Annotated in this window: 52 protein-coding genes, 3 pseudogenes and 1 other annotated feature (2 of these 56 cut by a window edge); of the genes and pseudogenes, 46 read left to right on the top strand and 9 right to left on the bottom strand. The window is 37.3% G+C overall.

Annotation, left to right across the window (positions count from 1 at the left end; genetic code table 11):
- The 3 genes from IEU65_RS10445 to IEU65_RS02855 form a co-directional block, all read left to right on the top strand.
- On the top strand, nucleotides 1-73 hold the 3' portion of the coding sequence (locus tag IEU65_RS10445; RefSeq protein WP_267478833.1) for a hypothetical protein. The gene continues 62 nt to the left of window position 1, outside the view; the window shows 73 of its 135 coding nt (coding positions 63-135); its start codon lies beyond the left edge, outside the window; its stop codon occupies nucleotides 71-73.
- A gap of 151 nt (nucleotides 74-224) precedes the next feature.
- A complete protein-coding gene (gene mobP2, locus IEU65_RS02860) occupies nucleotides 225-1421 on the top strand; it encodes a MobP2 family relaxase (protein ID WP_010295463.1) in 1197 nt (398 codons plus the stop codon).
- 433 nt (nucleotides 1422-1854) lie between these two features.
- Nucleotides 1855-2799 (top strand): hypothetical protein, encoded by a 945-nt coding sequence (locus tag IEU65_RS02855; protein ID WP_010295461.1) that lies wholly within the window; start codon nucleotides 1855-1857, stop codon nucleotides 2797-2799.
- Between the two features lie 259 nt (nucleotides 2800-3058).
- Here IEU65_RS02855 and IEU65_RS10345 read toward each other — a convergent pair.
- A pseudogene (locus IEU65_RS10345) lies at nucleotides 3059-3374 on the bottom strand (IS30 family transposase); the annotation flags it as partial.
- A gap of 543 nt (nucleotides 3375-3917) precedes the next feature.
- Here IEU65_RS10345 and IEU65_RS10535 point away from each other — a divergent pair.
- From IEU65_RS10535 to IEU65_RS02790, 12 genes and pseudogenes are all read left to right on the top strand, one after another.
- The gene (locus IEU65_RS10535) at nucleotides 3918-4247 is read left to right on the top strand and encodes an IS3 family transposase (protein ID WP_147651783.1); all 330 of its coding nucleotides are present in this window, start codon (nucleotides 3918-3920) and stop codon (nucleotides 4245-4247) included.
- A 610-nt stretch (nucleotides 4248-4857) separates the two neighbouring features.
- The gene (locus IEU65_RS02840) at nucleotides 4858-5334 is read left to right on the top strand and encodes a hypothetical protein (protein ID WP_010295455.1); all 477 of its coding nucleotides are present in this window, start codon (nucleotides 4858-4860) and stop codon (nucleotides 5332-5334) included.
- 310 nt (nucleotides 5335-5644) lie between these two features.
- Nucleotides 5645-6541, top strand: a complete 897-nt coding sequence (locus tag IEU65_RS02835) for a HamA C-terminal domain-containing protein (RefSeq protein WP_010295453.1) — start codon at nucleotides 5645-5647, stop codon at nucleotides 6539-6541.
- On the top strand, nucleotides 6538-8682 hold the full coding sequence (locus tag IEU65_RS02830) for a DEAD/DEAH box helicase (RefSeq protein ID WP_010295451.1): 2145 nt from the start codon (nucleotides 6538-6540) through the stop codon (nucleotides 8680-8682). Before IEU65_RS02835 ends, IEU65_RS02830 begins: the two co-directional genes overlap by 4 nt.
- Nucleotides 8683-9597: 915 nt before the next feature.
- Entirely contained in the window at nucleotides 9598-9675 is a 78-nt protein-coding gene (locus IEU65_RS10530) for a putative holin-like toxin (RefSeq protein WP_370687704.1), read from the top strand.
- 221 nt (nucleotides 9676-9896) lie between these two features.
- A pseudogene (locus IEU65_RS02820) lies at nucleotides 9897-10045 on the top strand (excinuclease ABC subunit A); the annotation flags it as partial.
- Nucleotides 10046-10232: 187 nt separating this feature from the next.
- On the top strand, nucleotides 10233-12095 hold the full coding sequence (gene dnaG / locus IEU65_RS02815; protein ID WP_010295447.1) for a DNA primase: 1863 nt from the start codon (nucleotides 10233-10235) through the stop codon (nucleotides 12093-12095).
- 34 nt (nucleotides 12096-12129) lie between these two features.
- Complete coding sequence (rpoD, locus tag IEU65_RS02810; RefSeq protein ID WP_010295445.1) at nucleotides 12130-13428, top strand: RNA polymerase sigma factor RpoD; 1299 nt, start codon at nucleotides 12130-12132, stop codon at nucleotides 13426-13428.
- Nucleotides 13429-13529: 101 nt separating this feature from the next.
- Nucleotides 13530-14087, top strand: a complete 558-nt coding sequence (locus tag IEU65_RS02805) for a QueT transporter family protein (protein WP_139968696.1) — start codon at nucleotides 13530-13532, stop codon at nucleotides 14085-14087.
- A complete protein-coding gene (locus tag IEU65_RS02800; RefSeq protein ID WP_010295443.1) occupies nucleotides 14087-14821 on the top strand; it encodes a 3-oxoacyl-ACP reductase in 735 nt (244 codons plus the stop codon). Before IEU65_RS02805 ends, IEU65_RS02800 begins: the two co-directional genes overlap by 1 nt.
- Nucleotides 14822-14965: 144 nt before the next feature.
- Nucleotides 14966-15967, top strand: coding sequence for an alpha/beta hydrolase (locus IEU65_RS02795; RefSeq protein ID WP_147651742.1), 1002 nt, complete (start codon nucleotides 14966-14968; stop codon nucleotides 15965-15967).
- A 160-nt stretch (nucleotides 15968-16127) separates the two neighbouring features.
- Nucleotides 16128-16916: pseudogene (locus tag IEU65_RS02790) on the top strand (aldehyde dehydrogenase family protein); the annotation flags it as partial.
- Here the strand turns inward: IEU65_RS02790 and IEU65_RS02785 are convergent.
- The 3 genes from IEU65_RS02785 to IEU65_RS02775 form a co-directional block, all read right to left on the bottom strand.
- Nucleotides 16904-18133, bottom strand: a complete 1230-nt coding sequence (locus tag IEU65_RS02785) for a glycoside-pentoside-hexuronide (GPH):cation symporter (RefSeq protein WP_242455646.1) — start codon at nucleotides 18131-18133, stop codon at nucleotides 16904-16906. The pseudogene IEU65_RS02790 and the gene IEU65_RS02785 sit on opposite strands and share 13 nt — an antisense overlap.
- Nucleotides 18134-18154: 21 nt before the next feature.
- On the bottom strand, nucleotides 18155-19864 hold the full coding sequence (locus IEU65_RS02780) for an alpha,alpha-phosphotrehalase (RefSeq protein WP_147651671.1): 1710 nt from the start codon (nucleotides 19862-19864) through the stop codon (nucleotides 18155-18157).
- A gap of 364 nt (nucleotides 19865-20228) precedes the next feature.
- Nucleotides 20229-20825 carry a hypothetical protein gene (locus IEU65_RS02775; protein ID WP_147651667.1) on the bottom strand — a complete coding sequence of 199 codons (597 nt, stop codon included), beginning with the start codon at nucleotides 20823-20825 and terminating at the stop codon, nucleotides 20229-20231.
- Nucleotides 20826-20987: 162 nt separating this feature from the next.
- Here IEU65_RS02775 and IEU65_RS02770 point away from each other — a divergent pair, with 162 nt between their 5' ends.
- The 15 genes from IEU65_RS02770 (at nucleotide 20988) to IEU65_RS02705 (ending at nucleotide 37350) form a co-directional block, all read left to right on the top strand.
- Complete coding sequence (locus IEU65_RS02770; protein WP_168441505.1) at nucleotides 20988-23846, top strand: mucin-binding protein; 2859 nt, start codon at nucleotides 20988-20990, stop codon at nucleotides 23844-23846.
- Nucleotides 23847-23915: 69 nt separating this feature from the next.
- Complete coding sequence (locus IEU65_RS02765) at nucleotides 23916-25289, top strand: class II fumarate hydratase (protein ID WP_147651663.1); 1374 nt, start codon at nucleotides 23916-23918, stop codon at nucleotides 25287-25289.
- A gap of 15 nt (nucleotides 25290-25304) precedes the next feature.
- Nucleotides 25305-26912, top strand: a complete 1608-nt coding sequence (locus tag IEU65_RS02760; protein ID WP_147651661.1) for a malolactic enzyme — start codon at nucleotides 25305-25307, stop codon at nucleotides 26910-26912.
- Nucleotides 26913-27030: 118 nt separating this feature from the next.
- On the top strand, nucleotides 27031-27882 hold the full coding sequence (locus IEU65_RS02755) for an NAD(P)H-binding protein (RefSeq protein ID WP_147651659.1): 852 nt from the start codon (nucleotides 27031-27033) through the stop codon (nucleotides 27880-27882).
- 89 nt (nucleotides 27883-27971) lie between these two features.
- Complete coding sequence (locus tag IEU65_RS02750) at nucleotides 27972-28406, top strand: Rrf2 family transcriptional regulator (protein WP_147651657.1); 435 nt, start codon at nucleotides 27972-27974, stop codon at nucleotides 28404-28406.
- Nucleotides 28407-28579: 173 nt separating this feature from the next.
- Nucleotides 28580-29437: a DUF2721 domain-containing protein gene (locus tag IEU65_RS02745; RefSeq protein ID WP_148423872.1), complete on the top strand. Its 858-nt coding sequence runs from the start codon at nucleotides 28580-28582 to the stop codon at nucleotides 29435-29437.
- 13 nt (nucleotides 29438-29450) lie between these two features.
- Nucleotides 29451-29621, top strand: coding sequence for a hypothetical protein (locus IEU65_RS02740; RefSeq protein WP_168441494.1), 171 nt, complete (start codon nucleotides 29451-29453; stop codon nucleotides 29619-29621).
- The gene (locus tag IEU65_RS02735; RefSeq protein ID WP_147652050.1) at nucleotides 29617-30924 is read left to right on the top strand and encodes a glycosyltransferase family 2 protein; all 1308 of its coding nucleotides are present in this window, start codon (nucleotides 29617-29619) and stop codon (nucleotides 30922-30924) included. The genes IEU65_RS02740 and IEU65_RS02735 overlap by 5 nt, the downstream gene beginning before the upstream one ends.
- A 20-nt stretch (nucleotides 30925-30944) precedes the next feature.
- The gene (locus IEU65_RS02730) at nucleotides 30945-32093 is read left to right on the top strand and encodes a glycosyl hydrolase family 8 (RefSeq protein WP_147651653.1); all 1149 of its coding nucleotides are present in this window, start codon (nucleotides 30945-30947) and stop codon (nucleotides 32091-32093) included.
- On the top strand, nucleotides 32086-33189 hold the full coding sequence (wecB, locus tag IEU65_RS02725) for a non-hydrolyzing UDP-N-acetylglucosamine 2-epimerase (RefSeq protein WP_147651652.1): 1104 nt from the start codon (nucleotides 32086-32088) through the stop codon (nucleotides 33187-33189). Before IEU65_RS02730 ends, wecB begins: the two co-directional genes overlap by 8 nt.
- 252 nt (nucleotides 33190-33441) lie before the next feature.
- Nucleotides 33442-33564 (top strand): hypothetical protein, encoded by a 123-nt coding sequence (locus IEU65_RS10440; protein WP_004913832.1) that lies wholly within the window; start codon nucleotides 33442-33444, stop codon nucleotides 33562-33564.
- Nucleotides 33565-33709: 145 nt separating this feature from the next.
- The gene (locus tag IEU65_RS02720) at nucleotides 33710-35083 is read left to right on the top strand and encodes a sugar porter family MFS transporter (RefSeq protein ID WP_168441493.1); all 1374 of its coding nucleotides are present in this window, start codon (nucleotides 33710-33712) and stop codon (nucleotides 35081-35083) included.
- Between the two features lie 24 nt (nucleotides 35084-35107).
- On the top strand, nucleotides 35108-36127 hold the full coding sequence (locus IEU65_RS02715) for a polysaccharide pyruvyl transferase family protein (protein WP_147651648.1): 1020 nt from the start codon (nucleotides 35108-35110) through the stop codon (nucleotides 36125-36127).
- A gap of 69 nt (nucleotides 36128-36196) precedes the next feature.
- Entirely contained in the window at nucleotides 36197-36853 is a 657-nt protein-coding gene (locus tag IEU65_RS02710; protein ID WP_228934291.1) for a sugar O-acetyltransferase, read from the top strand.
- A gap of 23 nt (nucleotides 36854-36876) precedes the next feature.
- Nucleotides 36877-37350, top strand: coding sequence for a GNAT family N-acetyltransferase (locus IEU65_RS02705; RefSeq protein WP_168441492.1), 474 nt, complete (start codon nucleotides 36877-36879; stop codon nucleotides 37348-37350).
- Nucleotides 37351-37375: 25 nt separating this feature from the next.
- Here the strand turns inward: IEU65_RS02705 and IEU65_RS02700 are convergent, their stop codons facing one another.
- Both IEU65_RS02700 and IEU65_RS02695 read right to left on the bottom strand, forming a co-directional pair.
- Nucleotides 37376-37945, bottom strand: a complete 570-nt coding sequence (locus IEU65_RS02700; RefSeq protein WP_147651644.1) for a GNAT family N-acetyltransferase — start codon at nucleotides 37943-37945, stop codon at nucleotides 37376-37378.
- A 107-nt stretch (nucleotides 37946-38052) separates the two neighbouring features.
- Entirely contained in the window at nucleotides 38053-38583 is a 531-nt protein-coding gene (locus IEU65_RS02695) for a GNAT family N-acetyltransferase (protein WP_147651643.1), read from the bottom strand.
- A gap of 126 nt (nucleotides 38584-38709) precedes the next feature.
- Here IEU65_RS02695 and IEU65_RS02690 point away from each other — a divergent pair, with 126 nt between their 5' ends.
- Nucleotides 38710-39912: an ATP-binding protein gene (locus IEU65_RS02690; protein WP_147651641.1), complete on the top strand. Its 1203-nt coding sequence runs from the start codon at nucleotides 38710-38712 to the stop codon at nucleotides 39910-39912.
- Between the two features lie 78 nt (nucleotides 39913-39990).
- Here the strand turns inward: IEU65_RS02690 and IEU65_RS02685 are convergent, their stop codons facing one another.
- Nucleotides 39991-40671: a YjjG family noncanonical pyrimidine nucleotidase gene (locus IEU65_RS02685; protein WP_168441491.1), complete on the bottom strand. Its 681-nt coding sequence runs from the start codon at nucleotides 40669-40671 to the stop codon at nucleotides 39991-39993.
- Nucleotides 40672-40761: 90 nt separating this feature from the next.
- Between IEU65_RS02685 and IEU65_RS02680 the strand changes: the two genes are divergently transcribed.
- The 3 genes from IEU65_RS02680 to IEU65_RS02670 all read left to right on the top strand — a co-directional run bounded on the left by IEU65_RS02680 (nucleotide 40762) and on the right by IEU65_RS02670 (nucleotide 43160).
- Entirely contained in the window at nucleotides 40762-41436 is a 675-nt protein-coding gene (locus IEU65_RS02680; protein WP_168441490.1) for a cyclic nucleotide-binding domain-containing protein, read from the top strand.
- A gap of 62 nt (nucleotides 41437-41498) precedes the next feature.
- The gene (locus IEU65_RS02675; RefSeq protein ID WP_188352226.1) at nucleotides 41499-42008 is read left to right on the top strand and encodes a GNAT family N-acetyltransferase; all 510 of its coding nucleotides are present in this window, start codon (nucleotides 41499-41501) and stop codon (nucleotides 42006-42008) included.
- Nucleotides 42009-42146: 138 nt separating this feature from the next.
- A complete protein-coding gene (locus IEU65_RS02670) occupies nucleotides 42147-43160 on the top strand; it encodes a zinc-binding dehydrogenase (RefSeq protein WP_168441488.1) in 1014 nt (337 codons plus the stop codon).
- A gap of 139 nt (nucleotides 43161-43299) precedes the next feature.
- Here IEU65_RS02670 and IEU65_RS02665 read toward each other — a convergent pair whose 3' ends face one another.
- The gene (locus IEU65_RS02665; protein WP_168441487.1) at nucleotides 43300-44634 is read right to left on the bottom strand and encodes an amino acid permease; all 1335 of its coding nucleotides are present in this window, start codon (nucleotides 44632-44634) and stop codon (nucleotides 43300-43302) included.
- A 106-nt stretch (nucleotides 44635-44740) separates the two neighbouring features.
- On the opposite strand from IEU65_RS02665, the gene IEU65_RS02660 reads away from it, so the two are divergent.
- The 10 genes from IEU65_RS02660 (at nucleotide 44741) to IEU65_RS02615 (ending at nucleotide 55462) form a co-directional block, all read left to right on the top strand.
- Nucleotides 44741-45646 carry a LysR family transcriptional regulator gene (locus IEU65_RS02660; RefSeq protein WP_168441486.1) on the top strand — a complete coding sequence of 302 codons (906 nt, stop codon included), beginning with the start codon at nucleotides 44741-44743 and terminating at the stop codon, nucleotides 45644-45646.
- A gap of 201 nt (nucleotides 45647-45847) precedes the next feature.
- Complete coding sequence (locus IEU65_RS02655; RefSeq protein ID WP_242455645.1) at nucleotides 45848-48163, top strand: HAD-IC family P-type ATPase; 2316 nt, start codon at nucleotides 45848-45850, stop codon at nucleotides 48161-48163.
- Nucleotides 48164-48564: 401 nt separating this feature from the next.
- The gene (gene trpB, locus IEU65_RS02650) at nucleotides 48565-49752 is read left to right on the top strand and encodes a tryptophan synthase subunit beta (RefSeq protein ID WP_168441485.1); all 1188 of its coding nucleotides are present in this window, start codon (nucleotides 48565-48567) and stop codon (nucleotides 49750-49752) included.
- Complete coding sequence (gene trpD / locus IEU65_RS02645) at nucleotides 49745-50770, top strand: anthranilate phosphoribosyltransferase (protein WP_168441484.1); 1026 nt, start codon at nucleotides 49745-49747, stop codon at nucleotides 50768-50770. Before trpB ends, trpD begins: the two co-directional genes overlap by 8 nt.
- Nucleotides 50767-51555 carry an indole-3-glycerol phosphate synthase TrpC gene (trpC, locus tag IEU65_RS02640; protein WP_168441483.1) on the top strand — a complete coding sequence of 263 codons (789 nt, stop codon included), beginning with the start codon at nucleotides 50767-50769 and terminating at the stop codon, nucleotides 51553-51555. Before trpD ends, trpC begins: the two co-directional genes overlap by 4 nt.
- Nucleotides 51552-52127, top strand: coding sequence for a phosphoribosylanthranilate isomerase (locus IEU65_RS02635; protein WP_168441482.1), 576 nt, complete (start codon nucleotides 51552-51554; stop codon nucleotides 52125-52127). Before trpC ends, IEU65_RS02635 begins: the two co-directional genes overlap by 4 nt.
- Entirely contained in the window at nucleotides 52124-52909 is a 786-nt protein-coding gene (gene trpA, locus IEU65_RS02630; protein ID WP_168441481.1) for a tryptophan synthase subunit alpha, read from the top strand. The genes IEU65_RS02635 and trpA overlap by 4 nt, the downstream gene beginning before the upstream one ends.
- Entirely contained in the window at nucleotides 52887-54251 is a 1365-nt protein-coding gene (gene trpE, locus IEU65_RS02625; RefSeq protein WP_168441480.1) for an anthranilate synthase component I, read from the top strand. The genes trpA and trpE overlap by 23 nt, the downstream gene beginning before the upstream one ends.
- Nucleotides 54248-54832 (top strand): anthranilate synthase component II, encoded by a 585-nt coding sequence (locus IEU65_RS02620; RefSeq protein ID WP_168441479.1) that lies wholly within the window; start codon nucleotides 54248-54250, stop codon nucleotides 54830-54832. Before trpE ends, IEU65_RS02620 begins: the two co-directional genes overlap by 4 nt.
- A 93-nt stretch (nucleotides 54833-54925) precedes the next feature.
- A complete protein-coding gene (locus IEU65_RS02615; RefSeq protein WP_233610738.1) occupies nucleotides 54926-55462 on the top strand; it encodes a VOC family protein in 537 nt (178 codons plus the stop codon).
- 53 nt (nucleotides 55463-55515) lie between these two features.
- Here IEU65_RS02615 and IEU65_RS02610 read toward each other — a convergent pair whose 3' ends face one another.
- Entirely contained in the window at nucleotides 55516-55830 is a 315-nt protein-coding gene (locus IEU65_RS02610; RefSeq protein ID WP_114667003.1) for a SemiSWEET family transporter, read from the bottom strand.
- 197 nt (nucleotides 55831-56027) lie between these two features.
- Nucleotides 56028-56270 (top strand) — a binding site (T-box leader).
- Between the two features lie 207 nt (nucleotides 56271-56477).
- Between IEU65_RS02610 and IEU65_RS02605 the strand changes: the two genes are divergently transcribed.
- The gene (locus tag IEU65_RS02605; RefSeq protein ID WP_168441477.1) at nucleotides 56478-57377 is read left to right on the top strand and encodes a methylenetetrahydrofolate reductase; all 900 of its coding nucleotides are present in this window, start codon (nucleotides 56478-56480) and stop codon (nucleotides 57375-57377) included.
- A 42-nt stretch (nucleotides 57378-57419) separates the two neighbouring features.
- On the top strand, nucleotides 57420-57671 hold the 5' end (the start) of the coding sequence (metE, locus tag IEU65_RS02600) for a 5-methyltetrahydropteroyltriglutamate--homocysteine S-methyltransferase (protein WP_168441476.1). 2040 nt of this gene lie beyond the right edge of the window; the window shows 252 of its 2292 coding nt (coding positions 1-252); the start codon lies at nucleotides 57420-57422; its stop codon lies off the right edge, out of view.

The raw sequence follows: 57671 nt of genomic DNA, 5'->3' as shown, positions 1-57671 counted from the left end.
TTTACCAGCGCAGTTTGTCACGTCTAGTACAGCAGATATTAAGGGACAAAAATACTCAGACCTAGTTGATTAAGCTAATAATTCGGAAAAGACAAGTGATCTCAATAATGAGTCCATAACTGATCTCCTTGATTTAAAGGAACAATTTAGAAAGCCAGGAGACGCTAACCGCAATTCTGCGGTAACAGAAACGCATCCAATATTTGGTAGCGATAAACTAAATTATGATAATCAATGATATTTCTGTATTGAGAAAAAACTTGGATGAGGCTCAAAAAAATGGCAATAATATCCATGAACTCGCTTTTTCAATCAGAGGTGATTGGTTAGTTAAAAACAATCTCTATGATCCCGAAACTCGTATGATAGACCAAAATAAATTGAAGCATGCAGAACAAGAGGTTGCTAAGACGCTAATCAACAAAGGATTTAATTTACCTTTGGGAGAAGATGAAAATGATGTTGTTTGGTTTGGTGTGATTCATCAGGATACTGACCACCTAAACATGCATCTTTGGTTTGCTAAAAAAAGCCAAGAAACGCGGACTGAGATGATCAAGCAAGAAGGTAAGTATAAAGGGCAGCCAATAGGTGTTATACCTTTAGAACTGATTGAACAAGCCAAGCGACAGTTTAGAAAACAATTAATGTCATCACAGGAATTAAGGCGTCATCAGGAAATATTAAAAGGTGTTGGTGGCTTTAAAAAAGGAATCGTTGAGGCAGCGCCTGACAACCTATTAAATGATCGTCATGCTAAAGCCATCAAGCAAATTTATGATGTTTTACCTCAAGACATGAAAGGGCGGTGGCAAGTTGGTAACGCCCATTTAACAGCTGGAAAAGGCAAGATGGCAAAAGCAAATCAATTAACAAATCAACTTTTAGACGATTTATTTGAAAAAGAGCTTAAACCCGAATATGAGGGTTTTAAGTCGTTGGCACAAGAATATGATGCCATTAATATTGAAGACCAAGGTGTGATGCATAAGGGGCAACGCAAGTGGTCTGAGAATAAGGAAGATGAATTAAGAAAACGCTTAGCAAACCAACTGTATAAACATTTAGCACAAATTGAAGACACGTCAATAAATGATATTGACCAACAAATGTCGGAATTGTTAAGTCAGGCTAAACAACGCGACGAAGGGAATAATGTAGATAAAACTAAAAACGGATCTAGCCCTCAGGAAAAAAAATTGGCCTCCAAGCCGTTGATCAACAATGTAAACCCAAATTTAAATCACATAGGTGATCAGATGCCAGTGAGGGGTGGTTCGTTTAATAAAATTAGTCGCTTGTGGTGGCAGGACATCAGTGCTGAGACAAACGCAGAACGTCAATTCTTAAGAAACCAAAAGAAAGTTGAACAAGAAAGAGCTCAAGAAGAATATGAGTCACAAATATCAAGGGAAAGGTAGAGTGAAGTTACTATGACATAAAATGATATGTAAATGGCAAGGCAGCCCTTATCATAACCTACCAGCAGTATTTACTGCGATTAAGCTAACTCGCATACTTTCAAAAAATTTACACTTAAGGTTATTGACCAAAATTGCTGTGAGATGCTCCTAGAAAAATTCAACATTGAAAATTTGAGTGAGATACTAAAAAAGTCTAAACTTATATATTTAAGATTCATAAAATAATTAATCCGCAATATATTTTATTTCTTAAGTATAAGATTCAAGTAAATGATTAGAAGGTATTCTTTTCTTAAAAGATAAGTAATGATACTTACAAGTCTTAAAAATATTTTATGTTGTGTTATGCTTTCTTCATCGATTATAATAATCCTCGATAACTATTACACTGAAACTTGAAATAGTTAGTTATATATGAGGAGAAATAATTATGACGATTAATATTTGTTGGCTTTCAAGCACTAGTTCTGGGCAGGCGATAAGTTTAATTACAGACAGTCGTTTGAGTGGTGGTGAAATGCGATTTGATGAATGTAGGAAATTATTTAGTTTACCACGTGGTGACTGTCTGATTTCATTTTCGGGAACGACTGATATAGCATATACGTTAATTAATCAGGCAATCAGTACTGTTCAAACAAGTAGACAAAGTCAGTCTAGATACCAAGACATTACAGAATTAAAAGGGCAGCTACTCAATGAAATTTCTAGTTTGGTGTCAAAAATTCATATCTATTTTCCTAATAATGATTGCGGTTTAAAAGATATTGAAATAATTTTAGCTGGATACTCTTGGAAGAATAGTCGATTTGAAGCTTGGCGAATTAGATCTCAAGCAATGACTACACCATCTCACGCAATTCAGAACATTAAAGAAAAATCAGTCCACTATTATCATCCCGATCCTTTGCTATGCACATTTGTAGCTGACCAAAAATATTTTGACAACGCTCAACTGATTGTTACTGGAACAAAGGATGAAGCAAACAAGGTCCGTAGTGAATTATACAAACGTCGAAGAAATAGTTCCTCGACTGAATGGGAATGGGGGAATGAACCAATAAAGGTGATGCGGGACATACTACTTAGTGCTCATTTTAAACATGATCTTGAAACGACAAGTGCAGGGGCTTTACAGTATATGCGAGTGTTCAAGCATGGATCAACAGAGATGAATGCAGTTTTATGGCCGGATAATAAAGATTATTGGAGTCCAACAATTTGCGGGCGATTTGTGAATCAGAGTGAGAACTTTGATGCACCATTATTTGATCCAAGAATCTGCAGGGTAATACAAGTTCCATATTATAAGAACTCATTGAATAATAATAGTGATTACTATGATTCAATCCAAAAAAACCAGTCAGTTTTATAAAATTAATAAATATAACAAGCATTTATAAAAATACCCTTAACTGCATTTCTAATACGGTTATAAAAATATTACTCGTTGATAATTTTTTTGATTATGATTTTTATAGTAGCAACAGATCTAGCTTAGATAAAATTCGCAATAATTTTCTATTACGATAATAACTTGCCAACAAATCCTGCTTTTATACAAAAAACTTGCCAAAATTAAATGTGAAGATTATTCTCGACTTAGATAATTCGCCTTTTTGATTTATGGTAGACTACAACAAACATCCGAACAGTGCCCGTTTCTGAAATACCTTTCGTTGTGATTGCCAGTAGAGCGTTTTCATTGGTTTGGCATTTATTCAATTATTGATTTGATTTAATTCTTTGTGACTGATTGTTCCTATTTTTCTTTTGGTATAAAATGTCGGATATACCGATTCAAAGTTTCATTACTGCCACGTTCTTCTGGTGAATATGAATTGTACAAAATATACTGATATGCCTACTTTTTTTGTTTCATCATATTTGGTAAAAGTCTCTAATGTAATCAACTGGAATTAATTTCATAACTTTTGATGCACTGTAAAAAAACTCATAATGCCAAATAAGTTTGGCATATCATAAATGGGTTTAGTATATCCGCTTAAGGTTGAGATCGAATTTTTAGTACAATATCGAATATTGCAGATAATAATTATTTAAAAATCCTACTTTAGTAAAGGAGTGTTATAAAGTCAAATCATCTGTTATATCAAGAGTTAGTGAGTGGTTACACACTTTGACTTAGCAGCAACCTGCCAATTGGAAAGGTGCTTCACTGTAAACGGATGTCACTTAGCCTTGTTCGTATATCGATCACAGTTTTTTGTAATAGAGTCATAGTGACATAAAACAGGAGAAATAGATGTCAAGTATATTAGATGAACAGCTATGATTCATGACTTTACAACAAAACTGTTAAATAAAATCAATTAAAACACCTTATATTTCTGAAGCAGATTCGTCATTAATATTGCAAAGTACAGAAAATAAAAATATCGAATAATTAGCATCTGAAAACTGCAACAGCTAACTAGACAGGCCATCCAACAAAATATGAATTTGTATCACAAATTTTAAAATTTAAACAGTATGCCATCTTACAGTGCGAGAACAAAGCGTAGAGAATCCCTAAACCCTTGTATTTTAGACGTTTGGAAAACCTTTCAATTTTATGGTTATTGTCGTATGGCTGCTTATAATCAACAAACCGACGATCCGAAAGTATCTGAGTATATGACACACAAATTGATGCGCGAATTAGGAATTAGATCACGCATACAAAAGCGTTTTCGCAAACCCAACACTGTTGTGACTGTCAATCAAAGGCTCAATCTTATTAGACATTTGCATGATTTGAGTTGTGTTTGGCAAAAAAATATCACTTATATTAAGTTGACTAACCACAGGTGGTTTTACTAAGCGACCGTTTTGGATCCTGAGAAGAGAAAAATATTAAGGTATAAAATTGGCGATATAATGAACGAACTAGCCACAAATGCCTAACAGATAGCGTTAGATAAGGATCAAAAGCCACTAATTATTCATCCGGATACACAATACACCAGTTCTGAATTTAATATCAAATGTCAAAATTATGGTTTGAAACATCCATATTCACTCAAAGCACATCCATACGATAATGGCCGTATCGAAGCGTTTCATTCAATGTTAAAGCGTGAGGAGGTTTATGGGAAGACATACGAAACATTAACTGAAATCCAAGCAGCCATTGGTTGTTAAATTAATTTTTATAATCTCAACCAAATCTCAAATATTGTCTAAGTAATTGAATAAAAATAATCCAATTTATTGATTTCTGAGCAAGATGAGAGCGGATAAATTAATGTCTTTGACTTAAATTTGACTTTAAAAAACCATTAAATCTCAGAACTATTAAATACAGAACTTTTATATTCTCTGAGATTTCAAGGGTGTAGTTAGAAAATTAAATTAATAATATTAATTTACCATAAGAAAAAATGTTAATATTATTGTATACTAAAAAAGTTGTTACAATTGGAGGCATATTTTGATAAAACATCGAGAAGTAGAAGAATTTGAGTTACTTCTGGCTGAGGCAATATTTTTAATAGAAAACAAGCACAATACAAAGTATTCAAAGACCTTTCCTGATGAGATTGCGGCAGCATTGTTGAGTGGTACGGGAGTAGGGGCTATTGGAGTAGGGGCTGTTTTTTATGCATTTTCAGGCATGAGCGGTGCGGAAATTATGACTGCATTAGCGGGATTTGGTATAGGTGGAGCTGCTTTGGGAATCACAAGTGTTGTTACTGCGGTATTACTACCTGTAGTCCTCGTTTCTGGTGGTGTATACACTATTTCTAATCAAAAAAAACTAAGGCGAATTTTATACCGTCACATCAAAGAATCTTACAAAATACAGTCAAAATTAGAACACGATAATAGAGAAATCGCAGTAGCATTACTTCAGGGTATTAAGGATTATAGAAATAATCTTTGTAGCAAACACCGAGTTTTAAGATAGGGTTTATTCAGTAAAGTAATTTAAATTCCCATAATAGTCTTATTTTCCTCTTTATGCTACAACTGTTTTAAAACGTGTTTTTGACCAAAAGTTATTTCTCTAATGTCAGTATAGTTTCTGACAGTATTTTTTTTGATGCGGCTCATAGTTTAATAAAACATCACCGATTTTTTAATGTATACAAAATTCACACTAATTAGCTGTTTGATTTCTATTTTTAGGCCGAATCCGGAATTTGGATTCTTAATCGCCAGGAGCAGCTGAGTTTAAAATAAAACAGACAATATAAAAAAGAAAACGGTATATTTTGATGGTAAAAGTGGCGAAAAGTACAATTAATGCAGTTAACAGTTTTGAAAGATTAGATGACATTATTTTGTTTAAAGAAAGAGTGGATAGCACACATTTGCAGACATTCATACCACGAATAAATGGACGCGATTTCGACGTGTTGTCCATTCAAGAGAAACTTATGGAAGTAGTAAATGATTTTGCTTTGACTCGATTGAAAGTTAACAAATATGTAAATAATCAGGAATTTGCCAGGCTTTCTAAGGAAGCGCGACAAACATTTCGCGCATATTCTAGCAATACAGGCGAGTTAGGAGAATTATTTTTATACACCTTTTTGGAAGGACAAATGCGCGCGCCACAAATTCTTTCCAAAATGTCACTTAAAACCACACCAGGTGATTATACAAAGAAGTCTGACGGTATCCACTATTATAAATTACCAGAATCGGATAAATATCATCTCATTTTTGGAGAAGCAAAAATGTATACTCGGCTAATTGAAGGTTTTAAAAAGGCCTTCGAATCAATAGCGGAACATCAATCAGGAAAAGAATTTGAAAAAAGTTTAATTAGTTCGCAAATAGAAAACGAATTCATTGAGCCAGAGGATAAAAATCTTATATATTCTTTGTTGTACCCAACAGAATCTGTTGTAAAATTAAAAGTTTCAGATGCGTTCGGGATTTTTATCGGTTTTGAAATTAAAAATTATGATGGACCTGGTATTAGTGAAGATGGTTATGAAAAATGGTTGAAGAATACAATTATGGAGTATATACAATCTAAAATTGGAACAATTGAAAAACAAATTACCGACAATAACCTAATTGGTAATAATTTCTATGTATATCTCATGCCTTTTTTTGATCTTAAACAAACCCGAACGAACCTTACAAAGGGGATAACGGAATGAATGGACACACAATTATACAAGAGCTTAATAACAAAGCTCTTGAAGATGGATATCTCTACAAGTTACTTAAAAAAATTCAATTTAATTACGGCGTATTCTTGTTTAATAGCAATCCTTTACAATTGACACAAAAGGAATTCTTAGATATTTTACGTTTTTCTGATATTCTGTCAAGGTCCGACACACCCTTGAATAGAAATATTGCTTTAAAAATTGTTTCAACATTGTTTGACGAATACCAAGGTAATGAGATTTACCAATTTTTTGCACAAAACACGATGATAAAAATTGGAAATTTTCCTTCTCTAAAATTATTAGAAAAGGAAGGAATTGGTTTTGATAATAAGGAAGTTGAATTAGATAAGATTTTGAAGAAAACGTTTCAACAAACATCACATGAAGGCCGCTTTTTTACTGACTCTCAATACGAAACCTTTTTGGAACTCGTAAATTCTAATCATTACAGCTTTTCAGCCGGAACTTCTTTTGGCAAATCTTTTCTTTTCTCCGAATTTGTAAATTGGATTATCAAGGAAAAAAATTCAAGCGAAAATATAGTTTTTCTAGTACCGACCAGAGCTCTAATTACCCAAGTGAAAGAAGATATTGAGTTTAACATCAAGGACAATAATTATAAAATAGTGACTAATTCTGATATTCCAGCACTGTTCAAAGATAAGCGTTTCATTTTTGTTTTAACGCCGGAACGACTACTTTCATATTTTGCTAATAAGAATAATCCTACTATTTCAACAATGATAATTGACGAAGCTCAAAACATTGTTTCTAGTGATGAACGCTCAGCTACTTTTTATCATGCTATAACGTTAGCTGAACAGAAAAGTATTAAATTATATTTTGCTTCACCAAATGTTCCTAATCCGGAAGTTTTTTTGGAGTTAGTGGGCAATTCAACTGACGAGTCTAAAAGTATTTTGGATGTAAGTGTTGTGCAAAATAAGTTTTTTGTTGATTTTACATCCAACAAGTATCGAATTTATTATGACTTTGTTCAAGATATTGAGTACGATGAACGAGAATTGAATATTCATAGTTTTGATGATTTTTTAATGAAAATGAATAAAGAAGATCAGTCGATCATTTATTGCAATTCTGTTCGTTACACAGTGGAAATTGCAGAAAAGTTTTCACGTAAAATTACTATTAGCAATGATAAAGAACTTTTGGAATTATCTAAATATATTAAAGAAAACATTCACAGTGAATATTTTCTAGCAAATCTAATTGAAAGAGGAATTGCATTCCATTTTGGCGCATTGCCACAGGAGTTGCGCAAGCAAATTGAGGAGCTATTTAAACGAGGTAAAATAAAGTATTTGTTTACTACCTCAACGCTTTTGCAGGGCGTCAACTTACCGGCTAAGAACCTATTTATTTTAAGTGACAAAATCGGTTTGGCAAACTTAAATGAATTGGATTTTCGCAATTTAGCTGGAAGGGCAGGTAGGTTAGCAAGAGAACTATATGGAAACCTGTTTGTAATTCGTTTAGATTTGGGCTCAAAAACCGAGAGACTACTTAATTTTAGAAATCTTCCTGAAATAAAAAGCCAAATTTTATCTGGACAAAAAAATTTCTACCAGAATATAGGAAATGTTTTAGAAAATAAAGAAATGACAAATAAGCAAATGTCTGCAAAAAATAAAAGAGAAATCGCAGATTACGCAACTGTACTTACCTATCAGCTTAAAAAAAATGTTCCATCACAACTAATAGAAAATTTTAATCAAAAAAATAATGATTCGAAGAAATTACGTAAAAAGATGCTCGATTTCAATATTCCAGAAGATGCATTAATGTTATCGACTACTATAAGACCCGTGTATCAGGAAAAAGTTTACAATTTAGACGACCCTTTTATATTTGATACTGATTATTCTGCTAAGTCTTGTAGAAAAATTCTTGATATTTTAAGCACGAATTACAATTGGCATGCAGAAGAAGATGGTCGATATCTTGGAAATGAAAACCGTTTAGGTTATTATTCTGTTCTAATGTCTGAATGGATTCAATCGAAGCCTTTAAATTTCATGATTAAGAGCACAATAGTTTATCATGAAAGTAATGGAATAAGAATTTCAATAAACGGAGATCCCACAAATTCAGTAGTATTTCAATAAGTAATGTCAATCATGTTAATCACGTTATAAATAGTTTACTAAAAGACGTCGAAAATATTCTGAAGTTTAAAGTCAAAAATTATGTTATTAACTATTTAAAACTGACTAACCAGGATGACTCACAGTGGCAAAATTATTTGGAATACGGTACTTATGATAGCACCATTATTGAGTTGCAGAAAATTGGATTTGATCGAACAATTTCAATGGAACTAGCAAAGCATAAAGAAGAATGTTTTACATTGAACGAGGAAGGAGAAATAATTGACATAGATGTAAGTAAGATACTTTCTACTGATGTTTCACAAAGAGCTAAAAAACAAATTAAACTATTACTTTCTTGAATATAAAAAAACTTAAGAAATGGTAGATTTTAAGAATTGACCGAACACTACGAACTGCTAAAAAACTTTTGTAATGACTCCCAATTGAGTATTTTCCTTGGTCTTACATTGATCCAATGTTTAATTTGGTCTAGTTCATTTGAACTAACTGTTACAATTTTGTGCTTTTTTGGTATAAAGCGCTGGACATATGTATTCAATATCTCTTTATTATTCAGTTGATTAGGTTAATCATCAAAAGACACTAAAGAATCTATACCAATTTAAGTTAACATAATGCACGCTATCATAAGTAACGCTATTTCAACGTTTCACAGGTATAAAAAAATAAGGCCTCCAAAAAAAATTTCACAAAGTCTTTGGAAGCCTTATTTTAATGCCCGTGTTTTAAAATTTCACAAGCGTTTAAGTTTTAGACCAATTGCTCTTTTAGGGTATGTTATACTAATTATGGCAAACAAGTTAAGATGGTGGCTATCCTGAGTGGAGGTGGTGCTTATGGTGTTAAAACTGTAAACCCAGATTCTAGGAATGGAGATGCCTGGTGTCCGTATCGGATACTTTACAGCTGATGATTAGCTTTGGGATGTTTATCCTAGCGTTAATTACTTTAGTTGTTGTGTTGATCAAAAACAGCACAAAAAAATGACCATCTTAGCTTTGGCAGGCAGATGATCATTAGAGATTATTAAACTTAGCCACCGTCTTCAACGGGTTTGCTAGGAGTCGTAGTTAGCGCTACGGATCTTTTTTATGTCTTTATTATAGCATAGCTTTTGATTTTGTCACAAATTTAATGTTTTATTCGCTTGTTTAAGCGAACGTATGTTCGTATAATGAATTATACACAATTATTTTTGTAGGTTGCTGATGGGAAACGCAATCACAACTGAATATGATTATAGCAACGAAAAGCGTGACGTGTTTTTTTAATTGATTCAAAAAGTTTCTACGCCAGTGTTGAAAATGTTGAGCGGGGCTTTAATCCATTAAAAGGCGATTTAGTTGTGATGTCTGAACATGCACATCAAGTTAACATAATATACGAAATTTGAAATCCTGATATGCTTAAAACGTTGCTATAAAGCGATTTAATAAAAATAAAAGGGCTTGACAAATTAAAATATTGAACGTATAATTTTATATACGAAGATTAGGTCGCAAACGACGTCGTTTGCGACTTTTATTGTTTGGAAAGGGGTGTGCATGGCGAGTAGAATTCCGCAATCATTCATTGATGAAGTACGGTCGAAAGTAAATATTGTTGATGTTATTGGTCAGTACACGCCGCTCGCCAAAAAAGGACGTCAATGGAATGGTTCGTGTCCATTCCACGAAGACAAGCATCCATCACTTTTTGTTGAGGAAAACAAACAAGTTTTTAATTGTTTTTCTTGCGGTCGTTCCGGTTCTGTTTTTTCCTTTATTATGGAAAAAGAAGGGCTATCTTATCCAGAGGCTATCCTGTTTTTGGCTGAGAGTGTTGACATGCCGATTGACAGTAGTATTTCAGCGACGGCGACGCACCCAGTTGATGCGACGACTCAAGCAATTTATCAATTGCACAATGATGCACAGAGATTGTATCAACACACGCTACTTAATACGACCTCAGGAGAAGCTGCACTTCAATATCTTCACGACAAACGCCATTTGACAGATGATATTATTAAGACATTTGGCATTGGTTTTGTACCTGATGATAATTTGTTACTGAGTTACGCACAAAATCAGAATTTAGCGCCAGCACTCTTGTCAGCCTCGGAATTATTTCTCACCAATAGTTCTGGCGAACAGCGTGACCGTTTTGCTGGTCGAATCGTCTGGCCAATTAAAACTGAGCGCGGCCAAGTGGTTGGATTTTCTGGTCGCGCGCTGGATAAAGACAATTCAATTAAATACATGAATAGTCCTGAAAGTCCTTTTTTTACGAAAGGGCGAATCCTATATAATTTTGATCGTGCGAAAAATATCATCAGACAAACTGGCACAGCGATGATATTTGAAGGCTTCATGGACGTTATTTCTGCTGACATGGCTGATCAAAAAGTTGGTGTTGCGACTATGGGAACTGCGCTAACTAGTGATCATGTCCACCAATTAGCAAAAGTTGCCAAACGCATTTTACTGGTTTATGACGGGGATGATGCTGGTCAGACGGCTGCACGACGCTCGATTGAGTTGATTACGAACAATGCAAAATCACTTGAAATTGGCGTTGTTCATTTACCTGATAACCTTGATCCAGATGAAGTGCGGATTAAATTAGGCTTACCCCAGTTAGCACAGTCATTGACACAAAATATCCAAACACCGATTGAATTTTTGGTTGATGATGCTAAACGTGACAAAAACTTGAGCAATCAAGCGCAATATTTGCAATTTTTAAAAGAAGTGATGATCATATTGAACCGCGCTACACCAGTGGAGCAGGATTTACAGTTAACTCGAATTTCTAAAGAGTTCGGCACTTCTAAGGAAGCGTTACAAGCGCAATTGACGCAAACACTTCAGCAGAAATCCAACCAACCACAGGCGCAATCACAACGTTTGACGACTAGGGATGATTTCTATGGTGAGCCACCACAAGATAACTATTATGATCAACTTTATGAGGCTAATCCACAGTTTAAAAATACGGTTTCCAAAGTGGAGTTGGCCGAGCGTGCCTTAATTATGGCAATGATTAAAGACCCACAAGTGATGCGTCGTGTTAAATCTACTGCCGGTTTTGCGTTTGTTCATTCAGATTATCAGCTATTAATGATGTTAGCTGAAGTTTATCAGCGAGATCATATTGGTAGTTTCGACATTGCAAAATTTATGGATTTTTTGCAAAAACCAGAGTTGAACCAAAAAATAATGGCAATCGATCGTTTGTTTGGTGATTTAGAAGTTAAAGACGAAGCGGTTAGCGATTACTTACGTTTAATCATCAATGATGCCCCACAAATGTCGAGGATTGATGAATTGCAACGACAAATTAACGTTGCAAAGCAACAACATGACGACACGAAGTTAGTACAATTGACAACGGAATTGATTAATATTAAGAAGCAACAACAGTAATGGAACGCACTTTTAGTGTAAAAAGGAGTTAAGCATGACAACTGTTTCAAGTTCAAGCAAAATTTTAGATATCAAAGCATACCTAGATGAAAACAATATTGCTTACAATAGTCGCGCTAAAAAAGCTGAATTATTGGCTTTAGCACAAGGTAAGACACCCGAACAAGCAGCTGCGGCAGGAAAAGCCTCAAAGCCAAAGTCAGCCAAAAAATCTGGTCCACTTAAAAATCCAGAATATGACAAGGCTACAAAAGCATTAATTGCTGAGTTTAAGACTGCTAAGTCAATTACTTATGCTGATTTATCAAAACGTTTGGCAGAGCCATTCAATTTAGATGAAGAAAACATCGAACGTTTGATGGAAAAGGTTGAAGATGCGGGCATTGCAATTGTTGATGACAATGGTGACCCAGCACCAGAAGTGTTGAAAGCAAAACAAAATAAACCATCAGCAGAGGAGTTAGCCGAAGCAGAAGAAACGCCAGCTGGTATCAAAATTAACGACCCTGTTCGTATGTACCTCAAGGAAATCGGGCGCGTTAACCTCTTGAAAGGCGACGAAGAAATAGAAATTGCCAAGCGAATTGAAAATGGCGATGTTGAAGCCAAACAAGAATTAGCCGAAGCTAACTTGCGTTTGGTTGTGTCGATTGCTAAGCGGTATGTCGGTCGTGGTATGCAATTCTTGGATTTAATTCAAGAAGGTAACATGGGTTTGATGAAAGCCGTTGACAAATTTGATTACACCAAAGGTTTCAAATTCTCAACTTATGCCACATGGTGGATTCGCCAGGCTATTACACGTGCTATTGCTGATCAGGCACGTACAATTCGTATTCCAGTTCACATGGTCGAAACAATTAATAAATTGATTCGTATTCAGCGTCAATTATTGCAGGACCTTGGGCGTGAACCGCTACCGGAAGAAATTGGTGCCGAAATGGATTTGACGGCCGACAAGGTTCGTGAAATTCTGAAAATTGCGCAAGAGCCTGTTTCACTTGAGACACCTATCGGTGAAGAGGATGATTCGCACTTGGGCGATTTCATTGAGGACAATGAAGCCGTTTCACCTGCTGATTCAGCTGCTTACGAAATGTTGCGTGAGCAGTTGGAGTCAGTTTTGGACACACTAACTGATAGAGAAGAAAACGTGTTACGTTTGCGCTTTGGATTGGAAGATGGGCGTACGCGTACGTTGGAAGAGGTAGGTCGTGTATTTGGTGTAACACGTGAACGTATTCGCCAAATCGAGGCCAAAGCCCTGAGAAAGTTGCGCCACCCAAGTCGTTCAAAGCAACTTAAAGATTTTATGGATGAAAGTACGAATTAATCAAGACACTCACTGATCGTTGATAAAACATAGGCATCAACGTGACAATGAAAACAGCGGTTCATCTACCATCCCGCTCATCAAAACTAGGAGAATTATCAATGCAAAAATCTATGACAGTTTCAGAATCAAGCCGTACGCGCAACATTACTATGGTAGCAATTGTCGCTGCTTTGTATGCAGCGATTACTATCGTTGTTGCACCAATAGGATTTGGTCCAGTTCAGTTACGCCTATCTGAAGGGCTGAATCATTTATCAGCTTGGAACAAGCGTTATGTATTAGCGCTTGGATTAGGTGTATTAATCGCTAATTTGGTCTCACCTTTGGGTTGGATTGATTGGGTATTTGGCACTTTAGGAACCGTGATTATGACTACTGTCACTTATTTGTTTACAAAAAAAGTAAAAAGTGCGATTGTAAAAATTATTATTAGTTCGGCTGTGGTATCCACTATCGGCATGGCCATTTTGGCTGCGGAATTTACGTTTGCTTTCAGCATTGGCGCAAGTGGTGCTTTTGCCTCTGGGTCGAAAGGTGGCCTTTTCGCACAATGGTTGGCGTATTACATTAGTCTAGTACCCGGCGAACTTGTTTCATTAATCGTGGGTGGTATTATTATTTTTTCACTTAGTAAAATAGTTGATTTGAGTAAATAATGGCTAAGACATATACAAATAAGAATATTTTGATTACCGGTGCCGCTTCTGGCATCGGTTTTTCTCAGATGATGAGTTATTTGGCAAATGGTGCGAATGTGTTTGCAATCGATCAACAAGTTATAGATGCTCAGCATGAGAGGCTTACAACTTATCAACTCGATATCAGCCATCATGACGCGTTGATTGATTTGCTCACTGCTATTACAGAGAACGCCAGCATTGATGTTTTAGTCAATACGGCAGGTATTTTAGACGATTATCAACCTAGTTTAGAAATCAATTTAGAGAATTGGCAACAGGTTTTAGACGTGAATGTTACGCCCATGTTTATTACAACTAATGCAGTGTTGCCAGGTATGATTGCAAGAGGTAGTGGTCACATTGTGAATATGGCGTCAATCGCAGGATTTTCTGCTGGTGGAGGCGGCGCGGCCTATACAACAAGCAAACACGCTATCATTGGTTACACCAAGCAATTGGCATTTGACTATGCAAAAAAGGGTATTCACGTCAACGCGATTGCTCCAGGAGCTATCAATACGCCGATGAATGCGGCAGACTTTGCGGGTGATGGTGCTATGGCGAAGCAAGTGGCTGAACAAACACCTGCAAAACGCTGGGCGACACCACAAGAAGTAGCTGATCTCACCTTATTTTTAACTAGTCCACAAGCTGATTATATCAATGGTGCAGTAGTGCCAATTGATGGTGGTTGGAGTTTAGGACATTAATAGATTCAGATAGTGGTGTTTGTTAATAGCATGATCATTAAACCTTTCCAAACCCTCACGGGTTTGTTTTTTTGTGTTCATATACATGATATGATAAAAGTAATAGTAACTTAAAAGAACGAGATATGAATAGGGGAATGGTTCATGTGGCGAAGAATTAGAAGGTGGCTTTTCTGGTTGGTTGTTTCCTTATTAGTCATAATATTGACAACTTTGTTAGCATTCAGTTTGTCTCCAAGACCAAGTGCATATTTGATTAAACGTATGTTTGATGGGCCAGTAACGATTACGGATAAAAGTGCTTTTCAGTCGGCTTCTAAAAATGTAACGGTGACCAGTAATGTCGTTTATCCGTCCTATTATCAAAAAAACACTTTAGATATTTATCGACCTAAAAATGTAACAAACTCTAAAGCAACACTTGTCTGGGTTCACGGTGGTGGGTATGTGGGTGGTGACAAAAGTGGCATGAAGGAATTTGCCACAAAAATCGCTGCTGACGCCAAATTAACAGTCATTGCTATTAACTATCAGTTGGCGCCCACTGCGACTTATCCAAGCCAACTATATCAGTTAAATGACGCGATAAATTATCTAAAAAGCCAATCAAATTTGAATACATCAAAAATAATTGTTGGTGGTGATTCGGCTGGTGCACAAATTGCCTTGCAATATGCAGCGTTAGCAACGAATAAAAGCTACGCCAAGCGTATGAAATTTCAAACAGCTATCCCAAAAGATGCTGTTAAAGGCGCGATTTCCTATTGTGGCCCAGTCAATCTTAAGCAAGTATTAGATCAAAAAAGTGATTCATTACTCTTAAAGTGGTTTGTTCATTCAGTTGCTTGGAGTGAATTAGGAACACGCCAATGGCAAAAGTCTGTTGAGATAAAGCAAGCTTCCTTAGTTGATCACCTGACAGGTGAATTTCCACCAACTTACATTACAGATGGGAATGCTTATTCTTTTCAAGACCAAGGTTTAGCGTTTGAAAAAAAGTTAAAACAACTAGGGGTTCTGGTGACGAGTCAATTTTTTAACCATTCCAATGAATCCATCACACATGAATATCAATTTAATTATCAAACAAAAGAAGCAAAAAAATGTTATCAGCAAACCCTAGCTTATATAGCTAGGGTTGAATAGTCAGCATGATCAATTGATGGTCATGTTTTTTTGTGAAAAATATTACATATTATTTGCATATAAAATCACAAGTTAAATACTTTTGTAATAATTTGAACGGTGTTATAGTAATGATGTTGTTAGTTATACTCACTCTGTATCAAACGAAAGGTCGAATAAAATGAGCTATCAAACAGTTAATCCATTTACAGATGAAGTGATTAAAACATATGACAATCATGATGATGCCTATGTCGAAAACGCAATTGCCAAGGGTCACGCACTGTATAAAAAATGGCGTAATGATCCTGTTGAGAGTCGTGCTGCAGCGTTGAATAAAGTTGCTGACTTAATTGAAGAAAAAACAGATGAGTTAGCCAAAGTCTTAACTCTTGAAATGGGAAAACGTTTCGTAGAAGCGCAAGGTGAAGTTGCAATTTGTGTATCAATTGCACGCTATTATGCCAAAAATGCAGCGGAATTTTTGAAACCAGAGCCAATTGAATCATCAATCGGACCAGCCCAAACCATTTCAAGACCAACTGGTGTCTTGATGACAGTTGAGCCTTGGAACTTCCCATACTATCAAATTATGCGTGTCTTTGCGCCTAACTTCATGGCAGGTAATCCCATGTTATTGAAGCATGCAAGTAACACGCCAATGGCAGCTGGCGCCTTTGAAAAAGTTGTTAGCGAAGCAGGTGTACCAGACGGTGCCTTTACTAATCTTTACGTTGACTATGATCAAGTGAATAATATTATTGCAGACGATCGTGTTCAGGGTGTAGCGTTGACAGGGTCAGAGCGTGCTGGACAATTGATTGCCGCAGAAGCTGGTAAGAACATGAAGCAGAGTTCTCTTGAACTCGGCGGCAGTGATCCATTTATTGTTTTGGAAGACGCTGATCTTTCAGAAATTAAGAAAATTATTGGTGGCGCACGTTTGTATAATGCTGGTCAAGTCTGCACCTGTGTTTTATTGGGGACATAATTTCCTAATGCTAGCAACCAGCCTGTTATAGCACCACCTAATCCCATGCCAAACTTTGCCGTAAAGCTCGATGCTGAAGTGACTATTCCTTCGGCACGAACACCATTTTTCCATTCACCGTAATCCACCGCATCAGATAACAAGACAGCTGGTAGTGCACCAACGAACCCGTTTCCGAAATTACCAACAATAATACCAATAATGACAATGGGGATGTTTAGCATGTGTGCACCAAGTCCTAGAATTGCTTGACCTACAATTCCAATCATTAGTCCTGCTAACATGGTCTTTTTCTTGCCTAATTTACCTACCACTAAGGGGGTAAGGAAGACTGACACGATACCGGCAGCGTTGAAGAACAAAGCTAGAGGAATTAATCCAGGTGCGTCTAAGTTGTACTTGAAGAAGTACATTGTCACTTGACCCTTAGCACTCATACCAATCCAATAAATAAATATTTCCATGACAACAATTAGCCATGGCCAGTTGTTTTTCAACGCTTTGATTGATTGCTTTACAGGCAGAGGCTTCTGCGATGAACGCGTTTGAACATGTTCGCGTAAGTTGAAAAATGCAATCAGATATAAGACAAAGAAGACTGAGGCGCCTAAAACGGCCACCCAGAAAAAGCCTTTGCTTTCATCTTTACCGCCAATTAATGCGACAAGTGGTAAAGCAATAACAGAAATTAATGTACCGCCAAAATTGGAAAATAGAGATCGAATTGTCGATAACAACACACGCTCATCTGGATCGGTGGTCATGCTTGGCAAAATTGACGTTAATGGAATATTGATCGCTGAATATAAGACATCCACGCCAATATAAGTGACATAAGCCCAGACAATTTTCCAAGTCATTGGCAAGTCAGGAGTTGTGAAACAGAGTATGGAGAAAAAGGTAAAGGGAGCGTTAAACCATAAGAAAAAAGGTCTGCTCTTTCCCCACTTAGTATGAGTGTGGTCAATTAATATTCCCCAAATAGGGCCGTCAATAGCATCAATCACACGTGCGACTAACATTAACGTTCCGACAGCACTTGCTGTAATACCGAATACGTCAGTGTAAAAGTACATTAAATAGGTGCCGACTAAATTAAAACTAAAGCTACAAGCAAAATCACTAATACCATAGCTTAGCCGTTCATTCCAAGGTAATTTACCATTTTTTTGCGTAACAATTGCATTACTTGCCATACGTTTAACCTTCTTTATTACTCATTTTTTTAGGGATTTAGTGGGATATTGATAAACTTTAACTTCATACGGACGGATAGTTGTTTCTTGGTCGTCTGTATAATTTTGAATCAATAATTGAGCGGCTTTGGGAACATCATAATTTCTAGTGATGGTGTCAGATGTGAAATTGGCAATAATCAATAAAGTCGTTTCAGAATTGGTTCTGGTGTAAGCAAAAATGTGATCATCCTGCTCATTGTCAGGCAAAAGCTTGAACGTACCATCAGTAATGACTGGTAGTTGGTGCCGAAGTTTGATCAACTTTTGATAGAAATAGAATATTGAATCAGGATTGTCGAGTGCTGCTTTGGCATTGATGGCTTGATAATTAGGGTTAGTTTCTAACCAAGGTGTGCTATCAGAGAAGCCGGCATTTGAACATGTGTCCCATTGCATTGGGGTGCGGGCGTTATCGCGAGAATGAATACGCAAATAATCTAACATTTCTTTTGACGATGTCAATTTTTTTTGTTCAACTGTTTGTCGATAGAGATTTAATGTTTCGACATCACGGTATTGCGTAATAGATTGAAATGCATCATTATTGGTCATACCTAGCTCTTCACCTTGATAAATATAGGGTGTTCCTTGCAGAAAATGAAGTAATGCTGCTAACATTTTTGCTGACAATTCTCTATATTCAGGTGCTTTGTTTCCAAACCAAGAAACTGCTCTTGGTTGATCATGGTTACTCCAGTAGAGGCTAGTCCATCCGGTACCATCAAAAGCTGTTTGCCATTTGACAATGCTGTCCCTAATGTCCTTTAACTTTGGCGTATAGCCAGAAAAATGACCCTGAGCCGCATTCGTATCGCCATCGTATCCGACATGTTCAAATTGAAATAGCATATCTAGTTCAGAACCATCAATATTGGCATACTTTTTAGCATCGTTGACACTCATACCCGTTGTCTCACCAACAGTCATCCAATCATGTTTGGAAAGAACTTTATTGTTCATTTCACGGATATATTGATGAACGCGAGGGCCATTAGACACCACAGGTCCTGGATTACCAAATATTGAATCACCGGTGATTGGTGCGTCGGGTAAGCCATCAGGTTTTGAAATAAGGGAAATGACATCCATTCTAAAACCGTCAATACCTTTGGCAGCCCACCAATTCATCATGTTAAAAATGGAATGGCGAACTTTAGGATTATCCCAGTTGAGATCGGGCTGTTCTTTGGCAAAAAGGTGGAGATAATATTGACCTGATTGCTCATCGTAAGTCCAAGCAGGACCAGAAAAGAAAGATCCCCAATTGTTGGGTTCGTGACCATCAACTGGATCGCGCCAAACATAATAATCACGGTAATCATTGTCTGGTTCTGCAGAAGCTAGGCTTTTTTGAAACCAGTCATGTTGTGATGAACTGTGATTGACAACTAAATCCATGATGATTTTCAATCCCATTGCATGGGCTTTTGATAATAGTTCGTCAAAGTCAGCCATTGAACCAAAGGTTGGATTAATATCTTGATAATCAGAAATATCATAGCCACCGTCAATGTCAGGGGACTTGTAAATGGGATTAAGCCAAATCACATCAACGCCTAACTGTTTAATGTAATCTAATCGTTGAATGATACCGCGGATGTCCCCGATACCATCATGGTTACTGTCTTGAAAACTTTTGGGATAGACTTGGTAAACGACAGCCTTTTGCCACCATTTTTCTGTTTGCATACTTTTCTCCTTTTTGGAACGTGTCGTTTTGTACTGATTTACAAATATTAAAAATGAAATAAATGGAACGTTCCAAGTTACGTTGATTATAAAACGTCTATTTCAAAAATGCAAGCGCTTACATTTTGGGGTAGATCAATTAAAGTAGAAAATTAATGTACGCTAGTTGATGCACAATGCTTTTAACGATAAAAATTAAATTTTATATAGAATTCATTTTTTTCTTTTTTAATTAAAAAACCGAAGTCAAAAAAATTAGTTGACTTCGGCATTAGTTATATTTAGTACAGGTTAATGGAAAAAATATAATGATGTTGCTGTTTTAAATTTTCGGTGATTTTTAAATGGTAATAACTTCACTCAATTATGGCCAAACCATCTGATTAGCCCACAAGTTTTCAATAACTTTGATAAATTCCTCGGGTGTTTCTGGATTCTCGCTTGTAATCCAAGTGCAGATTAAAGCGAATAGTTCATTTTTGAAGAAGACTGCTTGTCGCTCTGAAATATATGATAGTCCAGGAACGTGTTCTGATTGCTGTTCAATACGATAAATTGTGAAGTCCCGACTCTGTATTCCTAATTTTAGCTGGTGAAAGAAATAGGCGGCTGTATGGCCACAGTATATAAACAACTGACGTAGTTCGTTTTGAAAATCAAACAGAACGCGCAATTGGTTGAGCATTTGAGAATGTGAATAAATGTTGGGATCATACCATTTCTCTGGACCAATTTGATAAGCTAAGTGGACTCTCTCAAGTAATTCCTTTTGAAATTCTTCAAAAAAAGCATCAGGTGTTGCATCAGGCTGAATATATTTTTTAATGGTGGCGCGATTCAAATCAGTCATGGTTGCTAAATCAGTATTTTTAATTTTGTTAATCGGGGTATCACGTGACAAGTTAATGATTGCTAAAAAAATCTTCCGTTTTGTCTGCATAACTTTTAAATTACGATTCATAATTTATTTCCTTAAGTTAATCTATTAAACAACTACTACACTCAACGATAGCAAGTATTTGTGAATAATTGTCTATCAATCTATTGAAGAATTGATGACCGAAAATAAATATTATGGGGAGATAATACCAACTGTAATAAAGAAAAAAGGGGATTGTGAGCAATGAAGGACAAGCGACAACTATTAAGTAAAAGATTCAAGATGTTTAAGGCAGGAAAGCTATGGATCGTAGCTGGACTTTCTATCGGATTCATGGGAGGCACAGTGGTGTTAAACAGCAATATTGCCCATGCTGACACTGTGAGCAGCAATGATTGTTTGACAGTAAACAAAAATGTCAGTGATAATCCGGACTCTAATCAGTCTTTAAAACAAGACAAGGTAACTCAAAATAGTAGTTTTCAGTCTAGTGAGACGAGCGCAAACATGCCATCTCAGGGTACATCTCCGATTAGTGACGACAGCGAGATAGTAAATGACACTAGTGACACAACTAAAAACAAAATGGCTGATGAGTCGCTAACTAACGCCCAAGATACAGAAACTGGCACACAGAATAATGATGGCAATACTGAACGTGGACAAATAACTGATGCTTCGGAGCCAGATAAGTTATCAAAAACTGACGAACCTGATAAAAATGCAGCTACTGACAACTCAGAGACAACTATTGTACCTGCCCCATTAACGCCGGAACAAAAACAAGCCGTTACGACAATATCACCAAATAAGATTAATGATTATCCCATCCAAATTCAGGACTCAAATGGAAATGCGTACCGCGTTTTTTCAGATATCCAAGGATATAATGGGATGCAATTTAATTCAAATCCGGCGACTAAGCATCTATATGTCGGAATTAGCAAAGACTTGAAAAGCATTGTATTACAACAAATTAATACTAAAAACCAACTGATGAAGACATATGTCATTAACAATTCGGAAACTTCTGATCAAGGTGTAGCGCTTGATTTTGCATTTGATAATGAATTTAGATATGCAATTAATAGTCACGGTGTAATATCGTTTATATCATTACCTCATAGAATAGAGATGACGCTACCAAAACAAACTGAACAAGAAGTTCATTTTTCAGTCGACACGAAACAAAAAGATGAAAATGGAAATGAAATTTATGCCGATTTGACAGAACCAGTCATTACTCCAGCAGTAACTAAAATTGATGCTTATCATACAACTAATGTCATTGACGGCAAGCCACTTGACTTCCCAGGTTATTATTACGTTAAAACGATTGGTGCAGAAACAGGTGAGGTATCCGAACAAAGTAAAGCCTATACTGAATCACAACTAAACGATGGCTTCAATGATTTTATAAACGGTAAGATTGATACAAAAAATATCCGGCAAGATGCCCATGGTGCTTATGCATTTGCTGTTTGGCGCGTGATTCAAAATGAGAACGGCGACTCAAAATCTTATGTTGCAAACTTAAATCAACCAACCACGTCATTAGATGAAGCTGTTAGAGCCTTTAATCAAGGTAATTTCTACTGGTTAAAATCTAAAGATGGACAGAATCAATTTGATGACAATGGGCGACCATTTGTTTACCAAACTGTTGGACAAATTTACCACTACACACTCTTAGTATCTGATCCTAATGATCCTGGGTTGATCAGCGCACACAAAAATGGCGGTAATGCAAACTTTAGTTTGAGTAATAAATTTGTTCCCTCTACATTAGTACGATACGTTTATGCGCCTTATGAGCGTCCAGAGACACCAGGATTAAGTAGCTGGACAATTGTGAACACGCCATATAATCCAGGCAATCCTGGGACGATCATTGATCCGAAGATACCAAATGATCCTAAGCAACCAGATGGGACAGATAAAGCCAGTTTGGAAAAGGTCATTACAAAGACGATTCACTATGTGGACGAACAAGGCAAGCAGTTATTAGCCGATAAGACATATCAAGTGACGTATACCCGAACAGCCACTTACCATGTGAATAACGCCGGTGAAGTGTCAGCGGTTGAATATAGCGATTGGCAAACCGATAATGATGATTTGGGAAATAATGGTGAACCAAGTATTAGTGATTATTATGTCAAGACAGCGGAACCAGACGCGATTACAGATAATCATGTTCAGTTAAACGCAGCAAACATTGAGACGAAGATTGTTTATGCTCAAGTTCAAATTAAGACAGCCGTTGATGTACCCGAGGCACATGGTTGGGCAGTTGACGTACCAGAACCAGTCTACGTGAAGACAGCAGTTGATGTACCCGAGGCGCATGGCTGGGCAGTTGATGTGCCAGAACCAGTCTATGTGAAGACAGCCGTTGACGTACCCGAGGCGCATGGCTGGGCGGTTGATGTACCCGAGCCAGTCTACGTGAAGACAGCAGTTGATGTACCCGAGGCGCACGGCTGGGCGGTTGATGTGCCAGAACCAGTCTATGTGAAGACAGCCGTTGACGTACCCGAGGCGCATGGTTGGGCGGTTGATGTACCAGAACCAGTTTACGAGAAAACAGCTGTTGACGTACCCGAGGCGCATGGTTGGGCAGTTGACGTACCGGAACCAGTTTATGTGAAGACAGCCGTTGACGTACCCGAGGCACATGGTTGGGCGGTTGATGTACCAGAACCAGTTTACGAGAAGACAGCTGTTGATGTACCGGAAGCACATGGTTGGGCAGTTGACGTGCCAGAACCAGTTTATGTGAAGACAGCGGTTGATGTACCTGAGGCGCATGGTTGGGCAGTTGACGTACCAGAGCCGATCTACATTAAGACAAAAGTTGATGTACCAGATCCTGCTAAATTAACCAAAACAGAAACTAAAATTAGCAACAAAAAAATTGTCAAAAACGATTTTGAAAGGCCAACTCTTCAATCACCGATTGACCAAAACAATTTTAAGGAGCAACTACCACAAACGTCTGCAACACCTAAAAAGTCAGAAAGTTCTATAATTGCAGTAAGCATAACGCTAGTTTGTTCACTTTTGATGATGTTCAAAAAATTAAATCACAAATTTTTTTAAAAAATGAAAAAAAACGTAACATTGTTATTTAGTAAAACGGTTACAATAAAATAAAAAGGGGGATTTAGCATGGCATATCATATTGAAGAAGACGCCATTGGTCCAGTTAAGGTTCCAAATGATGTCTTGTGGGGACCACAAACACAACGGTCACACGAAAATTTTAAAATCGGTGGGCGAATGCCATATCCAGTCATTAAGGCAATTTTGCACATCAAAAAGGCAGCTGCTTTAACGAATGCTAAGCTTGGTGAATTATCACAAGCCAAAGCTGATTTGATTGTTAAGACTGTCGACGAATTATTGACGGGTAAATACCAAGATCAATTTCCATTAGTCGTTTATCAAACAGGGTCGGGCACGCAAACTAATATGAACGTGAATGAGGTCATTGCGCATCTGGCCGCTAAAATACAACCGGATTTGCCTTTACTACCAAACGATGACATCAATCATTCGCAAAGTTCAAATGATACATTTCCTACTGCAATGGCGATTGCCGCGTTCTTGGAGACTGTCAAATTGTTGCCCATTCTCAAACATGTCAAAGCAACATTTGATCAGAAAGCGCAGGACTATAAAGATGTCATTAAAATTGGTCGCACACATTTACAAGATGCAACACCGATGACTGTCGGACAAGAAATTTCTGGCTGGGCATCGGGTATCCAGCATAACATCGATTATTTAGAATTAAATTTACCAACATTGCTTGAATTGCCCATTGGGGGAACAGCGGTAGGGACAGGATTAAATACGGCGCCAGATTATGATGTTGAAGTCGTTAAAAAGCTTGCTGAACTTTACGGCGTTTCCTTTGTGAATGCACCGAATAAATTTCAAGGCATGGCTGAACATTCCGGTCTCAATATGGTTCACTCAGTCTTAAAAACGTTGAGTGCTGACCTAGTCAAAATCGGAAATGATATTCGTTTTTTGGCGTCAGGACCTCGTGCCGGATATGGTGAATTTAATATTCCAGCCAATGAGCCGGGTTCTTCTATTATGCCTGGTAAAGTAAATCCTACACAAATTGAAGCGCTAACAATGGTTGCTGCTACCGTGTTTGGACATGATGCCACAATTAACTTTGCCGCATCACAAGGTAACTTTGAAATGAACGTCTATAAGCCTGTCATCATTGCAACGTATCTTGATTCTGTGAGTCTGTTACAGGAAAGTATTCAATCATGGGACGATAAATTAGTAGCTGGGTTGACCATTAATCCAGATAGAATGAAGGCTTTAGTGGATCAGTCGTTAATGACTGTTACGGCATTATCACCGCATATTGGTTATGAAACATCAGCACATATCGCTCAAAAAGCACAAAAAGAGGGAACTACACTGCGTGAAGCGGCAATTGCTTCTGGTAAAATTACGGCCGCGGATTTTGATAAATGGGTTGTGCCAGCTGACATGACACATCCGCGTATAAAGTGAAAAGGAGATCAGGACATGACAAATATTTTAAATGATGCTTTTAAAAATAAAGGTACAGCCTTTACACAGGCAGAACGTCAACAATATCATATTGTTGGTCAATTGCCACCGGTTGTTCAGACAATTGCACAACAAGCTGCGCAGGTATACGCACAATATCAAACTAAGACATCAGATATTGAAAAACGCAAATTTTTAATGCAAATTTTTGACACGAATCGCGTGTTGTTTTACAAAGTTTTTTCGCAGCATGTTGTTGAATTTATGCCAATTGTTTACGATCCAACAATTGCTGAGTCAATCGAGAATTATTCGGAAAATTATGTTGATCCACAAGAGGCAGCATTTTTGGATGTCAACCATCCTGAAGCGATTAAAGAAACTTTACTTGGTGCAGCAAATGGCCGAGATATTAAATTAGTTGTTGTCACCGACGCTGAAGGTATTTTAGGTATTGGCGATTGGGGCGTTAACGGCGTTGATATTTCAGTCGGCAAGTTGATGGTATACACTGCTGCAGCTGGTATCAATCCAGAAAATGTGTTGCCAATTGTGATTGATGCTGGTACAAACAATCAAAAATTGCTTTACGATCCACTATACTTAGGAAATCAGCATGAACGTGTTCGTGGTTCAAAGTACGATGATTTCATTGCAAAATTTGTTGATGAAATTGAATCCGCATTTCCAAATGTTTATTTGCACTGGGAAGACTTTGGACGTTCAAATGCAGCACGTATTTTGAAACAATACCAAGATAAAATTCTAACATTTAATGATGATGTTCAAGGCACAGGCATTATCGTTTTGTCAGGTGTTTTGGGGGCAATGAAGCTGACAGGCAAAAAACTAACTGATCAAACTTATGTCACTTTTGGGGCCGGATCAGCGGGCGCTGGGATTGCAAACCAAGTTTATACTGAAATGGTTAAACAAGGATTGAGTGAAGACGAAGCCCGCAAGCACTTCTACATGGTTGATAAGCAAGGATTGTTGTTTGATGATGATGATACCTTGACGCCTGCGCAACAACCATTTGCTCGTTCGCGCTCAGAATTTACTAATGCTGACGAACTCACCAATCTCACTGCGGTGATTAAAACAATTAAGCCAACCATTTTGGTGGGCACGTCAACCCAACCAGGGACTTTCACCGAAGAAATTGTTCGTGAAATGACTAGCTATGTTGATCGACCAATTATTTTCCCATTATCTAACCCAACCAAGCTCGCTGAAGCAAGTGCACAAGATTTGATCAAATGGAGTCAAGGTAAAGCATTAATTGCAACTGGTATTCCAGCCGCTGACGTGACTTTTGAGGGTGTAACTTACCAAATCGGGCAAGGCAATAACGCTTTAGTTTATCCAGGTTTGGGATTAGGCGCGATTGCAGCACGTGCAAAAGTATTGTCGCAGGGCATGATTTCAGCAGCTGCGCACGCATTAGCTGACACTTTAACAGACGATAGTACGGCTGTTTTGCCACCTGTTTCTCATCTGGATGAATTTTCAGAAATTGTTGCTGTTGCCGTAGCGCAAGTTGCCATTGATGAAGGCATCGCACAAGGCGTGACTGATGCTAAGGCAGCGGTTGCAGATTTGAAGTGGTTACCAGAATATTAGATAGATCATATTAAAGACCATTATGGTCTTTTTTTGTTTTTTAATAACTTGTTGTTTTAAAAACAACAAGTTGTGTTATAATAAATTATAAACTTTTTTATTACGAAAGGAATTTATCATGGTTAAATATGCAATTACTGCTGCTACTGGTCGATTTGGCCGCGCAGCTGTGTCACACTTACTAACGCTTGTTGATAAAAAAGACATTGTACTAATCGCGCGGAACGCAGAAAAGGCTAAACAAGCTTTCAAGGATATCGAAGTACGTGAGGCATCTTATGATAGCGAATCAGCTATGACGAAAGCGCTGTCGGGTATTGATCGGGTGTTATTTATTTCGTCGCAGCCGGGTGGAGAAGTGCCACGGTTAGTACAACATCAAAATGTTGTCAATGCTTTAGCAACTAATCATGTGTCATTTGTTGTTTATACTAGTTTTCCGCATGCTGACGAATCTGAGAATTTCTTAGCGCAAGACCACCGTGGGACGGAACAAGCCATTGTGTCGGCCAAATTATCGCACGCATTTTTGCGAAACAACTGGTATTTAGAAAATGAAACGAGTTTTTTGCAAGCTGCTGCTAGTGATGCTTCTGCTTATTATTGGGCAGACAAAAAAGTAGGGTGGGCATTAGAACGTGAATATGCAGAAGCTGCAGCGAACGTCTTAGCTAATGGTGCTGAACGAGAAATTTACGAATTATCTGGTCCTTCGATTAACTTTGCAACACTTGGTGAGACAGTTAAGAGCGCTTTCAATGCGTCATCTAGCATTCAGCAAGTTTCTGAAAGTGAGTATACGTCACAATTAGAAAAAAATGGTTTAGATCATGACACAGCACTTATGGTAACATCATTTCAAACACCCATTGATGATGGCTCATTAGCACACCCTAGTGATGACTTGCCTCAAATTTTGGGACATGATTTGACGCCTTTATCTGAAGCAGTGAAAGAGATTATCAGATAATTAGCAAGTTGTCTAGAAAAAATGACATAACAACCTGTGTTATGTCATTTTTTATGCGATACTTATTAGGAAGGAAGTGAGGTCAGCTGATGCGATTTTCATATAAATTAAGTGATGCAATACACATCTTAGCTTTCCTGGATATTTATCGGGATGGCGATTTATCTAGTAAAATGATTGCGGCCAGCATTGGTGCCAACGCTAGTGTTGTCCGAAATTTAATGAGTGAGTTACGAGAAAGTGGGTTTATTACCACAAGACAGGGCGCGGTAACACCGATGTTAGCCAAGTTACCATCAGAAATCAGTCTGTATGATGTCTATATTGCGATTAGTATTGACCATAATTTATTACATATTGATCCAAAAACTAATCCAGACTGTATTGTTGGTGGCAATATCCAACAAACACTCAATGGTATTTATTCCGAAATAGAAACGACAGCATATGATCGCATGAAGAGCGTCAACATTAGTGATGTGATAAAAGATATTTTGGTATTACAGCAACACAAAACGAAATAATATTCTAAATAAAAAACACATATTGTACCTTTGAATGCACAATATGTGTTTTTTGTTTCCTTTTTAAATAAGATTATTGACCATATATCGTATATATTATATAATGTTTTCAGTAATATATAACGCGATTAAAACTATTATATACAGATACGACGGATTGACTGGAGCATGTGATGAAACGAATAAAAATGATTAGATTTGGGACATTAACGATTTTTTTAATCGCTATGACCATAGTGAGTTTTATGCTTTTGGCCGATATGAGCACTAATAACATCACTGTTGCAATGGCGGCACTGATTCTATTGGCCGTTGCTTCAGGTCTCTTCATCCCCAGTGTTTTATTGTCTTGGATGGTGGTACTGATTTTAGCAGCAGGTATATTTACACTGACAATTGGGTATCCATTAATTTCTAATTTTACCCGAATTGTTGTGATAGCTGCATATCCAATATTAAGTTTTGTCACCATTTTAGGTCGTCATTTTATCGGTGATTTGGGCTGGATTGCAACGAATCGTGCCAACATTGAGGCTTACGTTGAACATTATGATCCAGCCGTCAACTTCCAAACCTTGCACACCGCCAGCAATACTTTTTCAAAATCAGCTGAGTTTATTCAAAAACAAAATAAATTAGAGGTTTGGATTGATGTAACGGCTGTTCAATGGTCGCATCATGAACAATATAAACAGTTTCATGCATCTGAGTATGCTGAAATACTATCAGCTATTCAAACTATTTTAAAACAAGATCGTTTGCCGGGTGAATCAATTTATTACGTTGACAATGCCACATTTTTGATTATTTCGCATACTGTGTCGGAAACCAATTTAATGCAACTGAATAATAATGTCAACGACCAATTAGCAACAATCATGGTTGACGGGTTTAAACCACAATTTAAAACGGCGACAATGCATATTAATGAAAAAAATATTGATAAATATTCTAGTTTAGATTTAGCTATGAACAAACTTTACCGTCAAATGGAGACAGACATTATCGTTGAATATATGCAAAAGCATTAACAGGAGACATGATATGATTAACTTTTTTTATTTCTTTTCAATTGCTGTGAGCATTATCTTTTTCATTATAATGTTAGTTTTATTGTACTTCATGTGGATTATTTATGATCGTGTTGAGACCACGAAAGTGAATTTGCATTTGCGCGAGTTAAAGGCCAGAGGTGACTTGAATGCAAACGATTAATCAGCTATTGATGATTGTGACTTTGATGTTAATTTGGTTGTCACTGTTCATTTCATTTGTCATGTTAAGTGGGGCAATTCATTTTTGGTTTAAAAATAGCCATCGTATTATCGAGACACCAGCGTTGTCACGCTATCCACTTATAACAGTTGTCGTACCTGCGCATAACGAAGAAATCGTGATTGAAAATACAACACGAGCATTGTTAGCACTTAATTATCCAAAAGATAAAGTTGAATTGTTACTATACTCAGACAATTCCACGGACCACACAGCAGATCGCATGCGTCAGGCTTTCGCCGATGAGCAGCACGCAGGACGCAACTACAAAATAATTGAGCGAACGGGTACAGGTGGTAAGGCCGGGGTTTTGAACGATTCTCTCAAAATTGCCCGCGGTGAATTTATTGCCGTTTATGATGCAGATGCCATGCCAGAAAAAAATGCATTATACTTCCTAGTTCAAAAAGCACTGGAAAATCCGGACCGGTATATGGCCGTATTCGGACGTAATAAAACTAGAAATGCTGATCAAAATTACTTAACTCGCTTCATTAATCAAGAAATTATGGTCAGCCAACGTATTCAACACATTGCTATGTGGCACATGTTTAAAATTGGTCGAATTCCAGGAACCAATTTTATTATTCAACGTGATTTTGTTGACAGCATTGGTGGTTGGAGTGACGGTGCTTTAACAGAAGACACCGATATTTCGTTTAAAATTATGCAAAGTGGTAAACTAATTGCTCTTGCATACAACTCTGAAGCCTTTCAGCAAGAACCAGAGCATCTTAAAGATTATTATTTTCAACGCCTTCGATGGGCAAAAGGTAACTATCAAGTCGTTCTTGATAACTTTAAAAATTTGTTTAACAAGAGTAATTGGCGCGTTAAGTTTGAAACATTCTACTTTACATCGACATTTTTTATCTTTAATTCGGCAGTCATTCTATCAGACATCATTTTTTTGGTTAATTTTGGATTTATGATTTGGAGTTGGTTTGATCCCAACACGCAAATGCCATTTACATTTACACAAGGCAATACGCAGATATCACAAGTGCTCGTTTTTAATTGGCTTTTGATGATCCTACTGTATATGTTACAAATCAGTATTGCTTTGGCTTCGCAATTTGGTCAGACTACGGCTAAATCAGTTCGAATTGCTTTGGCATCATATTTCACATATTCGCAACTGTTTATTATTGTTTCTGTACACGCTGTATTACAGGTTTTGATGGATAAGATATTTAAAAGGAATGGCACACGTTGGGTTAAAACAAAGCGATTTGAAGATTAATCAAGTAGGAGGTTATCAAAATGAAATCCAACAAGTATCCAGTTATATTAAGCCTTTTAATTATTTTGGCTTATATTGGTGTCCTAATTGCATTAAGAATAAATCACGAAACAGACGTGAAATACAAAGCATATCAGGATTGGCAACATCAATTTATTGTCAAGTATAATTCAAAACAAGACTTGATTAATACGATTAAAAACAAAAAGAAACCGGTAGCTTTGTCGGAGGGACAAGGTTATGGCATGCAAATTATCGCTAAAGCGGGCCAAAAAGGTTGGGCGAAACAATCGCAATTTGAACGATTACTAGCCTATTATTTGGAAAATCGTATTACAGTAAAAACTGATAATAATAAGGCTGAAAAAACCTACTTAATGTCTTGGCAACAACAATATAACAAATCTCAAAAGTGGGTGGGCTCCGACCAATCAGCAACTGATGGCGATTTATATATTGCGCAATCATTATTAACGGCCGCTAAAACATGGCCACAATCTGCTTCAAAGTACCGTAACTTAGCAAAAAAGATAGCTGATGATATCTTGAAATATGAATACAACCAGAAAGATAAATTTTTAACAACAGGAAGCTGGGTAACTAAATCTTCTGATTATTATCAAATCATGAGAACTTCCGATGTCATGCCGAGTGTATTTGACAATTTACACGAAGTGACCAAAGATTCAACTTGGCAGACAGTCAATACCAACATGTTGCAATATTTGTCTGATTTAAGTGCTAGGAACCAGAGCGGTTTGTTACCGGACTTTGCGGTAGTGAGCCATTCAAAAGCAAAACCTGCTAAAGCCAATAGCGTTGCGGGTGCAAATGACGGAGATTATTCTGCCAATGCTTGTCGAGTACCGATGATGTTGGCCGATTCGTCGGATAAGCAAGCAAAAAAGGTACTGACTAAGCTCATGAATTTTTTCAAAAAACAAAGTACCATTAGCGCTGGATATACGTTAAAGGGTAAATCCTTAAATAGTCAAACGATGGCTAGTTTCAACGCACCGATTTATTATGCAGCCTCTGTTAATCACGACTATGGCTACGATATTTTATTTAAGAATCAGAAAATCATATTATCTGATTCAATGGCAGATTTGCATTATTACGACGCAACACTCACAGTTCTTTCAATCTTAGGAGGATTAAATGATTAAAGTTATGTCCGTCTTTGGCACGCGACCAGAGGCAATCAAAATGGCACCAGTTATCAAAGAAATCGAAAAGACATCTGGTATGAGCTCAATTGTTGTTGTGACTGGACAACATCGAGAAATGTTAGATCAAGTTTTGGATTTGTTTGATCTGCATGCAGACCATAATCTCGACATTATGGAAAAAAACCAAACATTGACGACGATTACAACTAAAATTTTGTCTCGCTTAGATGTGGTAATCGACCAAGAAAAACCAGATTTTGTTTTAGTCCATGGGGACACAACGTCAACAATGGCAGCTAGTTTGAGTGCGTTTTATCACCAAATACCTATTGCGCACGTCGAGGCCGGCCTAAGAACATGGGATAAATATTCGCCTTATCCTGAAGAAATGAATCGACAACTCACAGATCGTTTGTCAGATATTTATTTTGCGCCAACAACTTTGAGTGAAGAAAACCTGTTAAAAGAAGGCATTCAATCGTCTAAAATTGCTGTGACGGGTAATACTGTCATTGATGCCATGCAATATACGATTGACAAAAGCTATAACCACGATGTCTTATCCCAAATCCCATCAGATCATAAAATAATTTTATTAACGATGCATCGTCGTGAAAATCAGGGACAACCAATGGCTAATGTTTTCCAAGCTGTTAATGAACTGACGCAATTACGTCCTGATGTGGATGTGATTTACCCAGTTCATTTAAGCCCAGCCGTTCAAACCTTGGCTCATGATGTTTTTGATAATAATTCTCAAGTGCATTTAATTGACCCTCTGAATGTTGTTGATTTTCACAATCTAATGTCACGAAGCTATTTTGTGATGACTGATTCGGGTGGTGTACAAGAAGAGGCGCCTTCATTAAATAAACCAGTTTTGGTGTTACGTGATGCCACAGAGCGGCCTGAAGGGGTTGATGCGGGAACGTTGAAAGTGATTGGTACAGATAAATCCGTTGTCTTATCCAATATGTTAGCATTACTGACTGATAATGTCCTTTATCAGAAAATGGCAATTGCCAAGAATCCATACGGCGATGGTAAAGCCAGTCAACGAATTGTGTCAATTTTACAACACTATTCGGATTGAAATTAAACCAACAGATTTACAGAGGCTCGAAAATTGTTAAACCAATTTTTGAGCCTTATTTTATTGCTTATTTAACCAAAGTGGTATTATTAATGTAATCGCTAATACAAGTGGAAGGAGACATGAGTTTTATTTGAAACACGAATTGTTTTGGTGACTTAATAAATGGCCGTGAACGCGATCACCGCTAATTATTCAGTCACCTGTTACAAGAATTATTGATTTCAAACTGGATGAATGGAGAATATTTGTATGTCTGAAGAAGAAAAAATTGATGTTAAATCACAAAACAAGAAGGATGATCCTGAGTCAACTGACAAAGAAAATGTCTTTGACCATAATCCTAAAAACGCTGATTACAAAAAGGCGGATTAAGCTTAATTCGAATAAATGAGTAACTAAGTCTTTAATTTGTTTCATACAAATGAGGCTTTTTTATAAACACTTTTTGACATCTCGCTGTTATTAAAGTGGTTAGATAGGAAAAAGCGAAAACAAATAAAGGACAGAATTGATAAGTATGCAAAACAAAACAAATAAAAAAGTTAAACTTAATTTTTTGAATTATTGTGTTTATGTTATTTCCTTAGGTGGCTTCCTATTTGGTTATGATACTGGTGTGATCAACGGTGCCTTAGCTTTTATGAGTCGATCAGACCAACTAAATCTAACACCATCATTACAAGGCATTGTTTCAAGTTCACTAGTAATCGGTGCCTGTATTGGTGCACTAGGGTGTGGTAAAGTAGCTGACAAATTTGGTCGTAAAAAAACGTTGCGATTGATTGCGATTATTTTTACGGTGGCAACTGTACTGTGTGCAGCGGCTATAAATTTTTGGTCTATGTCAATCTTTCGGTTTGTTCTCGGTATTGCAGTTGGTGCTGCATCGAGTTTGTCACCAATGTATTTGGCAGAAATTTCGCCGGATAACTTACGAAGTGCAAATGTTAACAAAAATGCTATTTTTATTGTTCTTGGGCAACTTTGTGCCTTTGTTGTTAATGCCATTTTAGGCAATATTTGGGGTGATTGGGGACCTATCTGGCGTGTGATGGTTCTATCGGCGGCCGTCCCATCTGTGATTTTATGGATTAATTCATTTCGTATTAGCGGTAGCCCCCAATGGCTATTATTCAAGCGACGTTTCAATCGCGCCAGACAGTTGTTCCGTCGTTTGGGATTTAAGAATACAAATTCACTTATTAAAAGTGAAACTGAAGCGATTGAAGAATCAGATGACCAGGAATTTAGCTGGTCGCGCGCACTGCAAAATAAAACATTACTGTACCTGTTAATTACTGGTATTGTAATAGCATTAATTCAGCAAATTTCAGGTGTTAATACGGTCATGTATTATGGCACTATTTTACTTGAAAAAGTTGGTATGGGTGAAGGGGGATCACTTTATGCAAATATCTTAATCGGTGTTGTGTCTGTGATTGCAAGTATTTTTGGTACTCGAATGATTGAAAAAACTAATCATCATCGGATATTGATTATCGGTTTAATTGGTAACGTAGTCTTTTTGGCATTGTTAGGTGCTATTCTGAAATCGACTATATTCTCTCAAACTGTCACAAATGCATTAGTATTGATTGCATTGACGCTGTTTTTGGCGAATCATCAAGGTATCGTCAGTCCTGTCACTTGGTTGTTGTTGGCGGAAATGTTTCCCGGAAAAGTTAAAGCACAATTCATGTCCGTGGCAACCGCGACAACATGGATTACTAATTTTTTCATTAGTTTGATTTATCCGCAGTTGATTGCGTGGTTAGGCACAGCGGTTGTCTTCTTTGTGTTTGCAGTAACAAATGGCATCAGCATAATATTATCGATTCTATTTGTTAATGGTCGCAAAATGTCTCATGCTTATCAAAATGCTAAATTATAATATATCAAAGGAGTAGTTAGTCAAATGGCAAATTTTTATGTTGATACAACCGCAGTTGTCCACGAAATTCCTGACAATGATCGGCCAAAATTTTATATGTTTGGTGTGCCTAGTTATACTAACATGGGCGATCAAGCTGTTTCATTAGCAGAACGACGATATGTCGAAAATGAATTTCCAGAATATCAATATATTGAAATTATTGAAGAAGATGACGATTACGCTATTCCAGTCATCCAAGAACATTTACAGCCCAAGGATATCATTGCTTTTACTGGTGGTGGTAACATGGGAAATTTGTATCATAATCATGAAGAAGCGAGACGTAAAGTCTTTTCAACTTTTGTCAATAACTTGACGATTTCATTTCCACAGTCAATCCATTTTGAAGAAAATGAGGACGGTGAGGTTGAAAAGAAAAAAAGCCAAGCAGCATATCGCATGAATCCCAATCTTGTGCTTGTTGCACGTGATGCACAAAGTTTTCATCGCATGCAAACAACTTTCGATAATCCAGTCATATTTACACCTGACATGGTGCTATATATGAATGCTGTTGATCTAAAATTCAAACGTCACGGCGCCTTGTTTGTGCTACGTCACGACTCTGAGAAAGTGGTTAAGCAAAGTACAATTGATAACATCAAAACAATGCTTGGGACAGAACGTCCAATTGACCGTGTTGATACTGTTTTAGACGATCCACAAAAAATAACACCAGTTACGCGTGAAGCTCTCTTTGACGCAGAACTAGAGTTGTTTTCACATCAAGAAATGATTATCACCGACCGTTGGCATGCGATGGTTTTTTCTGTATTAACAGGTACGCCGTGTTTACTATTTGGTAATAGTTATGGCAAAGGTAAACATGCATACATTGACTGGTTAGAGCATGTGAACTGGATTGATTATACTGATGAAACTGACATTGACCGCATTAAAGAACTCATGCGTTATCTCGTAGCACAAAAACGGCATGATTATGATGTTAAAAAGGATTTCAGGCAGCTACGCGATTTGATTGAAAATTATGCAAAAAAGTAGGTTCAAATCGTTCAGTGAAGAAATGAAACGACAAGGCAATAAGCAGACGTGATGAAAGGCGATTAATTTATGAATGAAAAAGATGATATTCAATATCAACGAATGATTAGAGGCGATTTATATCATCAAGATGAAGCTTTGTTTGAACTGAATATGCGTGCAAGAGATAAAATTTTTGAATATAATCAGCTCAGACATCGTGACTTAAAGAAACGTCAAGATATTTTAGAAAGTTTATTAGGTGAGACGGGTAAAAATATTTTTATCGAAATTCCGCTACAAGTTGATTATGGTTTCAATATTCACGTTGGTGACAATTTCTTTGGTAATAATAATTTGACGTTGGCTGATGCTGCACCAATTCACATTGGAGACAATGTTTTAATTGGACCTTACACAGGCATTTATACTGGTGGTCATAGCATTGATCCAGATTTAAGGACTAAGGAAGGCGCCGAGTATGCATTTCCAGTTACAATTGGTGACAATGTCTGGATTGGTGCTAATGTCACAATTACACCAGGCGTCACAATTGGTGAAAATTCAGTTATTGGCGCGGGCAGTGTCATCACAAAAGATATTCCTGCCAATGTAGTCGCTTTTGGCAATCCTGCTAAGGTTGCGCGTGAGATTAATGAAAATGATAAAACCTATTATTACAAAAAACACAAAACGCCTGAAGAGTTTCTTGATAAATTAAATCGTGGTGACTATTTTTATCGTTGAGTATGATAAAATGGTGGCATCAAATGATGAAACGGGGCACTAATACTGTGACTAACCAACCATTTTTTCAAAAATTTACAACTGCAAATAAGCAACTTTATCAACAAAATATTGATTTGAGAAATGCTGTTTTAAGGGGGCCTCTCGGCAAATTAATTACACCTGAAGAAATAGTGATTGAGCAAAATAATCAGTTTTATGGCATTACGGTCGCTGATGTGTTGGTGGCAACATTTTCAACTTACCAAAAAAATACCGCTACCGTGCGTTTAGTATCTTTTGCTGTCGATATGTCATATCAACAGCAGGGACTCGGATCACGATTGTTTCGCTGGGCACTTGATGATTTCAAAAAGCAAGGCTATCAACAAGTCAGCTTATCAGCGCGTGCCTCAGCGCATAAATTCTATTTAAAACAGGGGTTTAAAGACGTAGGGAACCCAACGACAAATCAATATCTTGGCGTAATAGACTTTGATATGCAGTATATGATTTAAACACGAAAAAAAGCAAAGAATGAAATTATTCTTTGCTTTTTTTATCGTGTTTTTCCCACTCTGAACGTAATAATGACCATTCGTTCATATCTGCAAATTTACCATTGTTGTATAAGATGTCGTCACGTTTAGTACCATCCAAATGACAGTTTAATTTTTGAGCAACGTGATTACTAGCGTCATTATTAACGTCGACATTTATAATGATCTTGCGTAGGTTGTATTCTGTGAAGCCAATTGTTAGTAAAGCCGTGACGGCACGATGCATGATGTTTTTGTGGTGCCATTGATTGCCTAGCCAATAGCCGATTTCTGAATGTTGATGTGCTTTATCAATTCGATTAAAGCTGACCATACCAACTGGCTGATTACGATAACGGATCACACAATTTAAAGAATCCCCCGTACCGAAGTGCGTTAGCGTTGTTTTTAGAAACTGTTTTTCATCATCTGCAGAGCGGAGCTGATCAGCCCACGGCAACCATTGGGACAGGGTAGTACGGCTGTCTTCGACTAGCGCGTACAATGCTTCTGAATCCTGATCTGGTAAGGGCAATGATAGACTAACATCATCGTCATATTTAAAGCTGAACACAAATAAATCTCCTTAAATTAAAATTTTATTTGAAATACATAATAGATGACATTATAAACTAATAAAAGTTGCTTGTAAACTTGAAAATAAGAGGTGACGGACACTCTCTATAGTTCGTTTCTCAAAATACCGTACTTAACTGAATCATAATACTGATTATGCCAATACCTTACTTTTCTAATCACACCTTCTTTTGTCATGCCCACTTTATCACCCAATTTTTGCATACCGATGTTACCAGACCATGTTGTGAAACCAATATGTGGTAAGTAATCAAAAAGCGTAAACATTTCATTAAGCCACTGCTTTAAAGCAACGCCACCAATGCCCAACCCCCATTTATTGGCGTCATAAATCACAATACCAACTTCTAACCACTGTTTTAGTTTACCATCATCCCAATACGCTGAAACCAATCCAACAATTTCACCGTTATAAATAATCAGTTTTACCATCGGGTTATTAATGTTGGCCGGATAAAAGCGCTGATAAAAATCTTCCCAATTCAGGACTGGATCGTGGAAGTACGGACCGTTTAGGCTCATCCATTTCAAGTCAGCCGATGGACCATAGCTGATTTGCCAAAAATCTTGCAAATCGTGTGTTTCAATTGTTTTTAATGTGATTTCAGAAGCCATAGGTTAATTCTCCACTCCTTAGTACTGTTATCTATTTTACACTATCTCTGAAAATAATCGTTTGCTGTTTTTTTTTATGGCATATAGTGGTACGATTACCTTGTTTTAAACTAAGGGGGATAACAAGTGGAAACAAGATTTGAAACATTATTTTTTAATCGCGTTAATCAACAATATGAACCGGTTAGATTGGACAGTTTGTTGGCGCAACATCTTTTGATTACTGGTGTAACTGGTAGTGGCAAGTCTACAACGGCACTAGCGATTATGATGGGCATGAAGACATTTCACCAAAATCTAATCATTCTTGATCCAACGGGAGAATATCAATCAATTCCAGATTCAAGACGTGTTGTACTTGGAAGGGATAGTTTTTTGGATATTAATCATTTGAATGCCAATGAAATTGGCAAAATGTTAAATATCACTCATCCCCAATTATTGTCAAAATTACCACTTGCGATTGAAAGCTTGCAAATTTCACGTAATGTTCTCAACTCGCCGTCAGTTTATAAAAAAATTAATAGAACAAGGGACAGTCATCAATTTAATCTCAAACGTTTGAGCATTGCTAATAAGGACTTCGATCTCAATCTGATTGCTGATCAGTTAGTTGAAGAATTTGTCATCCCCAGAAATGATGATAAAGCCGATTTCACGTTGCTTGGGCAGCAATATGATCAAGACATGATACAGCGTGTTTGGTCTGACTTGGAGACATTACGGCTGACGTTACGCGCAATGAAGGTGACTGAATTGCCGGAAGACAGCAGTGATAATCATGTTGTTCACTATGATGTTGGCTATTTAATTAATTTGTTTGTAACCCACCAAGCTTCAGAACAAAGCCTAATCATTGATTTATCTGAATACGCAAACGACATACATTTTAGCCAAACTTTAATAGATATTTTAACGCGTGAAGTGATGCTTAATCGACAGCGCTTTCCACAGCAATTTCCGGTTGTCATTTTTATTGATGAAGCACATCGGTATCTGCCCAAGGTAATCGCAGCGGACAATGGCATTTTTTCAATTTTACGTGAAGGCCGCAAAGTTGGTGTCGATTTGATGATGAGTACACAAAGTCCACTGGATTTATCCGCAAAACTAATCGGACAATTTGGGAGCCTAATTTGTCATCGATTAGGTAGTCCAGAGGAAATTGACGCGCTGCCACCAGCAATACAGAATTCTCGCCTAGCGTTAATGGCATTGCCAGTTGGGGAAGCCTTTTTAAAAATTGCGAATTCATCTGCTGTTAAGTTAGTTCAAATTACACCGGCTAGTGTCGAGCATAATACAAATAATATTTCATTTGACATTTAAAAACAGCTATTGGTGGAACGCGCAAAGACGTTCCGCTACTAGCTGTTTTTGATAGACGATAACTATTTTGGCTTGCAATCACAATATTAAGTCTAAAATATCCTGATAGTCATTTGCGATGTAGGTGGGAGCTGATTTGCTGGTGGTTTGATTTTGATGGGGATTGTACCAGATACTTTTCATACCAACGGCATTAGCGCCAACAATATCGGCTGAAAGGCGATCACCAATCATCACAGTGTTGCTGATGTTTCGGTCAGGATTATTGTCTAAGATTGTTTCGAAAAATTGAGGCTCCGGTTTTCGGTAACCGATTTCTTCAGAAATAAAAATTTCATCAAAATAACTGTTGATTCCTGAACCAACTAATCGCTCATGTTGTGTTTTTGCAACACCGTTTGTCCCCACAATTAGTCTAAATCCATTTGATTTGAGTTGTTTTAATAGATTTGTGGCGCCAGGAATAACGTGAAAATTATGGTTAAGATGGTCACGATATATTTGCTCCAATTGTTGACCGTCGGACTTAATATTTAATTGATTTAGGGTATCAGAAAACCGGCGATTCAATAGTGGTTGTGCTGCATCACCAGATTCGATTTGCTGCCAAACAGCAGCATTGACTCGGCCATATATTTTGAAGGCTTCTTCTATATCGGGGGCACCGGCATTTTTTAAAATACTACGAACACCTTCATATTCACCACGTTGAAAATCTAGTAAGGTGTCATCTAAATCAAAAATGATGTTTTTAATCATGATTATTCTCCTAAATGATTGATGTTATTCTTAGTATAACCAATGTGATATAATCCAAATATGCTAAATCGCACATTAGGGAGGTGAATTATGATTACATCAACCATGATTGAACAGTACAATTTAAAAAATTTATCAAAGGACGTGTACAAAAATAGTGAAATTTATTATTTTAAGAATGGCGATATTATAACTAGTTCTGAAGAAAATCAAACACAAAAAAGGCTTCTATTATTACTTCAAGGACGAGCCAAGGTCATTTTTTTATCCAATGACGGTGAGAGCACACTGCTAGAATTTTTGAATAGAAATGATTGGATTGGTGAGTTAGAGTTAGTCGGAGTCACTACTAGCTACAAGCAGGTAGCATCTTTAGGAAGCAGCGTTTGTTTAGCAATTCCGCAAGCAATAGTAACTAAATATTTGATTAATGATGTTGCTTTTTTACAACAATTTAATCATTATTTGGCTAATAAAATTATCAAACGTACTGATTTGATGTTGACTGCTAAAGCGTATTCATTTAAGGAAAGATTAGCGACTTTTATGCTGAATGATGCCTATAACTCTGAATATAGTGAACCCCATCAACTGGTTATGGAATATTTAGGCATCAGTTATCGACATCTTTTGTACACCTATAACCAACTTGTAGACGAAGGATTCATTGATAAAATTGGTCGTAATAAGTATAGATTAAACATGCAACGTATAGAATCACTCATTATTACTCCAACAACAAGTGATCATGCCGAGTTGCAATAATTCAAAATGGTCATTTTAGTAGCAGAATTGTGACACAATATAAAACATACGAAAGGGATGCCATGTCAAATATAACAATTAGAAGCGCAAACATAATTGATGCTTTGCCTATAACTAACGTGCACATTAAATCATGGCAGGAGACGTACAGCAATATTTTTTCGAGTTATTTTTTAAATCACTTAAATTCGGAAACACGAAAGACTGGGTGGCAAGAAACGTTAGCTGACGAAGAAAAGCAGGTTTACGTTGCTGAAGTTGAAAATCAAATTGTTGGATTTTGTTCCATTGAGGTTAGAGAATATCATGAGGAAAATTGTGCTTTTTTAGCAACACTTTATTTACTGCAACAGTATCAAAAACAAAGGATTGGGGAGCAATTATTTTTAGTAGCAAAAAATAATGTACGCAGACTTGGGTACCAAGATATGTACGTCGAGGTATTAGCTGAAAATAATGCCTTGTCATTTTACCGTAAATATGGTGGCGAGATTGTTGACAGCTGTGATATTAATAGTGCGCATCAGGAAAAAATAAAAGCATATATACTAAAATTCTCGATTTTTGAGTAAAACCATGACAACATCAGGTGTCATGGTTTTTGGGGGTAGAAAAAGGGTTACTAGTTCAATTAATTGACAATAGCTAATGCTTGGTATATATTCTATTTGTAATTACGTAAGCGCTTACATAGAAAAGGAGAATTTTTGATGAAAGCAATCGTTATTTCTGGCAAAGAAACTATTGATTTGAAAGACTTACCCACACCCGAAAAGAAGTCGGGAGAAGTCATATTTAGTCCCAAATACATTGGCATTTGTGGCTCGGATCTTCACTATTTAGCTGACGGTTCGGTGGGGCAGTCAGTTATTCGCGAACCGCTGATTCCAGGACATGAAATCAGTGGGGTACTTGATGAATTAGTTACGATCGATGGTAAGACTATTCCAGCGGGGACCAATATAACAGTTCATCCAGCGACATTTGGTGACAAACAGGACCAGCTTGCAGAACGTCCTGAAATTTGGCCAAATGGGCGGTACTTAGGATCGGCGCAATATATGCCACATACACAAGGCGGGATGGTTGAAAAAATGGCTATTCGTCCAGATCAAATTCGTATCGTGCCAAATAACTTGTCATTAAAATCAGCTGCTTTGGCAGAGCCATTGGCTGTTGGGTTGCATGCTATCAAGTTGGCGGAGGGTGTGAAGGATAAACGCGTCTTGGTTTCAGGTGCTGGTCCGATTGGTTTGTTAGCTGCCGGGGGCGCAGTTGCATTAGGTGCTAGTAATGTCACCATATCTGATGTTTTAAACGCGCCGTTAAAACGTGCTGAAGCTTTAGGAGTGAATCACACGATTAATGTTGCGACAGATAATTTACCAGATAATGAATTTGATTTAATTTTAGAATGTTCGGGCGCTGCACCCGCCATCAGCGCTGCTTTCAAAGCAGCGGCTTTAGGTGCAACGATTATGCAGGTTGGCATGATGATTGATCAAAATATTTCGGTGAACATTTCCGCAATTAATGGGAAAGAATTAACCTATAAAGGTAGTTTTCGTTTTAATGACGAGATTGATTTAGCGCTTGATATTTTGTCTCAGAATCCTGCAATTCAGACTGTTGTGACGCAAATATTTCCAGCGAGCGACTTCAGGGAAGCATTTGCGATTGCCAAGGATAGTAACCAATCAGCAAAAGTTTTAATCGAAATGTAAGAAGCAAAAAGGTGTTCGCCGCAAAGAAAAGAATTGTGGCGAACACCTTTTGTGTATGGTAAATTATGTGTTCGTAACCGAGACAACAATCACGCCATAAGTGAATATCGTCAACGATACGGTTGTAACTGTTTGAAAATTATTTTTTTATTTTGACAAAACTAATTGTGAAAAGTATCAGGAACCAGCAAACTGCCAATAAAGTTGTTAACATGGTTGCCTTTGAAAATAATAAAATAAAAAATACAAACAACAAAAACAATATGGTGAGATAACTTGAGAATATGCCACCCGGCATTAGAAATTTTTTGCCACCATTCAAAAAATCCTGAGAGTGTCGGTACTTGATGTGGGTAAGTAAAAGAAAAATATAGATAATAATAAATGTCGCTGACGCAGTGGCTGTGACTAATCCAAAAGCATCTTTTGGGAAAATCATGTTAACTAAAATGACAGAAGCAACTAAAATTGCTGATACGGTGATACCGCGCATTGGAATGAAATGTTGATTCAGTCGATTAAAAAAACTTTGTTTTGGTGATAAAGAAAAAATCATACGGCCAGTTGTGAACAAAGCACTATTCAGAGACGAAGCAGCGGCTGTCAAAATGACAAAATTAATGATTCCGGCTGCTGCAGGAATACCTATTCCTGAAAAAACTTGAACAAAGGGTGACATGCTTGCAGTGTAATTGGTCCATGGTTGAATTGTCATAATAGCGAGTAAAGCACCCACGTAGAAAATGAGAATTCGAATAATGATGGTGTTGATAGATTTTGGTATTGTTTTAAGCGGGTTTTTCGTCTCTGCGGCCGTTATGCCAACAAATTCAACACCTAAAAATGCGAAAAATGCCATCTGAAAAGCCGACAATATGCTGTTACCATGATTAGCTACTAAGCCATGCACCCATAAAGTTGATAATTTAGTTGTGCCTACTTCACTATGAATATGAAAAACAACCATAAATATGCCAATACCAATCATTGATAAAATGGCAATTATTTTTATCAGAGCAAACCAAAATTCTGTTTCACCGAAAGCCTTAACTGCGAAAATATTCATGCTATACAAAATGACAAGAAATATCAATTCCCACAACCAAGCTGGTGATTGTGGTAACCAAAATTGCATGTACTTGCCAATCGCTGTTAATTCTGCCATGGCAATAATGGTCCAACCTAACCAGTAGGTCCATCCCATAACGAATCCCACGCGATTACCCAAATATTTTTTCATAAAACCAATAAAAACCGTTTGATTTTGATCGGATAGCAAGAGTTCACCCAGTGCCCGCATCATTGAAAAAATAAAAAAACCGCTGATCATATAGATTAAGATAATAGATGGTCCAGCTTTTTGAATTGAATCACCAGCGCCCAAAAATAGACCAGTGCCGATTGTACCGCCCAGGGCAATCATGTTGATATGACGACCAGATAATGTACGTGATAATTTGTTAGTTTGTGCCAATTTATTTTCCCCCAATCACTATGTTATATATTAAAGTATCTTGTATAATTAATAAAATTAAACTTTTTCAATTTTACATGAAAAAAAGTATTCTAAGGAGTGTATCATGTCAACCTTTTCTTATCACGTCTTTGTTTCGGTAGTGCGTTATGGGTCTTTTTTTCACGCCTCACAACTGTTAAATGTAACACCGAGCGCCGTTAGTCACTCTATCAATCAACTGGAAGAGCAGTTAGGGTTTCCGCTTTTTTTGAGAAGCCGTTCGGGCATGACTTTGACCTCTGAAGGTAGTCAAGTGCTGCCATACATTCAGCAATTACTGTCGGATGAGGCGACGCTAATGCAAATTAGTGATGACATTAAAGGACTACAATCAGGTTCAATCAAAATTGGCGCTTTTAGTAGTGTCTGCATTAATTGGTTACCTCACATTTTAGGCGTGTTTTCCAAAAAATACCCAGAAATAGATATTTCAATTGTGCAAGGTAGTTTTGAAGAAATTACGCAATATATCAAATCTGGGGAATTGGACGTCGGCTTTACAACGTTGCCCGTCAGTGAAAATCTTGACGTCATACCACTCTTAGAAGATCCAATTTATTGTGTGACACCAGAAGGGTTTGTACCAAAGAATGGCCAAACTATGACAGAACAAGATATCGTGAATCACAAGTTTATTTTACAGAAAGTTGATTATGACAGAGACACAAAGCTAATTTTAGATTATTATCGTGTCGAGCCAAATGCCATCAATTTTTCAATTGATGATCAGTCGATTATTGCAATGGTTGAAGCAGGTATTGGGTTGGGTATATTACCAAAATTGGCATTGCAAAAGAATCCTGGAAACATAGCAATAATTCCCTTTGAAAAGCCAGCCAGCCGAAAAATTGTGTTAGTCACCAACAAAAGTAAAGTAGCCTCACCATCAGTGATTGAACTCGTGACTGAAATCAAACACTTTATTGAAAAAACGTACAACACTAAGGTAACTCCGAGTGATGAAAAGTAGATGTATTTTTGTTGGTGCTAGTTTGCGAGTACGCAATACAAAACTTGTGATCGACGTGCATTAAATTTGCAATAAAAAAAATGACATGATAAAATTTAAAGACAATTAACAGTTCGTTCATTTTGATTTCACACCCTTGCGGGAGTAGCGGCGCATATGCGTGGGAAACTGACTAACTAGGCACTTGATAAAATAAAAAATATGTTGTCGGTTGAGGCAACTGTTATAAGAAATAGTGACCGTTTTGATGTTCCTGCTCGTGAATTGGTCTTGGGCGATTTAGTTTATTTGGAAGCTGGCGACAACGTCCCAGCTGATCTGCGTCTTATTGACGTTGATAATTTACGTATTCAGGAATCTTCGTTGACAGGGGAAGCAGACTCTGTTTTAAAAAATGAACAAATTTTAGCAGCATCTGTACCTCTAGCTGAGCGTAGTAATATGGCTTATGCTTCGACGGCTGTCACTAATGGTAGTGCAACTGGTATTGTTGTTGCAACAGGCGTTGATACACAAATTGGTCAAATTTCTCAGAGTGTGGCTGATGTTTCAGGTAACAAGTCACCATTGACCAAAGAGTTAGATGCCCTAGGGCGTGGCATTTCATGGCTCATCATTGCCGTAGCTGCAGTTATGTTTGTATTGGGGTGGGCGCTTAATATTTATGATTTGCCAACTTTAGTAATGGCGATTATCGCAATGATTGTTGGTTCAATGCCTGAGGGACTGCCGGCGGCAACCTCAATTATTTTGGCGACAGGCGTGCAAAAGTTAACTAAAAAGCATGCAATTGTTAAGACATTACCAGCAGCTGAAACGCTTGGTGCCGTTGATATTATTGCTTCTGACAAAACAGGTACACTGACCAAAAATGAAATGACTATCCAAGATATTGTCATTGATGAAAAACATTATACGGTCACTGGAACAGGCTATGCACCAGAGGGCGATATTCAAATCGATGGGCGAGTGGTTGATGCTAAAAAAATCAGCAAGCTAGAGATGTTTCTGACTATGGGTCAGCAGGCTAATGATACTTTCCTTACGGAAGAAAATGGTGCGTGGGAAATTAATGGTGAGCCAACCGATGCAGCATTTTTATCCGCGTACTATAAAGCTTTTGGTCCAAAAGAACCAAAATTAAATGAAATTGACCGTATTCCTTTTGATTCAGATTATCGTTATATGGCACGCTTATCTGAAAATCAACAGCAGCATCGCTTTATTGCAATTAAAGGATCCCCTGACAAATTATTTGATTTAGCAGAGAATAGTACGACATTCCGAAGAAAATATTGGTCTGATTTAGCAGCAAAATTTGCGCAATCTGGTAAAAGAGTCATTGCCGTCGGTTATGCTGATGTTGCAGATGATGTTAATGAAGTGACACACGAAAGCTTAAAAGCTAGTGGTATCACGTTCTTGGGGTTAGCCGCAATTATTGATCCGCCACGGCCAGAAGTTATTGATGCTATAAAGGATATGCGTCAAGCAGGTATTCACGTTAAAATGATTACTGGTGACAGCCCTGACACAGCTAAAGCAATTGGGCAGCAGTTAGGATTGGCTAACAATATTCAAACCATTACAGGATCTGAAGTTGAAGCAATGACTGATGACATGTTGGCTAGTGTCGTGACAAAGTATGATGTTTTTGCTAGAACAACGCCACAAGATAAATTGCGCATTGTTGCGGCATATCAGGCAAATGGACTAGTGACAGCCATGACGGGTGATGGCGTTAACGATGCACCCGCATTAAAGCGGGCTGACATTGGTGTTGCGATGGGTGTCAAAGGCACCGATGTTGCCAAAGATTCAGCAGACATGGTTTTGGCTAATGATGATTTTTCAACCATTAAAACAGCGATTGCTCAGGGGCGCCGTTTGTACGACAACATTCGTAAAACGATCTTGTATCTATTGCCAACAAGTTTTGCTGAGGGATTGATTGTTGTGTTCAGCATTTTGTTACAACAACCAATGCCGTTAACAGCCACGCAACTTCTATGGATTAACATGGTTTCTGCGCTGACATTACAGTTGGTCTTTATATTTGAACCCGCGGAACCCGGTTTAATGTCCCGTCCGCCACGTAAAACATCAGATAAATTAATGAGTCGATATGATGTATTTCAAATGGTATATGTTAGTGTTATTATTGCTGCCGTTGCACTCGCAGTATTTGAATACTTAGACAGTATGACTGGTTTTGCCGTGGCCAGTACTATGGCGGTTAACGTTATTATTTTTGGAAAGATTTTTTATCTGTTTAATATTCGTACCGCTGCGCCAGCACTTAGCCGATCATTTTGGACAAACCCTATGGCATTTGGCGCGATTGGCGCGATGATTTTCTTACAAATTATTTTCACTTATGTCCCTTTCATGCAAGGTGTTTTCTCAACGTCAGATCTTTCATGGCAACATTGGGTTATTATTTTGATAACAGGTTTGATTGTTTTGGTCGTGACAGAATTGGACAAATATCGACGTATGCTTAGAAGTAAAGCATGACAAAAATATGGAACATTATAAAAGTGTTGCATAATTCTAATAAAAGATTTACAATGTATTTAATCTAAAAAACGTCATAAACCGTTGAGATGGAGATCAAACCATGTGTGCACGTACAGGGAGCCCTTGTTACTGGAAGTAGGGCCGAACGCAACATGGCAAATGGACCATTGAGGGTTGGTTGAACAAGAGAAATCTTTAGTACTGCCAAACGTGAGATCTACGTCAGTGATCAGGTTATTGTTAGATAACTGTTGAGACGCGTTTTAATTCGAGTGGTTTTTTAAGTACCATTTGATTTGGACGAAATCAGGTGGCACCGCGGGAAACCGTCCTGAAATTTTTGCAAAAGCAAATTTTTCAGGGCGGTTTTTTGTTTGCTTAAAGAAAAGAGGAAAAGAATGACAAAAAAAGGATACTACGGTGAATATGGTGGACAATTTGTTCCGGAATTATTAATGCCTGCAATTAATGAGGTCACAGAAGCCTTTAATAAATATAAAGAGGATCCAATTTTTAATCACGAATTGAAAGACTTATTTGACAACTATGCAAATCGACCATCTATGTTGTATTATGCAAGAAATATGTCTAAAGATTTGGGCGGTGCACAAATTTATTTAAAAAGAGAAGATTTAAATCACACGGGCGCACACAAAATCAACAATGTTTTAGGTCAAGCATTAATTGCAAAACGAATGGGTAAAACGAGATTAATTGCTGAAACAGGTGCTGGACAACATGGGGTGGCAACAGCCACAGCTGCTGCTTTGTTTGGTATGGAAGCTGAAATATTTATGGGTAAAGAAGATACCGAACGACAAGCATTAAATGTATATCGTATGGAATTGCTTGGCGCTAAAGTTCATGCCGTTACAACGGGAACACAAGTTTTAAAAGATGCAGTCAATGCTACATTTCAAGATTGGACTAAAAGAATTGATGATACATTTTACGTACTCGGTTCGGCCGTTGGACCACATCCATTTCCAGAAATGGTCAAATATTTCCAGTCAATTATTAGTGAGGAAGCTAGAAGCCAATTCTTAGAGCAGACGGGGCGATTACCAGATGCAGTTCTCGCCGCAGTTGGCGGAGGATCGAATGCGATTGGGGCATTTGCCAAATTTATTGATGATCCGGAGGTTGAATTAATAGGTATTGAAGCTGCTGGTAAAGGTGTTAATACTCAGCAAACAGCAGCGACAATGGCACTTGGAACAACTGGGATTTTTCATGGTATGAAATCACAATTTTTGCAGTCTGCTGATGGTCAAATTGATCCTGTATATAGCATTTCAGCGGGATTAGATTACCCAGGGATTGGACCGGAACACGCTTATTTAAAAGATATTAATCGGGCAAAATACGTGCCAATTACAGATGAGGAAGCAGTAGAGGCATTTGAATATATTGCCAAAAAGGAGGGTATTATTGCGGCAATTGAGAGTGCGCACGCTGTGGCGTATGCAATGAAAATCGCGCCAAAAATGAGAAAAGATCAACAAATTATGGTTAATTTGAGTGGACGTGGTGATAAAGATGTTGCTGCTATTGCGCGATACAAGGGAGTGGACATTCATGAGTAATATTCAAAAAGCGTTGTCAAAATTAATCAAATCGCAAGACTTGAGTTCTGAAGATGCGTTTCAGGTTATGAATGATATTATGGACGGAAAAGTTTCTGATCCAGAAATTTCTGCCTATTTAATGGGATTAGCAATCAAGAAAGAATCAGTTTCTGAAATTGTTGGTTCTGCAAAAGCCATGATAGCACATGCAACTAAAATTGAGCCGGCTTTTGACGCAATCGATATTGTTGGTACTGGTGGTGATTTGTCGGGCACATTTAATATTTCGACAACTGCCAGTTTCATAGTCGCTGCAGCTGGTGTGCCAGTTGTGAAACATGGTAATCGTGCTGCCAGTTCTAAGTCAGGGACAGCCGATGCCTTAGAGGCATTGAATGTTGCAATTGATTTGAAACCTCAACAGGCCACTGATGTTCTATCTCACGCCGGGCAAACTTTTTTATTTGCTCGTTCATATCATCCAGCTATGAAGTATGTGGGTGCAATTCGAAAGTCCCTAGGTTTTCGTACAATATTTAATATTCTAGGACCACTGACAAATCCCGCACGACCCCAAACAATGTTGATTGGGGTATATTCAAAAAAACTCTTAGTTCCGTTGGCAAAAGTTTTTTCCGAGTTAGGTGTCAAAAAAGCGATATTAGTTCATGGGCAGGACGGATTGGATGAAGTCACTTTAACGACGAAAACAGATTTGGTCGTATTAGCTGATGGTCAAATAAAAGAAAAAACTTTTAACCCGACAGAGTATGGCTTTGATTTTGTATCAATTCAAACTTTGCGTGGTGGTACACCTGTTGAAAATGCTCAAATTACTCGCAATATTTTATCTGGCATTATCTCGGGACCAATGAAAGACGTCGTGATTTTAAATGCTGCGTTAGCATTATTGATAGCTCAAAAAGCAGCAACAATTGACGAGGCAATTCAATTGGCTGAACACATATTGGATAGTGGAAAAGCATTAAGACAATTAGAATTACTACAACAAACGACTAAGGCGGCCACTACATGATATTAGATAATTTAGTTAGTGCTTCACGACAAAATATGTTAAAGCGACAAACAAAAAAAACACTTGTTGATTTGAAAAAAGAGGTTAAGAGTCTACCAAATTCCAATACGTTTTCTTTTGAAAATAATTTGTATAGTGACAAAATTTCTGTAATCGCCGAAATTAAACAAGCCTCACCCTCAAAGGGACAAATTGTGTCTCCTGAAGCGTTCGATTATCAACAAATTGCTGATGAATACGAAAAAGCCGGTGTGGATGCAATCAGTGTTTTGACTGAAGAAACTTACTTTAAAGGTTCTCTTGATATTTTGAAAAATGTCGCAGCGAAAAATAATATACCAACACTTCGCAAAGATTTTATCATTGATCCTTATATGATTTATGAAGCTAAAGCGGCAGGGGCGCAAATTATTTTGTTAATTGTTGCAATTCTAACTGATGACGAATTAGGGTCATATCTGTCTTTAGCAAATAAATTAGGGCTTTCCGCTATTGTTGAGGCACATAATGATGAAGAAATTAAACGAGCAGTAAACGCAAAGGCACGAATTATTGGTGTTAATAACCGAAATTTAAAAAACTTTACTGTAGATTTTAATAATACAATTCGTTTACGCCAGTTAGTGCCTGCTGATGTACTCTTTATTTCTGAGTCAGGAATCAAAACCCGGACAGATGTCGAGGTTTTGGAACAGAATGGCGTGAATGGTATTTTAGTTGGTGAAACTTTCATGCGTGCTACGAATAAAATAGCAAAGATTAATCAATTAAGAGGTGATGAATGACACGAATTAAGTTATGTGGCAACTTTCGTTTACAAGATGTTGATTATTTAAATGAAGTTAAACCAGATTTAGCTGGTATTATCCTGGTTCCAAATCGGCATCGTTCGGTAACTTTTGAATTAGCCCAAAAAATGCGAAATACGTTGAATATAGATATCCCCTTAGTGGGCGTATTTTCTAACCAAAACACCAGTGAAATTCTCGCGTACAAGGATATTATTCAAGTAGCTCAGCTCCATGGTCAAGAAACTGAGCAACAGGTTGATGAAATTCAAAGTTCGGGTCTGCCAGTTATTAAGGTTATGAAGCCAGACTTTCAATTTAAAACATGCGCGAAAAACCGTATGATTGATGAAGGCGCAGGCACAGGGAAAATATTTGATTGGCGCAAATTTAAACCTGATGACCCTTTAGATTTTCTGGCTGGCGGTTTAACAACGCATAATTTACAGAGAGCAATCTCTTTATTGAATCCCAAAACAGTTGATATTAGTTCAGGATCAGAGGTTAATGGTATAAAAAACTTAGAAAAGATGCGAGAGTTGGTGCGTATAGCAAGGAGTAATAAATGAATGACATTATACAAGCGTTAAAACATAAAAATGCTTTTATTGGATTTACCGTAGCCGGATATCCTGATTTTGAAAAAAGTGCTAAATATATAGTTGATATGGCAAATGCTGGAGCGGATTTAATTGAAGTTGGCATAGCTTTCAGTGATCCTAGCGCCGATGGGCCAACAATAATGAATGCTGATCAAAAAGTACTTGCAAAGGGCACAACAACAGAGGACGTGTTCAGATTAATGACTGAGGTTCGTAAGCATACCAATGTACCTTTGGTGTTCTTGACATATACCAATCCTGTTTTTAAATATGGTTATGAAAAATTTTTGAGTAAGATGAAGTCTTTGAATATTCAGGGCATTATTATGCCAGATATGCCTTTAGAAGAACAAGAGGTATTTCTAAATATTGCGCAACAATACGGACGTGCATTTATTCAACTTGTGACATTACAATCCGGTAATCGATTGGCTAAAATTGTGTCACATGCTTCCGGATTTATCTATGTCGTTAGTTCTTTAGGAATAACTGGGTCACAAAATGAATTGTCTAACGAAGCAGACAAAATTGTCACTAGCATAAAGGAATTGACAGATATTCCAGTTGCGGTGGGATTTGGTATTACTACCTATGATCAAGCTAAATTATTTTCCTCTGCAGATGCGATTATAGTTGGTTCAGCACTTGTTAGGATAATCGAAGAGCATCCTGATGATGCCACGATATACTTAATTGAATTTATTCAAAAAATGAAAGGAGCACGCAATGCGACAAATCAAAACGATTGATGCAGACACTTTAACCGTTATTAGCGCCTATTTTCGTTTGCGCGGTGAACACAGCTTTCTACTAGAGTCAGTACCGACTGATAGTGAAAAATCTCGTTATTCAATTATTGCAGTTGATCCGGTACATGAGTTTAGCACGGTGGGTCATTCAGTGACAATTGATGGGCAAACGACTGAGCATAATGATCCATTAATGGCTTTACAAGATTTGGTGGTTACGGAAGATGAATGCCTGGACGAATTGCCTTTTCAAGGAGGCGCTATTGGTTACGTAGGATTTGATATGATAGCCACGTATGAAAAATTAAACAATCTGCCTGAAAACGATTTAGGTATGCCAGATAGTCATTTGTTTCTATATGAAACGTTTATTATTTTTGACCATCAGTTGGAAAAAATTCAAATCGTCGTTGATAACGTTTATTCAGGCCGTGGCAATTTAAATGAAATCAGTATGGCTATCGAAAATAAGTTAAAACTACCAATCGCTGATGAACTCGTACCTGTGCAATTACACGATTTAAAACCAAAATCAAACTTAACGCCAGATCAGTTCGAAGCGATTGTTAACCATACAAAAGAGCTAATTCAAGACGGTGATATGTTTCAAATGGTGCCCTCTCAAAGATTTAGCTTTGCGTTTGATGATAAGCCGTTTGATTTTTATAGGCAATTACGACGCACTAATCCATCGCCATACATGTACTATATGGATTATGGTGACTATCAAATCATTGGTTCATCTCCTGAAAGTTTGGTCACGGTCCGTGGTGAAACAGTAACGACTAATCCGATTGCTGGGACTAGAAAAAGAGGACAAACGGTTGAGGAAGATATTGCAATTGCCCAAGAGCTAAAAAATAATGAAAAAGAACTGGCTGAACATCGTATGTTAGTTGACCTTGGTCGTAATGACCTTGGAAAAGTATCTCAATTTGGTAGTGTACAAGTGACCACACTGCTTGAAATTCAAAAGTATCGTTACATTATGCATTTGGTCTCTGAGGTTAGTGGTAAATTAAATGAACATACGCCTGCAATTTCTGCGTTGAAAGCGACTCTACCAGCTGGAACAGTCAGCGGAGCACCTAAAGTACGGGCACTACAGCGCATTTATGAAATGGAATCTGTCAGTCGCGGTGTTTATGCGGGGGCAATTGGGTATTTATCTCGCGACAACCAAATGGATTTTGCAATAGCAATCCGCACAATGATTGTTAAAAATAAAAAAGGATATGTTCAAGCAGGTGCTGGAATTGTGTATGACTCTGTGGCAGAAAATGAATATCAAGAAACATTGAATAAAGCTAAGGCATTACTAAGCGTGGGAGTGAACAGATGATTTTATTAGTAGATAATTATGACTCGTTTACCTATAATCTAGCACAAATTATTGGCACTAAAACTTCATTAGTTGTCCTGAGAAATGATGATGAACGACTTTATACGATTGCTAACCGTGCCAATGGGATTATTTTTTCCCCAGGTCCTGGACAACCCAATCAGGCTGGTGAGATGGAAAACATGATTCGTCACTTTGCTGATAAAAAACCAATGTTAGGTATATGTTTAGGCCATCAGGCTATCGGAGAAGTTTTTGGTGGCAAAGTGAAAAAAGCTAGTGTCATCAAACATGGTAAAACCTCAAATATGGTCACTGTCCATCATTCGGACTTATATGGTGGGAAAATATTGAAAGTCATGCGATATCATTCGTTAGTCTTGGATGCACATCATGTCCCAGAACATTTTATCGTTACTGGACTATCGACAGACGATAACGAAATAATGGCGATTCAACACGAATCATTACCGATATTCGGACTACAATTCCATCCTGAGTCAATTGGAACACCTCAAGGAAACCAGATGATTGAAAATTTTATTGAAATTGTTCATAACAATAAAATAATTGACCGGTAAACAAATAGCATTACAACCTATCACCAAAGTGATAGAATACCTTTAATGTCTAGTACCACTATTTCAGTATCATTCGTTTACGGAGGTTATCTATTGCAAAACGATAAAAATATATTGGGTATTAATCACATAGGGATAACAGTGCCAAGTATTGATGAAGCGACCCAATTTTTCAAGGCTGCTTTCAATGCTAAAATAGCTTATGATGGTTTATCTCATGATGACCAACCTAGAACAGGTGAAACAACAGCACGTCAACTGGGTATTGATGAGACAACCAAAATTGTCAGACAAAGGATGTTGGTTATTGGGCAACAAGGACCAGGTCTTGAATTGTTTGAAATGCAAGCGAATAGTCAAAGTAAACCCGTTGGCTTACAAGATCTTGGTATCAATCATATTTCAATATTTGTAGCTGATATTGAAAATGCCTTAAATAAGGCCCAACAAGCGGGTGCTAGGCCACTATCAGAAATTCATGGTAATTCAAAATATGAGGATACAAAAGGCAACGGCAGTGTATACGTTCTTGCGCCTTGGGGTACTTTAATTGAGTTACAGTCCATTCCAAATGGTCATTATTATCCAGATGACAGTGAGCGTAAAGTATGGACGCCGAAAAATCATTAATATTTTCGGAATTAAAACGCTACTTTTTCATTTTTTTGAAAAAGTAGCGTTTTTTAATGAATGTAAATTGTGATGACAGTTACTAAGCCAAAAAAGATGCCGGGGACATTAGCAATAATTACTGGCCAGTCTTTATAGGTTTTGTTCCAACCATAACCGGTCCACAAAGACGCGTTAATCATGGCTACAAAGGGTTGCAAAAAACCAACTGGATGTCCTGAAAAATTACTCATGATTTGAGGAATATAGGATATATACATTGCTATGCACATCAATGTTGCTAATCGACTGAGTAGTTTGAGTCGTTTAATTCTGTCAGATGAAATTGCCTCGTCACCTTCTGGATATTTTGATGTATCAATTCGCATGTAAACTCCTTTTTTTCTGTTAGATATAAATAATATAATACCATTCTTGAAAAATATTGCAAAAGACGGCACTATTTTCTTTAACTTGCATGACGTTTTCTGAAAATAATAATCGTAAGTGAAACGGATTATTCAAGAAAATTAGTCAAATATGGTATTGCAATAAAATGATAATAAGAGTATAGTGATTACAAATAGATGAGACATTGAAGAGATAAGTAAACTTACTGTGTGATTAAAGAGAACCAACGTTTGGTGAAAGTTGGTATTACAACGAAGTTGAAAATGGTCTTGGAGTCGTAAGTAGTATGAGCTCTTAGTAAATGCTACTCGGGTGCGCCCGTTAACGCGTCAGGGTATCTCATCAGATGTACCTGTTAAGTGTCAAGCAGTAATGCTTGGCAGAATTTGGGTGGTAACGCGATTCAATCGTCCCATAATCTTTGCCTGTTAGGTGAAGATTATGGGATTTTTTTTAATTTCTAATCAATACTAGGTAAATCAATATGCGAGTTAATTTTCAAAAAATATATTACTTACATGCTAACAAAATGACAACGGCTGTTTATCTGAATGGTAGTGGGGCAGTGGATGCAGTCATGTCTTTTTAATTGAACAGACAGTTAGTTTAATTAAAAGGAAAAATTATGACGAAAATTAATCAAATTTACAAAACAAAACCTGTTCCGGTTTTATCGTTTGAAGTTTATCCACCGCACCAGGAAGAAAGTGTGACCTCACTTTTTCAAACACTAGAGGAATTGAATCCAAGACAAGCGGGAGTTGACTTTATTAGTGTTACATACGGTGCCGGGGGCAGTGCAAATCATGAACGCACACAACAAATTGCCAGCTACATCCAAAATCACTTTGGTGTAACGGCGCTTCACCATTTAACTGGCATTAACCAAACACCAGCAACTTTGCATCAGAATTTGAGTGAGATGAAAGCCGCTGGAATTGAAAATATTTTGGCGGTTCGGGGCGACTTGCCGTCATCGGATTATGATAATAGTTGCTATCCATTTGCAAAAGATCTCATTACGGATATAAAAAAAGAAAACGATTTTAGCATTGGTGCTGCAGTTTATCCCGAGGGACATGTTGATAATCCAATTACTGGAATCAGTGTCGGTGGTGTGAGAGAAAAAATTAGTGCAGGCAGTCAATTTCTCATTTCACAATTGTTTTTTGATAATCATGCTTTTTACAAAATGCAAGAAGAGCTAAAAAATAATTACATTCAGATTCCAGTATCAGCGGGCATTTTGCCTATTATTAGTCAAAAACAGGTTGAAAAGCTAACTTACATGATTGGTTCCTCTTTACCAGCCAAACTAGCTAAAATCGTGCATAAATATCAAGACAATCCAGAGGCACTTCGACAAGCTGGCATGGCTTATGCTATGGAACAGATTTATGATTTATTAGATCATGGGGTAGATGGCATTCACCTTTATGCAATGAATCAAGCAGACATTTTGACAACGATGTTACCAAAAATAAACGACTATATTCAGTGCAAAAATAAAAGATACGCTGTTTAAAAAATCACATTTAGTAAACAATACAAAATACAGGAGTAAGACATGAGCAATATTGTAAAATCTTCAAATTTAGGGTATCCCCGCTTAGGTGAACATAGAGAATGGAAAAAGTTATTAGAAGCCTATTGGCGTGGTGAAATTGATGATCAAAAATTCCATGAAACTGCTAAGTCATTAAGACTTAATAATTTAAAAAAGCAACGCGCATTTGGATTAGATATCATTCCGGTTGCTGACAACTCAGATTATGATCATGTTTTGGACACTATCGCGGCATTTAATCTCATTCCAACA

Source organism: Leuconostoc pseudomesenteroides KCTC 3652 (assembly GCF_014634745.1).
Taxonomy (GTDB): Bacteria; Bacillota; Bacilli; order Lactobacillales; family Lactobacillaceae; genus Leuconostoc; species Leuconostoc pseudomesenteroides.
This window is presented reverse-complemented; position numbering and strand designations above follow the sequence as displayed.

Coding starts and splice junctions, on each gene's coding strand:
- mobP2 (WP_010295463.1), top strand. CDS start 225: ATGATAATCAATGATATTTCTGTATTGAGAAAAAACTTGGATGAGGCT.
- IEU65_RS02855 (WP_010295461.1), top strand. CDS start 1,855: ATGACGATTAATATTTGTTGGCTTTCAAGCACTAGTTCTGGGCAGGCG.
- IEU65_RS10535 (WP_147651783.1), top strand. CDS start 3,918: ATGCCATCTTACAGTGCGAGAACAAAGCGTAGAGAATCCCTAAACCCT.
- IEU65_RS02835 (WP_010295453.1), top strand. CDS start 5,645: ATGGTAAAAGTGGCGAAAAGTACAATTAATGCAGTTAACAGTTTTGAA.
- IEU65_RS02830 (WP_010295451.1), top strand. CDS start 6,538: ATGAATGGACACACAATTATACAAGAGCTTAATAACAAAGCTCTTGAA.
- IEU65_RS10530 (WP_370687704.1), top strand. CDS start 9,598: ATGATTAGCTTTGGGATGTTTATCCTAGCGTTAATTACTTTAGTTGTT.
- dnaG (WP_010295447.1), top strand. CDS start 10,233: ATGGCGAGTAGAATTCCGCAATCATTCATTGATGAAGTACGGTCGAAA.
- rpoD (WP_010295445.1), top strand. CDS start 12,130: ATGACAACTGTTTCAAGTTCAAGCAAAATTTTAGATATCAAAGCATAC.
- IEU65_RS02805 (WP_139968696.1), top strand. CDS start 13,530: ATGCAAAAATCTATGACAGTTTCAGAATCAAGCCGTACGCGCAACATT.
- IEU65_RS02800 (WP_010295443.1), top strand. CDS start 14,087: ATGGCTAAGACATATACAAATAAGAATATTTTGATTACCGGTGCCGCT.
- IEU65_RS02795 (WP_147651742.1), top strand. CDS start 14,966: ATGTGGCGAAGAATTAGAAGGTGGCTTTTCTGGTTGGTTGTTTCCTTA.
- IEU65_RS02785 (WP_242455646.1), bottom strand. CDS start 18,133: ATGGCAAGTAATGCAATTGTTACGCAAAAAAATGGTAAATTACCTTGG.
- IEU65_RS02780 (WP_147651671.1), bottom strand. CDS start 19,864: ATGCAAACAGAAAAATGGTGGCAAAAGGCTGTCGTTTACCAAGTCTAT.
- IEU65_RS02775 (WP_147651667.1), bottom strand. CDS start 20,825: ATGAATCGTAATTTAAAAGTTATGCAGACAAAACGGAAGATTTTTTTA.
- IEU65_RS02770 (WP_168441505.1), top strand. CDS start 20,988: ATGAAGGACAAGCGACAACTATTAAGTAAAAGATTCAAGATGTTTAAG.
- IEU65_RS02765 (WP_147651663.1), top strand. CDS start 23,916: ATGGCATATCATATTGAAGAAGACGCCATTGGTCCAGTTAAGGTTCCA.
- IEU65_RS02760 (WP_147651661.1), top strand. CDS start 25,305: ATGACAAATATTTTAAATGATGCTTTTAAAAATAAAGGTACAGCCTTT.
- IEU65_RS02755 (WP_147651659.1), top strand. CDS start 27,031: ATGGTTAAATATGCAATTACTGCTGCTACTGGTCGATTTGGCCGCGCA.
- IEU65_RS02750 (WP_147651657.1), top strand. CDS start 27,972: ATGCGATTTTCATATAAATTAAGTGATGCAATACACATCTTAGCTTTC.
- IEU65_RS02745 (WP_148423872.1), top strand. CDS start 28,580: ATGAAACGAATAAAAATGATTAGATTTGGGACATTAACGATTTTTTTA.
- IEU65_RS02740 (WP_168441494.1), top strand. CDS start 29,451: ATGATTAACTTTTTTTATTTCTTTTCAATTGCTGTGAGCATTATCTTT.
- IEU65_RS02730 (WP_147651653.1), top strand. CDS start 30,945: ATGAAATCCAACAAGTATCCAGTTATATTAAGCCTTTTAATTATTTTG.
- wecB (WP_147651652.1), top strand. CDS start 32,086: ATGATTAAAGTTATGTCCGTCTTTGGCACGCGACCAGAGGCAATCAAA.
- IEU65_RS10440 (WP_004913832.1), top strand. CDS start 33,442: ATGTCTGAAGAAGAAAAAATTGATGTTAAATCACAAAACAAGAAGGAT.
- IEU65_RS02720 (WP_168441493.1), top strand. CDS start 33,710: ATGCAAAACAAAACAAATAAAAAAGTTAAACTTAATTTTTTGAATTAT.
- IEU65_RS02715 (WP_147651648.1), top strand. CDS start 35,108: ATGGCAAATTTTTATGTTGATACAACCGCAGTTGTCCACGAAATTCCT.
- IEU65_RS02710 (WP_228934291.1), top strand. CDS start 36,197: ATGAATGAAAAAGATGATATTCAATATCAACGAATGATTAGAGGCGAT.
- IEU65_RS02705 (WP_168441492.1), top strand. CDS start 36,877: ATGATGAAACGGGGCACTAATACTGTGACTAACCAACCATTTTTTCAA.
- IEU65_RS02695 (WP_147651643.1), bottom strand. CDS start 38,583: ATGGCTTCTGAAATCACATTAAAAACAATTGAAACACACGATTTGCAA.
- IEU65_RS02685 (WP_168441491.1), bottom strand. CDS start 40,671: ATGATTAAAAACATCATTTTTGATTTAGATGACACCTTACTAGATTTT.
- IEU65_RS02680 (WP_168441490.1), top strand. CDS start 40,762: ATGATTACATCAACCATGATTGAACAGTACAATTTAAAAAATTTATCA.
- IEU65_RS02675 (WP_188352226.1), top strand. CDS start 41,499: ATGTCAAATATAACAATTAGAAGCGCAAACATAATTGATGCTTTGCCT.
- IEU65_RS02670 (WP_168441488.1), top strand. CDS start 42,147: ATGAAAGCAATCGTTATTTCTGGCAAAGAAACTATTGATTTGAAAGAC.
- IEU65_RS02660 (WP_168441486.1), top strand. CDS start 44,741: ATGTCAACCTTTTCTTATCACGTCTTTGTTTCGGTAGTGCGTTATGGG.
- IEU65_RS02655 (WP_242455645.1), top strand. CDS start 45,848: ATGTTGTCGGTTGAGGCAACTGTTATAAGAAATAGTGACCGTTTTGAT.
- trpB (WP_168441485.1), top strand. CDS start 48,565: ATGACAAAAAAAGGATACTACGGTGAATATGGTGGACAATTTGTTCCG.
- trpD (WP_168441484.1), top strand. CDS start 49,745: ATGAGTAATATTCAAAAAGCGTTGTCAAAATTAATCAAATCGCAAGAC.
- trpC (WP_168441483.1), top strand. CDS start 50,767: ATGATATTAGATAATTTAGTTAGTGCTTCACGACAAAATATGTTAAAG.
- IEU65_RS02635 (WP_168441482.1), top strand. CDS start 51,552: ATGACACGAATTAAGTTATGTGGCAACTTTCGTTTACAAGATGTTGAT.
- trpA (WP_168441481.1), top strand. CDS start 52,124: ATGAATGACATTATACAAGCGTTAAAACATAAAAATGCTTTTATTGGA.
- trpE (WP_168441480.1), top strand. CDS start 52,887: ATGCGACAAATCAAAACGATTGATGCAGACACTTTAACCGTTATTAGC.
- IEU65_RS02620 (WP_168441479.1), top strand. CDS start 54,248: ATGATTTTATTAGTAGATAATTATGACTCGTTTACCTATAATCTAGCA.
- IEU65_RS02610 (WP_114667003.1), bottom strand. CDS start 55,830: ATGCGAATTGATACATCAAAATATCCAGAAGGTGACGAGGCAATTTCA.
- IEU65_RS02605 (WP_168441477.1), top strand. CDS start 56,478: ATGACGAAAATTAATCAAATTTACAAAACAAAACCTGTTCCGGTTTTA.